The 54,961-nt window shown below is 57.4% G+C and carries 62 protein-coding genes and 4 tRNA genes (2 of these 66 cut by a window edge); 46 read left to right on the forward strand and 20 right to left on the reverse strand.

All coding sequences use genetic code 11. From position 1 onward, the window contains the following. Positions 1-298 carry the 5' portion of an outer membrane protein assembly factor BamE gene (gene bamE / locus AACZ19_RS06370; RefSeq protein WP_339632156.1) on the reverse strand. The gene continues 155 nt to the left of window position 1, outside the view, so the window shows 298 of its 453 coding nt (coding positions 1-298); it begins with the start codon at positions 296-298; its stop codon lies beyond the left edge, outside the window. 164 nt (positions 299-462) lie between these two features. Between bamE and AACZ19_RS06375 the strand changes: the two genes are divergently transcribed. From AACZ19_RS06375 to AACZ19_RS06410, 8 genes are all read left to right on the forward strand, one after another. Continuing rightward, positions 463-1,020 carry a ubiquinol-cytochrome C chaperone family protein gene (locus tag AACZ19_RS06375; RefSeq protein ID WP_339632158.1) on the forward strand — a complete coding sequence of 186 codons (558 nt, stop codon included), beginning with the start codon at positions 463-465 and terminating at the stop codon, positions 1,018-1,020. 168 nt (positions 1,021-1,188) lie between these two features. Continuing rightward, complete coding sequence (locus AACZ19_RS06380) at positions 1,189-1,746, forward strand: DUF177 domain-containing protein (protein ID WP_339632160.1); 558 nt, start codon at positions 1,189-1,191, stop codon at positions 1,744-1,746. An 83-nt stretch (positions 1,747-1,829) separates the two neighbouring features. Further along, positions 1,830-2,015, forward strand: a complete 186-nt coding sequence (gene rpmF / locus AACZ19_RS06385) for a 50S ribosomal protein L32 (RefSeq protein WP_339632162.1) — start codon at positions 1,830-1,832, stop codon at positions 2,013-2,015. 41 nt (positions 2,016-2,056) lie between these two features. After that, positions 2,057-3,205 carry a phosphate acyltransferase PlsX gene (gene plsX, locus AACZ19_RS06390; protein ID WP_339632164.1) on the forward strand — a complete coding sequence of 383 codons (1,149 nt, stop codon included), beginning with the start codon at positions 2,057-2,059 and terminating at the stop codon, positions 3,203-3,205. A 12-nt stretch (positions 3,206-3,217) separates the two neighbouring features. Continuing rightward, entirely contained in the window at positions 3,218-4,189 is a 972-nt protein-coding gene (locus AACZ19_RS06395) for a beta-ketoacyl-ACP synthase III (protein WP_339632166.1), read from the forward strand. A gap of 184 nt (positions 4,190-4,373) precedes the next feature. Then, the gene (locus AACZ19_RS06400) at positions 4,374-4,679 is read left to right on the forward strand and encodes an integration host factor subunit alpha (protein WP_339632168.1); all 306 of its coding nucleotides are present in this window, start codon (positions 4,374-4,376) and stop codon (positions 4,677-4,679) included. Beyond that, positions 4,669-5,115: a MerR family transcriptional regulator gene (locus AACZ19_RS06405; RefSeq protein WP_339632170.1), complete on the forward strand. Its 447-nt coding sequence runs from the start codon at positions 4,669-4,671 to the stop codon at positions 5,113-5,115. The genes AACZ19_RS06400 and AACZ19_RS06405 overlap by 11 nt, the downstream gene beginning before the upstream one ends. 129 nt (positions 5,116-5,244) lie before the next feature. Beyond that, positions 5,245-5,321, forward strand: a tRNA-Pro gene (locus tag AACZ19_RS06410). 46 nt (positions 5,322-5,367) lie between these two features. Here AACZ19_RS06410 and AACZ19_RS06415 read toward each other — a convergent pair. After that, a complete protein-coding gene (locus AACZ19_RS06415) occupies positions 5,368-6,432 on the reverse strand; it encodes a pentapeptide repeat-containing protein (protein WP_339632172.1) in 1,065 nt (354 codons plus the stop codon). Between the two features lie 165 nt (positions 6,433-6,597). Here AACZ19_RS06415 and AACZ19_RS06420 point away from each other — a divergent pair, with 165 nt between their 5' ends. Continuing rightward, positions 6,598-7,662 carry a COX15/CtaA family protein gene (locus AACZ19_RS06420; RefSeq protein ID WP_339632173.1) on the forward strand — a complete coding sequence of 355 codons (1,065 nt, stop codon included), beginning with the start codon at positions 6,598-6,600 and terminating at the stop codon, positions 7,660-7,662. Positions 7,663-7,764: 102 nt separating this feature from the next. On the opposite strand, the gene AACZ19_RS06425 is transcribed toward AACZ19_RS06420, so the two are convergent. The 3 genes from AACZ19_RS06425 to AACZ19_RS06435 form a co-directional block, all read right to left on the reverse strand. Beyond that, a complete protein-coding gene (locus tag AACZ19_RS06425) occupies positions 7,765-8,379 on the reverse strand; it encodes a hypothetical protein (protein WP_339632175.1) in 615 nt (204 codons plus the stop codon). Positions 8,380-8,454: 75 nt separating this feature from the next. Further along, complete coding sequence (locus AACZ19_RS06430; RefSeq protein ID WP_339632177.1) at positions 8,455-9,243, reverse strand: CsgG/HfaB family protein; 789 nt, start codon at positions 9,241-9,243, stop codon at positions 8,455-8,457. Continuing rightward, on the reverse strand, positions 9,227-9,649 hold the full coding sequence (locus AACZ19_RS06435) for a hypothetical protein (protein WP_339632179.1): 423 nt from the start codon (positions 9,647-9,649) through the stop codon (positions 9,227-9,229). Before AACZ19_RS06435 ends, AACZ19_RS06430 begins: the two co-directional genes overlap by 17 nt. A 79-nt stretch (positions 9,650-9,728) precedes the next feature. Here AACZ19_RS06435 and AACZ19_RS06440 point away from each other — a divergent pair, with 79 nt between their 5' ends. Continuing rightward, on the forward strand, positions 9,729-10,109 hold the full coding sequence (locus tag AACZ19_RS06440; RefSeq protein ID WP_339632181.1) for a VOC family protein: 381 nt from the start codon (positions 9,729-9,731) through the stop codon (positions 10,107-10,109). Between the two features lie 6 nt (positions 10,110-10,115). On the opposite strand, the gene AACZ19_RS06445 is transcribed toward AACZ19_RS06440, so the two are convergent. Genes AACZ19_RS06445 through AACZ19_RS06455 form a run of 3 tightly spaced genes read right to left on the reverse strand, consistent with a single transcriptional unit; the run spans position 10,116 to position 12,698 of the window. Beyond that, the gene (locus AACZ19_RS06445; RefSeq protein WP_339632183.1) at positions 10,116-11,393 is read right to left on the reverse strand and encodes an O-acetylhomoserine aminocarboxypropyltransferase; all 1,278 of its coding nucleotides are present in this window, start codon (positions 11,391-11,393) and stop codon (positions 10,116-10,118) included. Position 11,394: 1 nt separating this feature from the next. Further along, entirely contained in the window at positions 11,395-11,886 is a 492-nt protein-coding gene (locus AACZ19_RS06450; RefSeq protein WP_339632185.1) for a CoA-binding protein, read from the reverse strand. Between the two features lie 5 nt (positions 11,887-11,891). After that, on the reverse strand, positions 11,892-12,698 hold the full coding sequence (locus AACZ19_RS06455) for an enoyl-CoA hydratase (RefSeq protein WP_339632186.1): 807 nt from the start codon (positions 12,696-12,698) through the stop codon (positions 11,892-11,894). A 166-nt stretch (positions 12,699-12,864) separates the two neighbouring features. On the opposite strand from AACZ19_RS06455, the gene AACZ19_RS06460 reads away from it, so the two are divergent. The 6 genes from AACZ19_RS06460 (at position 12,865) to AACZ19_RS06485 (ending at position 17,376) form a co-directional block, all read left to right on the forward strand. Beyond that, a complete protein-coding gene (locus AACZ19_RS06460) occupies positions 12,865-13,275 on the forward strand; it encodes a PaaI family thioesterase (RefSeq protein ID WP_339632728.1) in 411 nt (136 codons plus the stop codon). A gap of 177 nt (positions 13,276-13,452) precedes the next feature. Next, the gene (gene rplM, locus AACZ19_RS06465; RefSeq protein WP_339632187.1) at positions 13,453-13,917 is read left to right on the forward strand and encodes a 50S ribosomal protein L13; all 465 of its coding nucleotides are present in this window, start codon (positions 13,453-13,455) and stop codon (positions 13,915-13,917) included. A gap of 143 nt (positions 13,918-14,060) precedes the next feature. After that, positions 14,061-14,456, forward strand: a complete 396-nt coding sequence (gene rpsI / locus AACZ19_RS06470; RefSeq protein WP_339632730.1) for a 30S ribosomal protein S9 — start codon at positions 14,061-14,063, stop codon at positions 14,454-14,456. 188 nt (positions 14,457-14,644) lie between these two features. Beyond that, a complete protein-coding gene (locus tag AACZ19_RS06475; protein WP_339632189.1) occupies positions 14,645-15,538 on the forward strand; it encodes an ion channel in 894 nt (297 codons plus the stop codon). Then, on the forward strand, positions 15,535-16,473 hold the full coding sequence (locus tag AACZ19_RS06480; RefSeq protein ID WP_339632191.1) for a nucleotidyltransferase domain-containing protein: 939 nt from the start codon (positions 15,535-15,537) through the stop codon (positions 16,471-16,473). The genes AACZ19_RS06475 and AACZ19_RS06480 overlap by 4 nt, the downstream gene beginning before the upstream one ends. Positions 16,474-16,482: 9 nt before the next feature. Then, positions 16,483-17,376 carry a fatty acid desaturase gene (locus tag AACZ19_RS06485; protein WP_339632192.1) on the forward strand — a complete coding sequence of 298 codons (894 nt, stop codon included), beginning with the start codon at positions 16,483-16,485 and terminating at the stop codon, positions 17,374-17,376. Positions 17,377-17,390: 14 nt separating this feature from the next. Here AACZ19_RS06485 and AACZ19_RS06490 read toward each other — a convergent pair whose 3' ends face one another. Further along, entirely contained in the window at positions 17,391-17,825 is a 435-nt protein-coding gene (locus AACZ19_RS06490; protein ID WP_339632193.1) for a MarR family transcriptional regulator, read from the reverse strand. Positions 17,826-17,908: 83 nt separating this feature from the next. Here AACZ19_RS06490 and AACZ19_RS06495 point away from each other — a divergent pair, with 83 nt between their 5' ends. Further along, positions 17,909-18,352, forward strand: a complete 444-nt coding sequence (locus tag AACZ19_RS06495) for a hypothetical protein (protein ID WP_339632194.1) — start codon at positions 17,909-17,911, stop codon at positions 18,350-18,352. A gap of 14 nt (positions 18,353-18,366) precedes the next feature. Here AACZ19_RS06495 and AACZ19_RS06500 read toward each other — a convergent pair whose 3' ends face one another. Next, positions 18,367-19,347, reverse strand: a complete 981-nt coding sequence (locus AACZ19_RS06500; RefSeq protein ID WP_339632195.1) for an MBL fold metallo-hydrolase — start codon at positions 19,345-19,347, stop codon at positions 18,367-18,369. A gap of 221 nt (positions 19,348-19,568) precedes the next feature. Here AACZ19_RS06500 and AACZ19_RS06505 point away from each other — a divergent pair, with 221 nt between their 5' ends. Continuing rightward, positions 19,569-20,345, forward strand: a complete 777-nt coding sequence (locus AACZ19_RS06505) for a DUF169 domain-containing protein (protein ID WP_339632198.1) — start codon at positions 19,569-19,571, stop codon at positions 20,343-20,345. Positions 20,346-20,563: 218 nt separating this feature from the next. Next, positions 20,564-21,094, forward strand: coding sequence for a PAS domain-containing protein (locus AACZ19_RS06510; RefSeq protein ID WP_339632200.1), 531 nt, complete (start codon positions 20,564-20,566; stop codon positions 21,092-21,094). Here AACZ19_RS06510 and AACZ19_RS06515 read toward each other — a convergent pair. From AACZ19_RS06515 to AACZ19_RS06530, 4 genes are all read right to left on the reverse strand, one after another. Further along, positions 21,091-21,720 carry a CatA-like O-acetyltransferase gene (locus AACZ19_RS06515; protein WP_339632202.1) on the reverse strand — a complete coding sequence of 210 codons (630 nt, stop codon included), beginning with the start codon at positions 21,718-21,720 and terminating at the stop codon, positions 21,091-21,093. The genes AACZ19_RS06510 and AACZ19_RS06515 overlap by 4 nt on opposite strands. Positions 21,721-21,722: 2 nt before the next feature. Beyond that, positions 21,723-22,262 (reverse strand): histidine phosphatase family protein, encoded by a 540-nt coding sequence (locus AACZ19_RS06520; RefSeq protein WP_339632203.1) that lies wholly within the window; start codon positions 22,260-22,262, stop codon positions 21,723-21,725. Positions 22,263-22,348: 86 nt separating this feature from the next. Next, positions 22,349-22,819, reverse strand: a complete 471-nt coding sequence (locus AACZ19_RS06525; RefSeq protein ID WP_339632205.1) for a GFA family protein — start codon at positions 22,817-22,819, stop codon at positions 22,349-22,351. Next, entirely contained in the window at positions 22,816-23,250 is a 435-nt protein-coding gene (locus AACZ19_RS06530; RefSeq protein WP_339632207.1) for a GFA family protein, read from the reverse strand. The genes AACZ19_RS06525 and AACZ19_RS06530 overlap by 4 nt, the downstream gene beginning before the upstream one ends. Before the next feature lie 398 nt (positions 23,251-23,648). Here AACZ19_RS06530 and AACZ19_RS06535 point away from each other — a divergent pair, with 398 nt between their 5' ends. From AACZ19_RS06535 to AACZ19_RS06550, 4 genes are all read left to right on the forward strand, one after another. Continuing rightward, on the forward strand, positions 23,649-23,858 hold the full coding sequence (locus AACZ19_RS06535; RefSeq protein ID WP_161315544.1) for a cold-shock protein: 210 nt from the start codon (positions 23,649-23,651) through the stop codon (positions 23,856-23,858). A gap of 155 nt (positions 23,859-24,013) precedes the next feature. Beyond that, positions 24,014-24,346: a hypothetical protein gene (locus AACZ19_RS06540; protein ID WP_339632211.1), complete on the forward strand. Its 333-nt coding sequence runs from the start codon at positions 24,014-24,016 to the stop codon at positions 24,344-24,346. 58 nt (positions 24,347-24,404) lie between these two features. Then, positions 24,405-25,466, forward strand: a complete 1,062-nt coding sequence (argC, locus tag AACZ19_RS06545; protein WP_339632213.1) for an N-acetyl-gamma-glutamyl-phosphate reductase — start codon at positions 24,405-24,407, stop codon at positions 25,464-25,466. Between the two features lie 39 nt (positions 25,467-25,505). Further along, positions 25,506-26,048: a gamma carbonic anhydrase family protein gene (locus tag AACZ19_RS06550; protein WP_339632215.1), complete on the forward strand. Its 543-nt coding sequence runs from the start codon at positions 25,506-25,508 to the stop codon at positions 26,046-26,048. Between the two features lie 17 nt (positions 26,049-26,065). Here the strand turns inward: AACZ19_RS06550 and phaC are convergent, their stop codons facing one another. Then, positions 26,066-27,910 carry a class I poly(R)-hydroxyalkanoic acid synthase gene (gene phaC, locus AACZ19_RS06555; RefSeq protein ID WP_339632216.1) on the reverse strand — a complete coding sequence of 615 codons (1,845 nt, stop codon included), beginning with the start codon at positions 27,908-27,910 and terminating at the stop codon, positions 26,066-26,068. Positions 27,911-28,127: 217 nt separating this feature from the next. On the opposite strand from phaC, the gene AACZ19_RS06560 reads away from it, so the two are divergent. The 8 genes from AACZ19_RS06560 (at position 28,128) to AACZ19_RS06595 (ending at position 35,352) form a co-directional block, all read left to right on the forward strand. After that, complete coding sequence (locus AACZ19_RS06560; protein ID WP_339632218.1) at positions 28,128-29,258, forward strand: OmpA family protein; 1,131 nt, start codon at positions 28,128-28,130, stop codon at positions 29,256-29,258. 100 nt (positions 29,259-29,358) lie between these two features. Beyond that, positions 29,359-30,567: an LL-diaminopimelate aminotransferase gene (locus AACZ19_RS06565; RefSeq protein ID WP_339632220.1), complete on the forward strand. Its 1,209-nt coding sequence runs from the start codon at positions 29,359-29,361 to the stop codon at positions 30,565-30,567. A 3-nt stretch (positions 30,568-30,570) separates the two neighbouring features. Next, on the forward strand, positions 30,571-31,863 hold the full coding sequence (locus tag AACZ19_RS06570; RefSeq protein ID WP_339632222.1) for a homoserine dehydrogenase: 1,293 nt from the start codon (positions 30,571-30,573) through the stop codon (positions 31,861-31,863). A 38-nt stretch (positions 31,864-31,901) separates the two neighbouring features. Next, positions 31,902-32,861, forward strand: coding sequence for a class II fructose-bisphosphatase (glpX, locus tag AACZ19_RS06575; RefSeq protein WP_339632223.1), 960 nt, complete (start codon positions 31,902-31,904; stop codon positions 32,859-32,861). A gap of 11 nt (positions 32,862-32,872) precedes the next feature. Beyond that, positions 32,873-34,660 carry a single-stranded-DNA-specific exonuclease RecJ gene (gene recJ / locus AACZ19_RS06580; protein ID WP_339632225.1) on the forward strand — a complete coding sequence of 596 codons (1,788 nt, stop codon included), beginning with the start codon at positions 32,873-32,875 and terminating at the stop codon, positions 34,658-34,660. Positions 34,661-34,765: 105 nt separating this feature from the next. Then, positions 34,766-34,840 (forward strand) — tRNA-Glu (locus AACZ19_RS06585). Positions 34,841-34,892: 52 nt separating this feature from the next. Then, positions 34,893-34,967, forward strand: a tRNA-Glu gene (locus tag AACZ19_RS06590). 82 nt (positions 34,968-35,049) lie between these two features. Beyond that, positions 35,050-35,352, forward strand: a complete 303-nt coding sequence (locus AACZ19_RS06595; protein ID WP_339632227.1) for a hypothetical protein — start codon at positions 35,050-35,052, stop codon at positions 35,350-35,352. Here AACZ19_RS06595 and AACZ19_RS06600 read toward each other — a convergent pair. Further along, the gene (locus tag AACZ19_RS06600; RefSeq protein ID WP_339632229.1) at positions 35,349-36,623 is read right to left on the reverse strand and encodes a pentapeptide repeat-containing protein; all 1,275 of its coding nucleotides are present in this window, start codon (positions 36,621-36,623) and stop codon (positions 35,349-35,351) included. The two genes, AACZ19_RS06595 and AACZ19_RS06600, sit on opposite strands and share 4 nt — an antisense overlap. Before the next feature lie 170 nt (positions 36,624-36,793). Here AACZ19_RS06600 and AACZ19_RS06605 point away from each other — a divergent pair, with 170 nt between their 5' ends. Then, on the forward strand, positions 36,794-37,051 hold the full coding sequence (locus AACZ19_RS06605) for a hypothetical protein (protein ID WP_339632231.1): 258 nt from the start codon (positions 36,794-36,796) through the stop codon (positions 37,049-37,051). A gap of 14 nt (positions 37,052-37,065) precedes the next feature. On the opposite strand, the gene AACZ19_RS06610 is transcribed toward AACZ19_RS06605, so the two are convergent. Continuing rightward, entirely contained in the window at positions 37,066-37,404 is a 339-nt protein-coding gene (locus AACZ19_RS06610; protein ID WP_339632233.1) for a PilZ domain-containing protein, read from the reverse strand. A gap of 174 nt (positions 37,405-37,578) precedes the next feature. Here AACZ19_RS06610 and AACZ19_RS06615 point away from each other — a divergent pair, with 174 nt between their 5' ends. After that, positions 37,579-37,830: a hypothetical protein gene (locus tag AACZ19_RS06615; RefSeq protein ID WP_339632235.1), complete on the forward strand. Its 252-nt coding sequence runs from the start codon at positions 37,579-37,581 to the stop codon at positions 37,828-37,830. 99 nt (positions 37,831-37,929) lie between these two features. Beyond that, complete coding sequence (locus AACZ19_RS06620; RefSeq protein WP_339632237.1) at positions 37,930-38,577, forward strand: hypothetical protein; 648 nt, start codon at positions 37,930-37,932, stop codon at positions 38,575-38,577. A gap of 16 nt (positions 38,578-38,593) precedes the next feature. Here AACZ19_RS06620 and AACZ19_RS06625 read toward each other — a convergent pair whose 3' ends face one another. Next, on the reverse strand, positions 38,594-39,415 hold the full coding sequence (locus AACZ19_RS06625) for a methyltransferase domain-containing protein (protein ID WP_339632239.1): 822 nt from the start codon (positions 39,413-39,415) through the stop codon (positions 38,594-38,596). 144 nt (positions 39,416-39,559) lie between these two features. Here AACZ19_RS06625 and AACZ19_RS06630 point away from each other — a divergent pair, with 144 nt between their 5' ends. Then, positions 39,560-40,246: a helix-turn-helix domain-containing protein gene (locus AACZ19_RS06630; RefSeq protein ID WP_339632241.1), complete on the forward strand. Its 687-nt coding sequence runs from the start codon at positions 39,560-39,562 to the stop codon at positions 40,244-40,246. 39 nt (positions 40,247-40,285) lie between these two features. On the opposite strand, the gene AACZ19_RS06635 is transcribed toward AACZ19_RS06630, so the two are convergent. Both AACZ19_RS06635 and AACZ19_RS06640 read right to left on the reverse strand, forming a co-directional pair. Further along, on the reverse strand, positions 40,286-40,921 hold the full coding sequence (locus tag AACZ19_RS06635; RefSeq protein WP_339632243.1) for a hypothetical protein: 636 nt from the start codon (positions 40,919-40,921) through the stop codon (positions 40,286-40,288). 279 nt (positions 40,922-41,200) lie between these two features. Beyond that, positions 41,201-41,274 (reverse strand) — tRNA-Gln (locus AACZ19_RS06640). 193 nt (positions 41,275-41,467) lie between these two features. Here AACZ19_RS06640 and AACZ19_RS06645 point away from each other — a divergent pair. The 11 genes from AACZ19_RS06645 to AACZ19_RS06695 all read left to right on the forward strand — a co-directional run. Next, positions 41,468-42,562: a Ppx/GppA phosphatase family protein gene (locus AACZ19_RS06645; RefSeq protein WP_339632245.1), complete on the forward strand. Its 1,095-nt coding sequence runs from the start codon at positions 41,468-41,470 to the stop codon at positions 42,560-42,562. Further along, a complete protein-coding gene (locus tag AACZ19_RS06650) occupies positions 42,559-43,296 on the forward strand; it encodes an RlmE family RNA methyltransferase (RefSeq protein ID WP_339632247.1) in 738 nt (245 codons plus the stop codon). Before AACZ19_RS06645 ends, AACZ19_RS06650 begins: the two co-directional genes overlap by 4 nt. Before the next feature lie 187 nt (positions 43,297-43,483). Further along, positions 43,484-44,947 carry an IMP dehydrogenase gene (guaB, locus tag AACZ19_RS06655; protein WP_339632249.1) on the forward strand — a complete coding sequence of 488 codons (1,464 nt, stop codon included), beginning with the start codon at positions 43,484-43,486 and terminating at the stop codon, positions 44,945-44,947. After that, positions 44,944-46,248 carry an RsmB/NOP family class I SAM-dependent RNA methyltransferase gene (locus tag AACZ19_RS06660; RefSeq protein ID WP_339632251.1) on the forward strand — a complete coding sequence of 435 codons (1,305 nt, stop codon included), beginning with the start codon at positions 44,944-44,946 and terminating at the stop codon, positions 46,246-46,248. The genes guaB and AACZ19_RS06660 overlap by 4 nt, the downstream gene beginning before the upstream one ends. A 137-nt stretch (positions 46,249-46,385) precedes the next feature. Beyond that, positions 46,386-46,871: a tetratricopeptide repeat protein gene (locus AACZ19_RS06665; protein ID WP_339632253.1), complete on the forward strand. Its 486-nt coding sequence runs from the start codon at positions 46,386-46,388 to the stop codon at positions 46,869-46,871. 62 nt (positions 46,872-46,933) lie between these two features. Next, positions 46,934-48,481: a glutamine-hydrolyzing GMP synthase gene (guaA, locus tag AACZ19_RS06670; protein WP_339632255.1), complete on the forward strand. Its 1,548-nt coding sequence runs from the start codon at positions 46,934-46,936 to the stop codon at positions 48,479-48,481. Positions 48,482-48,648: 167 nt separating this feature from the next. After that, positions 48,649-48,792 (forward strand): hypothetical protein, encoded by a 144-nt coding sequence (locus AACZ19_RS06675; protein WP_339632257.1) that lies wholly within the window; start codon positions 48,649-48,651, stop codon positions 48,790-48,792. Continuing rightward, positions 48,792-50,207 carry a GMC family oxidoreductase gene (locus AACZ19_RS06680; RefSeq protein WP_339632259.1) on the forward strand — a complete coding sequence of 472 codons (1,416 nt, stop codon included), beginning with the start codon at positions 48,792-48,794 and terminating at the stop codon, positions 50,205-50,207. Before AACZ19_RS06675 ends, AACZ19_RS06680 begins: the two co-directional genes overlap by 1 nt. 112 nt (positions 50,208-50,319) lie before the next feature. Then, positions 50,320-52,503, forward strand: a complete 2,184-nt coding sequence (locus tag AACZ19_RS06685) for a VWA domain-containing protein (protein WP_339632261.1) — start codon at positions 50,320-50,322, stop codon at positions 52,501-52,503. A gap of 136 nt (positions 52,504-52,639) precedes the next feature. Next, complete coding sequence (locus AACZ19_RS06690) at positions 52,640-53,809, forward strand: acyltransferase (protein WP_339632263.1); 1,170 nt, start codon at positions 52,640-52,642, stop codon at positions 53,807-53,809. Positions 53,810-54,007: 198 nt separating this feature from the next. Further along, on the forward strand, positions 54,008-54,961 hold the 5' portion of the coding sequence (locus AACZ19_RS06695; RefSeq protein ID WP_339632265.1) for an acyltransferase. The gene runs 192 nt beyond the window's last position; only the first 954 of its 1,146 coding nucleotides appear in the window; the start codon lies at positions 54,008-54,010; its stop codon lies beyond the right edge, outside the window.

Consider the following 54,961-nt stretch of genomic DNA (forward strand, 5'->3'; position numbering starts at 1 on the left):
CATCAATATCGAACAGGACGATCACGACATTACGGGCCTTCACTTCCTTCTCAAAGAAAGCGTAATGCTCGGTCTTGCTGCTGATATAGTACCAGGCGTCGCCCTCGGTCTGGAAGGTTGCAATACTGGAAGGGGAGCCCATGATCTGCTGCACGGCGTCCTTGCTTGTAACGCCCGCCTCAATCAGCGCCAGCTGCTCCGGATCGAGGTGATATCCCTGGTCGGTCTTAATGGGCTCGCAGGCGCTGAGCGCGAGGCCAAGAACGGCAATGCAAAGTCCTGTCTTCAATTGTTTCATGGTCACGATGCCCCGGCGCCGCTTTAAGTTGACTATGCGTCGCGAAATGCTTAATTCAGGGACAATAAATGGCTTGCCAGTCGGCAAATGTCAAATTTTCTTGGTGAGGCGGCGTCGATATTGTAAAGAAATCGCCGCGGTAACCAAAGAGCAGGAGCCGCCGAGTGGTCTTTGCAAATTTATTCCGCCGCAATCCGCAGGAAGCTGCCGCGACGGCACTGTATGTGGAAATTGTCCGTCAATCCCGTCTGCCCGCCTTTTACATGGTTGCCGCCGTTCCCGATACGGTCGACGGTCGGTTCGAGATGATCTCGCTTCACGCCTTTCTTGTCATGCGTCATTTGAAAGGACGAGGCGAGGCGGCGCAAAAACTCTCGCAAACCCTGTTCGACCAGATGTTTGCAGATATGGACCAGAGTTTGCGTGAAATCGGCATTGGCGATCTGAGCATTGGCAAGCATATCAAGAAGATGGCCAAGGCTTTCTATGGCCGGGTCGCCGCCTATGAGGCGGCGCTGGATGGCGGCGGGGAATCACTGGAGGATGCGCTGAAGCGGGATCATTATGGCTCTGTCGACGAAGTTCCGGCGGACGCGGTGCGACGGCTCGCCGACTATGTCCGGGCGGCGGATGCGCGGCTTGCCGCAGCGGGTCTTGATCCTCTGATGGCGGGCAAGGTGGAGTTCGGCGACTTCGATGGCTCGGCGACAACGGCGGAATAGCGGGGGTTCGCGGCGGCTTTTGGCCCCGAAACGGCGCATTTCTGGGAAATGACAAAAGCCATTGACCGCGGGCATCTAAACCAGTATTTTCGCGCCTTCGAATCGCCGCGGCCATCGGAAGCCGCCCCGCCGGTTTGGCCGGAACGAATTTAGGAAGGAAGTGTCGCGATGACGAAAGCCGGGGGTGGTTTCGCTCGGTTGATGAATGTTGAACGCCTCGGACGGGAACCGATGAGCTTCGACATCCGGGCGACGGAAGAAGAATGTGTCGCCTTGGCCGCAGCCCTTGATATACTGGGTGTATCGGACGTGAAAGCCAGCGGATCGCTCATGCGCGAAGGCGCGAATGGGCTGGTCGCGGTTTCCGGCCGGATTTCGGCGATGGCAGTTCAGGCCTGCGTGGTGACGCTGGACCCGGTAGAACAGGCGATTGACGAGGAATTCACGGTGTTCTACACCTTTGACCCTCGGGATATTACCGTTGAGGAGACGGAGAAGGTGGTCGGGCTGGATGAACCGGACCCACCCACGCTTATCACGGGCGGCCGCATCGATTTGGCCGAGGTGATACAGGAACAGATCGCGCTGGCGCTGGATCCCTATCCGCGACGCGATGATTTGCCGGAAGCCCCGGTGGAGGCGGAACTGGACCTTGAGCAGGCAAAGAAGGAGCAGGGGGTGCACCAGCCTTTTGCAAATTTGAGGGACTTGATGAGCAAGAAGTGATATGAAGGCGTAACGCAATTTCATATCGATATGATTTATATGTCGCCCTTATCCATAGGGCATCAAGAGTGAGAGACGAGAAAATGGCAGTACCAAAAAGGAAGACCACCAAATCCAAGCGCAACATGCGCCGGGCCCATGACGCCTTGCCGGGAACGCAGGTGCAGGAATGCCCGAATTGCGGTGAGATGAAGCGCGCCCACCATATCTGCGGTGAATGCGGCCATTATGGTGATCGCGAAATCCTGGAAACAAGCGACATTCTCTAGTCGGCTTCAGCTGATTAGGATGGCCGGACCCGGACAGAAATATGCCTGAGAATATTGTCATTGCCCTTGATGCGATGGGAGGAGATCATGCTCCTGACATCGTGGTTAAGGGCATCGACATTGTGCGCATACAATTTCCGCAGGCCCGGTTTCTCTTGTTCGGGGATGAAACGCGGCTGGAACCGTTGCTGAAGGCCTATCCCGGCGTGCGCAGCGTCTGCGAGTTGCGTCACACCGATGAAGCAATCAAGTCAGAGGACAAGCCCAGCCAGGCCCTCAGGAAGGGCCGCAAGAGCAGTATGCGCCTTGCGATCGACGCTGTGCGCGATGGCGAGGCCGGAGCTGTTGTCTCCGCCGGGAATACCGGCGCGCTGATGGCGATGGCGAAATTCTCTCTCAGGATGATGGCGGGCATCGACCGCCCGGCCATTGCCTCCGTTCTGCCGTCCCCGCGCGGGGAGACAGTGATGCTGGATCTCGGCGCGAATGTCGAATGCGATGCCGACAACCTCGTGCAGTTCGCCTTCATGGGCGCCGATTTCGCCCGCGCCGTGTTGGGCCGCGTGCCGCCACGGGTCGCGCTCCTCAATGTCGGGAGCGAGGAACTCAAGGGCCATGACACCATCAAGGCCGCGGGTGACCGTCTCCGTTCCCTTGAAAATCCGCCCTTTGAATATCACGGCTTTGTCGAGGGCGATGACATCACGCGCGGCGTTGTCGATGTGATCGTGACCGATGGTTTCACCGGGAATGTCGCGCTGAAAACCGCCGAGGGGGTGGTGCGGCTCTTTACCGACTTCCTGCGCGCCGGGTTCCGGAGTTCCGTGATGTCCAAAATCGGCTACCTATTTGCCCGTGGCGGACTCAATATCTTGCGCGAACGGCTGGACCCGCGGGTCTATAACGGCGGGGTGCTCCTCGGCCTCAACGGCATTTGCGTGAAAAGCCATGGTGGCACGGATGAGACGGGCTTCGCCAATGCGATCGGGGTTGCCGTTGAGATGGTTTCCGACGATCTGGTCGAGAAAATGCGGGATCACTTCGAGACCTTTGATATGGCGCAGAAAATGAGTAATAATAGCGCCGGGTCCGCGACGGAAGCGGAGAAAATGGCGAAGGCGGCGGAGACGCCTGCAAAAGCCGCCCCAAAAATGGATCAAGCCTCCAGCTCTGCTGAAGATGCCGGATAGAACAGGAAATTTATGCGCCGCTCAGTTATTACCGCCACCGGGTCCTACCTGCCGAAACGAATCCTCACAAATGAAGAGCTTTCGACGATGGTGGATACCACCGACGAGTGGATCGTTGCCCGCTCCGGTATCAAGCAGCGCCATATCGCGGCGGATGGAGAGCTGACCTCCGATCTCGCCACTCATGCGGCGAAGGCGGCGCTGGAGATGGCGGGCCTCATGGCTGATGACATCGACCTGATCGTGCTCGCGACTGCAACGCCGGACGAGACATTTCCGGCGACTGCCACCGTCGTGCAGAAGAACCTCGGCATGACCCACGGCTTCGCGTTTGACATCCAGGCTGTCTGTACAGGTTTCCTCTACGCGCTGGCGACGGCGGATAATTTCATCAAGGCCGGGCAGGCGAACCGCGCGCTGGTGATCGGCGCCGAGACCTTCTCGCGCATTCTCGACTGGGAGGATCGGACAACCTGCGTCCTGTTCGCGGACGGTGCCGGGGCGATCGTGCTGGAGGCCGAGGAAGGGGCGGGTAACTCCGATGATCGCGGCGTCCTGACCAGCCATCTGCATTCAGACGGCGACAAGCACGATCTGCTCTATGTCGATGGCGGACCGTCCTCCACCCAGACAACCGGGTATCTTCGCATGGAAGGGCGCGAGGTCTTCCGCCACGCGGTCAACAACCTCGCCAGCGTCGTGCATGAGGCGATGGAGGCGACAGGCCTGACCACGGATGATATCGACTGGCTGATCCCGCATCAGGCGAACAAGCGAATCATCGATGGAACCGGACGTAAACTTAAACTCGATCCTGAGAAAGTTGTCCTAACTGTCGATAAACATGGAAATACTTCCGCTGCATCTGTTCCGCTCGCACTGGATGAGGCGGTGCGCGACGGGCGTATCAAGCGCGGCGATCTGCTTTTGTTGGAGGCGATGGGCGGCGGTTTTACCTGGGGCTCGGCGCTCGTGCGCTGGTAATTTTTGCGAATCTCTTTTTCCGGCGGCTCCCGCAGGTCGTCAATTCCGTGATCAATTTCAATCAGTTATCGCCCTTTTTTGCCTAAAAACCGACTTTTAGGCGGGTAACAGGCGGAAATTGCACCTTTATGATTGACGGCGCGGGCCGCTTTGATAATCCTGTTAGGTCTAATGGGGTAAAATCATGACAAAAAACACATTGACCAGAGCAAATTTGGCAGAGGCTGTCTATCAGCAGGTCGGATTGTCGCGAAATGAATCCGCGGACCATGTTGAGACCATCCTGTCAGAAATTTCAGATCGGCTCGTTGCCGGCGAAACAGTAAAGATTTCCTCTTTCGGCAGTCTGCAGGTGCGCCAGAAGTCCGGCCGCATCGGCCGCAATCCGAAAACCGGGGAAGAGGTGCCGATCAATCCGCGCCGCGTCCTCGTCTTCCGTGCGTCCCATGTCCTGAAAGACAAGATCAACGAAGGTAACGGTGGCGCATAACGTGGCGAGAGAGGCTCAAAAACTGCAAAAATCGCCGGATGCCTTTCGCACCATCAGCGAAGTCTCGGCAGAGCTGGATGTGCCGCAGCATGTCCTCCGCTTCTGGGAGACGAAGTTCAAGGTCGTCAAGCCCTTAAAGCGCGGCGGCGGGCGGCGCTACTACCGCCCCTCGGATATCGAGCTGATCCGCGGCATCCGCGACCTTCTCTACAAGCATGGCTTCACCATTCGCGGCGCGCAGAAACTCTTGAAAGAGCAGGGCGGGCGCATCGACAATGTCGACGCCATGGTTTCCGCCGCGCGGGCCGAGGGCAACCCGGCGCTCAGCCATGGCGCGGGCGACGGCACGTCGGGAGAGCCGCTCACGAGCGATGACAAGGCGCAGATCCGCCACGTTCTCGGCGAGCTGAAGGAGCTGAAGGAGCTGCTCGCCTGAGCCGTGCTTAAGGGGATTTCGGCGGGCACAAAAAAATGTGCCGATGCCGCAGAACGGGCGTTGCCAACACGCCTGACCGTCAGTATAGTGCGCCAGCCTCGGGCCGGGAACGGCCCCACCAGGACATGGCGGGCAGTAGCGCAGCCTGGTAGCGCACTTCACTGGGGGTGAAGGGGTCGTCGGTTCAAATCCGGCCTGCCCGACCAATTGAGAGAGCCTCGAAGCCGGACGGTTTCGGGGCTTTTTTAGTGGCTAGCTAAGCATCGGCAGGAGTTTTTCAATCAACTCCCAAGATTGATTTACCAATGTGACCAATGCCGCATATTTCTCTATTTTTATGCCTGTCAGATAGTTAGCGATAGACTTCAAATAGAGCATAAGTTCCCTAAGAGCATTAACGATCTCGGGTGGGAAGCTCGGGAAGTTATGAATGATTATTGATAGTTGGACTGATTGCTTCAAGACTTCCAAATTATCTCTCGAAAGCGGTATCTCTTTAGAATTTGGCGGCGCGCTGAACTCTTCGTCATTTCCATGAAATTCTTTCAACTCGTCGCGAAGCTTTTCCAATTGCGCGATGCTAGTATTCTTAGCTGCTAATGCCGGGCCAGATGGTATTTTTCCACCACGATAACCAATTCTGTCTTCTGGGTTGGCCTTGAGTGTTGGTGCGGATTTATTGGTATCTATGTTGGACTCCGCGACTCGATCTTGGAACTCCGCTGTCTCGTCACTGAACTCCGCCTCTTTATCTTCGGCTTGTTTGGTTTCATCGCCGCTTTCGACAATACTTTTTTCTTTGCGGAGGAGAATAATTCCTCCCGTAATATGATATTCCTCTGGTAGGTCGATAGTGGTTTCATCCGTAACTTTTGATTTGTTTAATTTGATCTTATCAAGATTCGCGCCCGCTAGATTGGTCTCTCGCAAATCGGCTTTTCGTAAGTCGGCTTCCCGAAGATCGGCCCTTTGCAAATTTACGCCTTGTAAATCGGCTTCCCGAAGATCGGCCCCTTGCAAATGTGCGTCTTGTAAATCGGCTTTCCGAAGATCAGCATTTCGGAGGTCAGATCCCCGCAGAATCGGGCCGTGCATATCGGCAATGTCGTGCATATCGACAACATTGTGCATACCGGTCGTCCGTAAACCATCTAGGTGTGCTGCTTTTAGATTAGCTGCTTGTAAATTGGCTCCTCGTAATGCAGCACTTTTAAGATTTGCATTTTCCAAATTTGCATTTGACAGGTCCGCGCCTTGTAACTCAGGATTTTTCCAAGTTCCGTCCCGGATTTTCTTTATAAGTTCTTCGTCCGCCATCCGCCTTCCCCCTCATAAAACAACAGGCACGCAATAGGCGAAGTTTAGACGGTTAATTTCCCTAGTCAATTAATCCCGCAGGTGGCCGAGCCGCCCCCTGCGACGGAGTGCCGCAACGCTTCGCGCTATATTGCTTTCGGGAAAAATTGGGCTATGGTGCGGGCCATGACGACGGAATTTCAGGATAGGAGCGCCGTGCCCGCGAGTGACGGGCGCAAACTGGTGATTGGCTGGCTGGTGCTGGTGGCGCTGCTGGTGTTCGCGATGATTGTGCTGGGCGGCGTCACGCGGCTGACCAATTCGGGCCTCTCGATGACCGACTGGAAACCGATTACAGGCTGGCTGCCGCCGCTTGGCCATGAGGCCTGGATGGCGGAGTTCGAGCGGTACAAGGCCTTCCCCGAATACCAGAAGATCAACAAGGGCATGAGCCTCTCCGAGTTTCAGGGCATCTACGCCTTCGAGTTTGCCCACCGGGTGCTCGGCCGCATCATCGGCATTGCCTTTTTCGTGCCCTTCGTGCTGCTCCTGCTCTTCAGGAAAATACCGCGGGCCATGGCGCCCCGGCTGGCGCTGCTGTTCGTGCTCGGCGCGCTGCAGGGCGGCATGGGCTGGTTCATGGTGATGAGCGGGCTTGTCGATAACCCGGACGTGAGCCATTATCGCCTGACGGCGCATCTCGCGCTCGCCAGCCTGATTTTTTCGGCGCTGCTGTGGACGATATTCGATCTCCTGCGCGGGCCCTACGCGGGCAGCCCGTCCGCGCATGGCGCGGTGCGGCGGACGGCGTGGGGGCTGCTCGCGCTGATCGCGTTGCAGATCGTCATCGGCGGCTTCGTCGCCGGGCTCAACGCGGGCTTCATTTATACGGACTGGCCGCTGATGGGCGGCACCTTCCTGCCCGCCGATATGTTCGACCTCGCGCCGCTCTATCATAACTTCCTTGAGAACCCGTCGACTGTGCAGTTCGTCCACCGCATGGTCGGTTATGCCATCGCCGGTCTCAGCATCTGGCTCTACCTCATCAGCCGCGGGCGGGATTTGAGCGCGCCCGCGCGGCTCGGCATTGCCGCCCTGGTGACCATGGTGTTCGTGCAGGTCTTCCTCGGGATATTGACATTGCTCTATGTGGTGCCGGTCACGCTTGGTGCGGCGCATCAGGCGGGCGGCATGCTGGTGCTGGCCTTCGCGCTCTTCGTGGCGCATGAACTCCGGGCGGAGCGGGCGTGAAAAAAACCGGCCAGCCCTCAGGCTGACCGGCGGCGGGAGATTGCTTGACCCTAGACGGAGCCGGGAAAAGCGAATGGATTAATCGGCAGCTTCCGACGGCGTCTACAGCTCGGGATCTTCAACCTCTACCGGATTGTTCCCGATACCAACGCCCACACCGGCAACAGCGCCCGCATCCGCGGAAGACGCATCGCCGGGGAAGATCACAAATGGGGAAAGACCGCCTGACGGTCCCGAAGAGGCACTCGCTCCGGCAGCAGCAACGGCAATGACGCCGACGTTAACATCTACCGGGTCGGGGTTGGTGGTCGTGTCATTTCCGCTCAGCTTGTGAAAATCGAAGTCGGGCCGCTCGAAATGGGCATAGGCCTGAATCGTGTAGACGTTCTGCGGAGTGTAGTTCAGGTCACCCGTCGGGCTCGCATTGAGGGACGAGAAATGGAAGGGGGAGTCGTTGATATTCTGCGCCGACAGGGCATTACCATTGTTGTTATTGTTCATATTGATGGAGTTGTTGCCGGTAAAGGAGACGGAGTTGTTCCCGCCGGAAACCAACATTTGGGTTCCATTGGCATCGACTGACAAATCCGGCGTTCCAGCACCGCCGCCGGTGCCACCGACACCGCCACCACCACCGGAAGAGGGGCCACCCCAGCCAGCCATCGCGGGCGTGGCCAGCATGGCCAGAGCCACTACACTTAAAGTAAGTTTTTTCATCGTACTATAATCCTTTGTCTGAAGTTGAGTTATGGGTTTTGACGCCCGGCCTGTTGGAAAAGTTCAGCTATTTATTTAGCTGTTTGTTGGGGTATCTTCGACACCTTCGACGGTATCGACGATTTGCTGGCAATTCTTTCTAAGATCGGGGTTGAGTTCTGACAGCATTTCATAGAGCCCGAACTGCAGCATGGACCGAAGAGAGAGTTGCAGCGGTTCGCGGCTCTGGTCGCTGATATCGAGGTCGACCAGCGTGTCCCCAAAAAAGCGCCCGAGACCAAAGCCGGCTTCATCCGCAAAGATCTGCTTTGAGATATTCACCGCCGCCAGCACTTCCGAGGTGCGGGCATCGGTGAGATGCAAATCGAGCCCGACAATGGCGCGGTTTTGTCGATAGCGCGGACCGATCCCGGCAATGGTCAGCTCGGCGGCCGCGCCGGGGATAAAGTCCAGCGTATTGATCGAGCCGGTAATATAATAATCCATCAGGGTGAACTGCTTCGCGTCGCGGATGCCGAGCTGGATTTCCGAGATGACGGGGCGCGGGTCGCGCCGGTTGACGACACGCTCAGCCTTTGCCTTCATCAGGGTTGTCAGCATCATGTCACCCGCGCCCTGGGTAACATATTTTCCGGTGCCGGATAATTCGGCGCTGAACTTGCCGGTGGCGTCTGTAATCTCGCCAACCGACCAGACGCCCCGCAGCTTGCTTTTCTCCGCGACACATGTCACCAGCCTGTCATAGGGCGTCGCAATGGTTTGTACCGGCGGGCCATCTGGCAGACTTACATTCTCGCTACTCGTTGCGACACAACCGGTCAAAAAAACGGGCAGCAATATCAGTGATTTAATGATTGCTTGCATTGTTCACTCTTACCCGGCAAGGGGCACCATTCGTGGTAGAGGTATTGGTGGAGTTCTTGTTGATCGACGTTGAGTCAGTCGTGGTCGAACTGACTATCTCACCGCAGTTGTTCGTAGTGATAAAGACATTGTCGAGTTTGCTTTCGGTGAAGATCGTCTGTGCGCCGATGGAAGTGGTCTGCGCGCCGATATTGTATGTATTGTACTGACTAAAACCGTCATAGAACCCGTTTTCCTTTTTCTCGATCAGTTCGGCGATGACAGACTTCGTCAGCTTGTCATAGGATGTCTGGAAGCCCGCGCTGTCGTTCCAGCCCTCCGCTGCTGAGACCGAACCATCCTTGGCCGATGCGACGGCTGAAATAGTAAGCAATAATGCTGATACTATTAAAATTGAATATTTCATAATTTTGCCTTAATAATTTCGTTTTTACTTAACTGGTGATAAATAATGAATGTTCAATAAATAAATATGGAAATAATAAATGATAGAGAAACTGGATCATTTCGTGTTGACCGTTGTCGATTTAGAACGAACGAAAGTGTTTTACTGTGAAATACTGGGAATGATTTTTGAGGAATTCGCAAAAGATCGTCAGGCGCTGAAGTTCGGATCGTCGAAAATCAACCTGCATGTCGCGGGGCGTGAACTGACGCCGCGAGCGCATCTGGCGAAGCCCGGCACGGCGGATTTGTGCTTTATTATCGAGGGGGAGCTGGCGGAAATGCAATCCCGGCTGCGGGCAGCCGGGATCGACATTCTGGAGGGGCCGGTCAAGCGGACGGGGGCGCGGGGAACGATCACGTCCCTTTACGTGCGCGACCCCGACCTTAACCTGATCGAGCTATCGGTATACGATAGCTGAGATCGCTTAGCTGGCGGCGAGGGCCTGGTCGAGATCGGCGATGATATCCTCGACATTCTCGATGCCGACGGAGAGGCGGATAACATCCGGTCCGGCGCCTGCGGCCACTTGCTGGTCTTCGTCCAGCTGGCGATGAGTGGTGGAGCTCGGGTGGATGATCAGGCTGCGGGTGTCACCGATATTGGCAAGATGGGAGAACAGCTCGACGCTCTCCACCACCTTGACCCCGGCGTCAAAGCCGCCCTTGATCCCGAAGGTGAGCACCGCCCCGGCACCGCCGTTCAGGTATTTCTGAGCGAGGTCATAATAGTCATCGCCCTTGAGACCGGCGTAGGAGACCCAACTGACCTTGTTATGCTTTTGCAGATACTCCGCGACTTTAAGTGCGTTGGAACTGTGGCGTTCCATACGCAGCGGCAATGTCTCGATCCCGGTGAGGATCAGGAAGGCGTTGAACGGGGAGAGGGCGGGCCCGAGATCGCGCAAGCCCAGCGCGCGGCAGGCAATGCCGAAGCCGAGCTCGCCGAAGGTCTCGTGGAATTTCAGGCCATGATAGGAGGCGTTCGGCTGGCTCATGGTCGGGAACTTGTCCGACGCACTCCAGTCGAACTTGCCGGAATCGATGATCAGCCCGCCCATGGAATTGCCATGGCCGCAGAGGAATTTTGTTGCCGAATGCACCACGATGTCCGCGCCCCATTCGATCGGGCGGCAGAGATAGGGCGTCGCCAGCGTGTTATCGACGATCAGCGGGATACCGGCCTCATGGGCGATATCGGCGATGGCCTTGATGTCGGTCATCACGCCGCCGGGATTGGCAAGGCTCTCGATAAAGATCGCCTTACATTTCGGAGTGAGCGCCTTCCTGAAATCCTCGGGGTCTTTCGGATCGACAAAGGTCGCGTTCCAGTCGAACTTCTTGAAGGACTGGCTGAACTGGGTGATCGAGCCACCATAGAGCCGGGTGGAGGCGAGAAACTCGTCGCCGGGTTGCATCAGGGTGTGAAAGACAATCAGCTGCGCCGCATGGCCGGAGGACACCGCAAGGCCGGTCGCGCCGCCCTCAAGGGTGGCCACCCGCTCTTCCAGCACCGCGTTGGTCGGGTTGGTCAGGCGCGAATAGATATTGCCGAACGCCTGCAGGTTGAACAGCTCCGCCGCGTGATCCACATCGTCGAACACAAAGCTGGAGGTCTGGTAAATGGGTGTGGCGCGGGCGCCGGTGGTCGGGTCCGGCTTGGCACCGGCATGGATGGACAGGGTTTCGAATTTTGGCGTGCTCATATTATTTATTCCCTACTAGTTTGGATCGTTTTGAAGAAATCATGCCGGACCGGCCGCCCATGAAGGCAATCTCGCCGGACAGGCGTCCATATTCGATTTTGGGGCAGCGGTTCATCACGACCTTCAGCCCCGCCGCCTCTGCTGTCTTCGCCGCCTCGTCATGGCGGACACCAAGCTGCATCCAGATGACCTTTGCGCCGACCTTGATAGCCTCCTCGACAATCGGCGGTATCGCTTCGCTTGCGCGGAAGCAATCGACCATATCGATGGGCACGGGGATATCGGAAAGGGAACCGTAGGCCGTCTCGCCGAGCAGTTCCTGACCCGCGAGGCCCGGATTGACCGGAATGCAGCGATAGCCCTTGCGCTTGAGATATTTCATCACATAGTAGCTTGGCCGCGAGGAGTTACTGCTCGCGCCGACCACCGCAATGGTTTTGACGTCATTGAGGATGCCGCCGATATATTCATCGGCGTAGGTATCATGATTCATGCGGCTTATTTTCCTCGCCAGACAGGTGTGCGTTTTTCCTTGAAAGCGTGCATACCTTCCTGTCCGTCCTCGGAGGCGATATTTTCCTGCATGACGCCGGAGGTGAATTTATAGGCCTCATCCAGCGGCATGTTGAGCTGTTTATAGAAAGCGGCCTTGCCGAGTTTCAGCACATAAGGAGATTTCGAGGCGATTGTCGCCGCCATCTTCTTGAGATGCGCATCCAGTTCACCTTCGGGCAGGGCGGCGTTGACCAGCCCGATTTCCACGGCCCGGGCAGCATCGATAAAGTCGCCGCTGACCAGCATTTCCATCGCCTGCTTCGGTGCGACATTGCGGCTGAGCGCGACCATCGGGGTCGAGCAGAAGAGCCCGAAATTAACGCCGGAGGTTGCGAATTTCGAGCTGTCCGACGCATAGGCCAGATCGCAGGAGGCGACAAGCTGCGTCCCCGCCGCCGTCACCGCGCCATCGACGCGGGCGATCACCGGCTGCGGCAGGTTCACGACGCCCTGCATCATGGTGCAGCACTGGGTCAGCAGTTCGCCGATGGTATCATCCTCATTGGCGGCGATGACCTCTTTCAGGTTATGGCCGGAGCTGAACACCGGACCCGTCGCTTCGACAATCACGACATGGATGTCTTTTGAGGCGGCAATCTCGTCCAGCACTTCCTGGATCCGCCCCATCATCGCGCGTGAGAGGGAATTGCGGCTTGTCGGATCGTTGAGCGTGATGGTGGCGATATGGTCGGCCACATTCAGCCGGATGATGTCTTCATTGTCCTTGCTTGTTATTTCTCTGCCAGACATAGGGAATTCCTCGCATTTTTATTCTCGACAAATACCATAATCCTTTCTGGCGGCGGATCAATGGTCATCGGGTAATTTTCTGCGGGCACTGCGAAGGGCTTGCGGCGCCGGGGGAGGGCGACTATCTTGCCCGGGTCCATAAGAGGAGAAACCGCCCGTGCCCGTCATGACCGCCGAAATGCTCGAAGCCTTCAACCGGGAACATTTCCCGCAGATCAACCACATGAACCTGAAGGTCGACCATGTCGATGACAGTTCCATCACCGTTCATATGGCAACGAAGGACCGGCATCTGCGCCCGGGCGGGACGGTTTCCGGCCCGACGATGATGGAGCTGGCCGACGCCGCCATGTATCTGCTGTTGCTGGCGCAGATCGGACCCGTCGCCCTCGCGGTTACCACCAACCTCAACATCAATTTCCTGCGCAAGCCCGAGCCGGGAACCCTGCGGGGGGAGGGGCGGCTGCTCAAGCTCGGCAAGACCCTCGCCATCGGGGAATTCAGCCTGTTTGCGGGTGATCTGGAGGAGCCCGTCGCCCATGTCACCATGACCTACGCGATCCCGCCGAAACGCTAGGGTATGCGCTGTGGATAAAAATAAGGTATCATAATACCACACCGATAAAAGGGTGAAATAACAGCATTATTTCGGTTGACTTGGGGCGGGAGTGATATTATACCCCGCATCAGACCGGGGAGCCATTTGCTCCCTTTATTTTGTTGTGGCACGCTTGATGCGAAGGCTGGAAGTTACATGAAAACCTATTCTGCGAAACCGTCCGAGGTGGAGAAGAAATGGCTGCTGATCGATGCTGAAGGGCTCGTTCTCGGTCGTCTCGCCTCGATTATTGCGACCCGCCTGCGCGGCAAGCATAAACCGATGTTTACCCCGAATATCGATTGCGGCGACAATGTCATCGTCATCAACGCGGAAAAAGTCGCGCTGACCGGCAAGAAGATGACCGACAAGGTCTTCTACTGGCACACCGGCTATCCCGGCGGCATCAAGAGCCGGACCGCCGAAAAAACTCTCGGCAGTGCGCATCCTGAGCGGCTGATCCTGAAAGCGGTAGAGCGGATGATCCCGCGCGGCGCCATGGGGCGGGAGCAGTTCAGCAACCTCCGCGTCTATGCCGGTTCCGAACATCCCCATGCCGCGCAGAACCCCGAAGTGGTTGATGTCGCGTCGATGAATTCCAAGAACGTAAGGAGCGCCTGAGTATGGCCGATGAAGCAAACTCCCTTGAGGATTTGAAAGACCTGACCACAGGCGCCGCTGCCGACGCTCCGGCCGCCGCTGAAACGGGCGCCGAGGTGATCGAGGCTGCCGAGGTTATCGAAGTGGAACTGCCCGATCCGGTGATCGATGCGCAGGGCCGCGCCTACGCCACCGGCAAGCGGAAAAACGCCATTGCCCGCGTCTGGATCAAGCCGGGCTCCGGCAAGGTCACCGTCAACGGCCGTGATCAGGACGTTTATTTTGCGCGCCCCGTGCTTCGCATGATCCTGCTGCAACCGTTCGAGATTACCGACCGTGTCGGCCAGTTCGATGTTGTCTGCACCGTGAAGGGCGGGGGACTTTCCGGCCAGGCCGGCGCCGTCCGCCATGGCATCTCGAAAGCCCTGACCTCCTACGAACCGGCATTGCGCCCGGCGCTGAAGGCCGAAGGCTTCATCACCCGCGACAGCCGCGTTGTGGAACGGAAAAAATACGGCCGTGCGAAAGCCCGCCGCAGCTTCCAGTTCTCCAAGCGTTAATCGCGGGAGAGAGATACGACAACGAAAGGGCTCGCTTCGGCGGGCCCTTTTTTTGTTGCAATGTTATGCCTCATCCTCATAACATCAATAAAGTGATGTGCTGTATAATTCATAATAGCATTTGGCGAGAAAGCGAGCGATAACATTCGATTTACTAATATAACTTGTTAGTAGTTGGGGGAACAATTGTGTCTATTTTCAAGAGAGAGAATCCGTACGATCCATTATTTTGGAAAGTAGAAAACGGTACTGACATTGATGAATTCGACGATTTTCTCGATATTCTAGAAAAAAATACAACTCTAAAAAAACTAATTTACAAGCCGGATTTGCTGGATGGAAAACAGAAGTATCAATATAACTTAAGTATAGAAGATAAATATTTTTATAATTTCAGCTTCAATTTTACGACTATAAGAAATGTAGTTTTTGCAAACTGCTCATTCGAATATGTAAAATTTAGAGAAGCTAAATTTGTGGATTGTCAATTTCGTAATTGTAAATTTATAAAATGTAATTTTTTAGATGCAAATTTTGTTAGAGTTCTCATTGACCCTACATCATTCAAGGAATGCTTGGACAAAAAACTGCATTCAAATATTGGTGTAAAACTATATCAAAAATTACTCAAAAATTATCGAGACGAAGATCAGCCAGAATATGAAAGGTACGCTCAATATCAGTTTTATAAATGGAAACGCTATCAAGATTGGCGTGATATTTCAGACGACAAAAAAAGTCCTTGGGAGCGATTTCTTAAATTCTGTAATTGGGGGGCTAAATATTTTTTGGATTACTTCAATGGATTTGGATTAAAGTTTTGGAGAACCTTTCGATCATTGTTGATAATAATATTAGTTTTTAGTTACATTAATTTTTATTTTAAATTTGAGTTTGGTCTCTGCTTGGAAACATACTGGGATAGTATTTATTTTACGACTATTAGTATGACAACTCTAGGTTATGGCGATATTACGCCCTCACAGTTGGCTGGAAAATTGTTCGCGTCATTTCAAACAGTTGTTGGATTTTTGTTCTTTGGTCTTGTGGCATCTGTTTTGTTTAGGAGAGTTGCTCCATGAAAAATGATTTAGTTGCCAGCATCTGCATTTTTGGCTCATCAGCGCGTAGAAATGTTGACGAGTTAAGTGACAAGGATGTTCTAATTGTTTCAAACGACATCGATTTTCTGGACGCTGAAAAGAAAAAATGGGCAGGACGAGGATGGTCAGTAGCATCCTATACAGTAAACCGATTTGAAAATTTAATTAATTCGAAAAGTTTGTTTATTCAGCATCTAAAAGTTGAGGGATTAATAGTTTCAGACTTCGGTGGATGGCTTGAGCGGAAATTGGCGGCTTTTGTGCCGAAGTCTTCTTATATGGATGAATGTTATAGATCAGTTGATCTAATCAGGCCGATAGAACGACTACTCAATAGCCACGTTTCTTCCTTTTTCGCGGCAGATACATTGTATGTTGGCATTAGAAATATTGGGGTAAATTTGTTAGCCTCAAGAAACGCTTATGTTTACGATTTTAATGAAATTATTTTGGAGTTGCAGGACCATTATGGTTTTAGCAATGATGTGGCTTCAATACTTAAATCACTCCGGTCTTTAAAGGTTGCCTATCGCAATAGGAATTTCAGTGAGCATACTGTTCCGGACCTTGATGAGCTTATTGCTGTAGCAAAAGCAGCTGTGCCTTGGCTAGTATTAGACACTATCAAACCGAATGCACCAATACGTCCGCTTAACTGCGGTTACGCAAGGATTAGGGAGGTTGAAGCGTGGTGCTTAAACAATTTTTCAATTGTTGATTTGGATGAAGAATCTGCTCCAAAAATCGTAAATTCATTATGGCGTCAAATCAAGAATCCTAGCGGATATAGCTGGGCCATTAACCGATTTGATGAGCGGACTGCTAAAAAGCTTTCGAAAGTTCAACCAAGCTTGCGAACTAGTAAAACCCTGACTGACGAAAAGAAAGTTCCTGCCCGATCGTTTCTCCCGTAAACTCATCCCATGGAAAGTCGTGAGTTTATAAAATCCCTGACGCGCGGGCAGCGGGAGATGCTGACCGCTCGCTCGGATGTAAAGGGGCTGGTGCAACTCGCCGGGCATGTCGGGCTGATCCTTCTGATCGGGGCGCTGATCGCGCTAAAGGGGCCGGGCTGGCCGCTGTTGATGCTGCCGCAGGGCATTCTCATTATCTTTCTCTTTCCCGCGCTGCATGAGAGCGTCCATCGCACGGCGTATCGAAGTCTTTGGCTCAACAAGGCGGTGGCGAAGGTGAGCGGCATTGTGATCCTGCTGCCGGCGGAGTGGTTCCGTTATTTCCATATCGAGCATCACCGCTTCACGCAGGACCCGCTGCGCGACCCGGAGCTGCAATCGCCGAAGCCCGAAACCGTGCTGCAATATATCTGGTATATCTCCGGCATTCCGATCTTTTTTTCGCATGTAAAAACGCTTCTTAAAAACGCGATCGGGCGTATCGATGCCCCCTTCGTGCCCGGGCATGCAAAGGCCGCCGTTCAGCGGGAGGCGTGGGAGATGCTGGCGGTCTACGCGCTGCTTCTCGCCGGGTCGATCGTGGCGGGCTCCGCGCTGCTTCTGTATGTCTGGGTTCTGCCCGCCTTTATCGGCCAGCCGTTTTTACGGGCCTATCTGCTCGCCGAGCATAGCGACTGCCCCGAAGTTGAGAATATTTTTGCCAATACCCGGACGACGCTCACCAACCGCCTCGTGCGACGGCTCGCCTGGAACATGCCGTTTCATGCGGAGCATCACGCCTTTCCGGCGGTGCCCTTTCATGCGCTTGAGAACTTTCACATGCTGACGCGGCCGTATCTGCAGGTGACGGAGACGGGCTATATCGCCTTTCACCGGAAATATATCGCAACGCTCAGGCGCTGATTACGCCGGACGGGTCAAGGCGTTTCCTTCATTGCCGCGATTGCCTTGTCCATTAGGTCAAGGAACGCCACCCGTTCGGCCTCTGAAAGCTGCGCAAGCACCACATTATTCTGCGCCGCTGCGGCTGTTGTTGCCGGAGCTTGCAGGGCGCGGGCCTTGTCGGTGAGCCAGACCCGCTGCACCCGCCCGTCCGTCGCATCTTTCCGCCGGGTGACGAAGCCATCCCGCTCCATCCTGTTCAGGGTGTTCGCCATCGTTGCCTGCTCGATATCGAGGCGGGTCACCAGCTCCTTCTGCGTCAGGCCGTCATTCTCCCACAGCTCCAGGAGGGCCGGGAAAATCCCCGTGCTGAGGCCGAGCGGGCGGATTCGAGCGTCCAGCCCGCGGGCAAACAGCCGCGCCATATGGTTGGCGAGATAGCCCGCCGATTGTTCCTTTTTGAATGTCATGGTTTCTTTTAGCACTTGCATAGCATGCTATGCAATATTATATAGCTAACTATGTAAATAAAATGACTATCGAGGAGGAACTGATGTTGAAACTTCTGCACCCTGTCGCCGGCAGCCTTGCGATTGTGATGATTTTAACTTTCTGGATATCCACGGCACTGTCCGAGCTGTTCGCCTCAACGGCGGTCGTGACGGTGGTCAAGACGGCAATCCCCTGGGGCTTTCTAGTCCTGATCCCGGCAATGATAGGGGTGGGCATATCCGGGTTTCGTCTCGCGAAGGGGCGGGGTGGGGCAATGATCGCGAGAAAGCGCAAACGGATGCCCGTTATCGCCGCCAATGGTCTCCTTATTCTGGCGCCCGCCGCGCTCTTTCTGGCGGACAAGGCCGGGGCGGGCGCGTTCGATACGGCTTTCTATACTGTGCAGGCAGTTGAGCTTGTGGCCGGGGCGGTTAATATCTGCCTGCTGGGGCTCAACATGCGGGACGGGCTGCGCTTGCGCCAACGGCGGCGTGCCAGCGTTTGAGGAGGCTTGCGGCCTTACGCCACGTCCTTCAGCGAGCGGGTCTCGCCGATCTTGAGGATCCAGGCGTTGTCTGCGCCATAGTCCTGATCGATGGCGGCCTGGCGGAAGCGGATCGGGGCCTCGAACGGGTCTTCAGGCGTGAGCAGCACTGTTCCCCAATGCATGCCGAGGGCGCGTCTGGCGCCGACGGCGCGGGCAATCTGGACCGCATCCTCTGGCGTTGCATGGACCATTTTCATGATCTCGCGCGGCTCATAGGCGCCGATGCCGACGATAGCAAGGTCGAACGGCGCTTGTTTCTCACCGACCTCATGGAAGACGTCGCCATAGGCGGTATCGCCGGAAAACCAGATATTCTCCGCCGCTGTCCTGATGCCGAAGCTCGCCCAAAGGGTCTTCTTCTGGTCATGAACCCCCCGGCCGGAAGAATGCACGGCGGGCAGGGTCGTGATGGTCAGCCCGTCCTCCGACCAGCTGTCCCACCAGTCCGCCTCGATCACCTTCTTGTAGCCGCGCTTACGGAAAAAATCAGCGTTGCCGAGCGGGACGATCACCTGCGTGTGATCCTTATGGGGATAGGCGCGGACCGTGCGGGCATCGAGATGGTCGTAATGGTTATGGCTGACTAGCATGACATCGGCGCGGGGAAGTTCCTCTGCGGAGAGGGCAGCGGGCACATAGCGTTTCGGCCCGACCCGGCCCGGTCCGGCATTTTCGGACAGATACGGATCGGTCAGGATCACCTTGCCGCCGGTGCGGATGATGAAGGCCGCATGGCCGAGCCAGGTCACGCTCGGGTTGCCGCCGGCGGTGATGCCCGCCTCGACACCGGAGCGGTCCAGAGCATGGCCTTCGGGCAGGTCGGGAACCTTCTTCTTTTTCATCTGCCGATAGATAAACCGCATCAGGCCGCGCTTGCGCATCTGGAGGTTGGGACTCCCCTCCGGGTTTCGAAAACCGCCGCGCGGATTATGGTGATAGGGTTTTGCTGTCATATATAGGTCTCATCAGGCACAGATACTTACCTGTAACATTGCGCATTTTGCAAATATTTCAAGAGCCGCGGCCATATGTTGCGCCTGTCCCCATTGATCTGGATCATATCTTCCCTCTCGTCGATCCATCTATAACGGTCGACTTTGCTGGCGGCAAGAGACGGACAGGATGACAAGAGCGTTCTTTCGTGCCACTGTTTATAAAAAACGGGAGTATAAAAATGACAAAACTCGAAGAATATTATGATTGGGACGCGATTCTCGACGGCCTCACGAAATATCTGCGCATCCGCGCGACGCCGATCGGCATGAAGCTGTTCGAGACGAAAGAGGAGATGGAGGCGGTTGAGAAAATCCGCCGACCGAGCTCCATCCATACCGCCGACCAGATCGTGGCGCAAGCCTGCCGTCTTGGCTGGACCGTTGGCGCGACGGCGGAGGATTTTGTCGGCGCGCAGTGCGGCGCGGTGATGGGCCTGCATCCGCAGGATGCGGAATGGCGCGAAGGCGCGCGCTACGCCGGGGTCTGGTACCAAACGCCGGAGGATGCCCGCAATCACCAGTCGGCGATGACCGTGGTGCCCTCGGGGCAGTTTCAGGCGATGGCGGTCTCGCCGCTTGCTTCCAAACGGCTGAACCCGCCGGACATCTGCCTGATCTATGCCACCCCGGCGCAGATGATCCTGTTCATCAACGGCCTGCAATGGGCGGGCTATAAAAAGCTCGATTTCTCGGTCGTGGGCGAATCCTCCTGCGCGGATAGCTGGGGGCGGGCACTGTCCACCGGGGAGCCGAGCCTGTCGCTGCCCTGCTTCGCCGAGCGGCGCTACGGCGGTGTCCTGGAGGACGAGCTGTTGATGGCCATTCCCCCCGCCTATCTGCCGAAGGTGATCGAGGGGCTGGCGGCGCTCTCCAAAAACGGGCTGCGCTATCCGATCCCGCAATATGGTATTCAGAATGACGCGCGCGCCGGTCTGGGCGTAAGTTATAGTAAATAATCGGCTTATTCCGGATTTTTATGCGGAAATATTGCCTGCTCCTTATGTATTCGCCGGCTCCCGGCTGGCGAATAAACAAATTGCTTGTTGGCATACAATGAATATGCCGGTATATTTTATGGACCTAATGAAACAACAATTAATATATTTCGCTGGCTTTGCCTATGCGCGAGCCCAACCATCAAGCCTGCTACTTAATCGGGAGACAAGAGTAAAGCATGGTCTATGAGAAGTTCGACGACATCGACTGGGTGACGCCGGATGCGAGACAGTTTGCAGAATATTGGCGCAGTCTTGATCGGGATCATCTCGTGCCCCATCGAAGCAGCTTCGATCCGACCAAGATTCATCGTCTGTTGCACTCTATCGCCATTTACGAGGTCGTCTCGAAAGAGGAGATCATCTACCGTCTTGCCGGTACTGCGATTGTCGATCGCATCGGCATGGAGGTGACGGGACGAAATTTTCTGGATTTCTGGGAAGGGGCTGGCCGTGAACAGGCGGGCGCGGCTATGTATGAATGCGTCACGAAACCCTGTGGTATGTTTACGAGCCTGACGGGAAAGACTCATGACGGGCATATTGAAAACAGCTATGCGGTTGGGTTCCCGCTCCTTGATGACCGGGGCGAGTGTAACCGACTTGTGTTTTATTCCAGCGAATTTCAATTCAGCCATGAGCGGCTTACCCGTGAAGACCGGATCAAGACCTTAACGGCGGCGAAAACCATTTTCGTTCTGCTGGACTAGAATTTCAGCAGATTTTCCTGAAGACCTTCATAGAATTTGGCCGCGTGCAGCCCGTCCATCAGGGCGTGATGGGCCTGGAGATTGACGGACACCCTGGCGCGGTCGTCCTCCTCGATGATCTTGCCCCAGGCAATGCGCGGAATGCAGTCATCTTTGTTTTGCAGCGGATGGGTCGCGCCGGTGAAATCGAGCCACGGCATGCAGCTCAAGTAAATCCACTGATCCTCACCTGCGATGCCGTCTGAGAGCTTTGTCTGCCGGCTTGCCTGTTCCTTGGCGGCGGTCACTTCTGCATCGAAGGTCGGCCAGTCTTCCTGATATAGCGCCTCGCAGAAGGCGAAATGATCATTTGCGATGGGCACGGTGAAGGAGGGGTGTACTACCCGATGACGGATCACCGCCTCACCGCGAAATCGGGTGCGGAATTCGGGAATGCCGTTGACCGTGAGCATGATGCCATAGAGCACCGCATTGAAGAGGGAGCGCTTGTCTTTTCGCGCCTTCTCCACGAGTGGCATTATCTCAACCGGGGCGGTCAGGCTGAAATGCGGCACGTCCATGCTGCGAAAGAGGAGATATTGCTCCCGCCGTTCCCATGTCTCGATGTCAATCCGCTCTGCGCTCATTCTCAGTCCTCGTCATCCGCGGGCAACCCCGGCAGCATCTTCGGCGTGACGAAATGCAGCAGTTCGCCGCGCCCTTTAAGCTGGCTCCAGTCGTCGATATCGAACCTGATCTGCGTCAAGGCGGCGGTCGGGTATTTTTTCTCGATCAGGGAATAGCCGTTCTCCGGTGTCGGCGTCGTCAGGTCGAGCGCCATCTGCTGCATGGTCGGATTATGGCCGATAATCATCACATGCGCCTCCTCGATGGCAGAGCTTTTGAGATAGCAGACGAGCCCGTCACCGTGACCGGCCGAATAGATGGATTTCTCGATCTGCACGTCGATGCCGTCGGGCAGGAATGGGTTGATCTGCGATAAGGTCTCGCGTGTCCGCCGGGAGGGGGAACAGAGGATCAGGTCAGGAAAGATTTTATTCTCTGCCATAAACGTCCCGATTTTGAGCGCGCCGCGCCGTCCGCGCGATGTCAGCGGACGGTCGATGTCGGCCGTGCCATGATCGGACCAGCTAGATTTGGCATGGCGCAGCAATGTCAGTTTACGCATGAAATATCTTTCCCGTTATCCCTGGAGCAACGCGATGTATCAGGCGTGCATGGATTTATTATGACATAAATCTGGCCATATCCGGGCTAACTTTCAAGGCCGAGCCTCTGGTGCCAGTCGGCGAGGGATTCATCGGGATATTCATCGAACATCTTGTCATCGGGACCGGCATCCACGGGCACCCACGCTTTCTTCGAGCCGACCATCAGGTGGGTCCGTTCCGGCGCGGTGGGCAGCTCCGTATCGATCGCGGAGGCGAAAGGATGAACAAGCTCTGGCCAGCGCGGATCGTAGACCCAGAGCGCGCTGCCGCAGCTTTTGCAGAAATGGCGCTTTGCCGGGCTGAGACCCTCTTCAAGCTTTACCTGATAGACGGAGATATTCTCCTCTCCCTCGACAGTCAGGCTGCCCGCATCGCCGCCGAGATTGATGGCGAACCCGCCGCCGCCTTGCGTCTTCCGGCAGATAGAGCAATAACAGTAGTTGAAAGGGTAGGGATGGGCGCAGGTGAGGGAGAAGGCCACCGCGCCGCAATGGCAGGATCCTTCCAGTTTCATTTGCCCTCTCCTTCGCTGTTTTTCGGATCGCCGGGGTAGGTGTCAAATTGTGGCAGGCCGTCGGTGATGTCGTAATAGCCTTTGCGGCCCTTGACGAAGATATGCGCCTCCGCCGTCAGCGGGACATCGACGTCGAACGATCCGGCGAGGATGCTGATATTATCGTCCCCCTCCATGCGCCAGAACAGGCTGCATCCGCAGTCGCCACAGAAACCGCGTTCCGCCCAGGGTGAGGATTTGAACCATTTCAGGCCGCGGTCCTCGGTCAGGGTGAAATCGCTGCGCGCGGCGGCGGTGGCGGCAAAATAGTGCCCACTCGATTTCTGGCACTGGCCGCAATGACAATAGGAGATTTTGCGAAGCGGGCCGTCCACCACAAACTTAACTGCGCCGCAGAGACAGCTTCCACCGGTTTTCTGGTCGTCATTCATTCCGGATTTCTCCCGATCCAACATCATTGAGCCGGGAGAATATCCCGTTCGCGGCCCGTCGTCAGCATCAAAACAGGCGCCCGGGAAGAGCCGGGAGGGGTTGTTTTGCGGCCCCGAAGCTAAACGGTATCATTGTGGCTAATCTAAGGAAATGCATAAAAAATAAGCGGTTTTCCAGCGAATTGTTGCAGCAAGCGAACGCCTATTCACAAAAAGTTGAATTTGCTAAAAACTTTCTTGCAAAAAGACAAATTTTCAATTACGCGAGTCTTCGGGAGTCCATTTTTCTGGCTGAAAATCGCTGAAGGCGGCGCTTCCAAGGTCGACCGGTCGCTGCTATTGGGCACTTCGACGGCGCTGTAGACCTGATATATAGACGAGTGTCCAGGAGACTAAACATGGCAAAAGGTACAGTAAAGTGGTTTAACCCGACCAAAGGGTACGGTTTCATCGCACCAGAGGACGGCGGGTCAGACGCTTTCGTGCATATTTCGGCTGTTGAACGGGCCGGTTTGACGACCCTTCAGGAAAACGCGAAAGTTCAGTACGAACTGGTTGAAGGGCGTAACGGTAAAGCATCAGCGGAAGAACTCGTGCTGCTGGACTGAGATAAAGGTTCCGATACGAAAGAGAAAAGGCGGCGTTTGCCGCCTTTTTTTGTGGGAAATTCCGGTGGCGATGTATCAGAAAACTTTGCCATGGGGTGAATTTCGTGTAAGAAATCGCGCTGGACCACGCCCCAATCGGCGACAGGATGACAGGAATGGTATATTCGATCACAGACCCGGACGACATCAGTGTTGAAAAACTGGATATCGAGCTGGACAAGGCGGGCGCCTTCCGGTTCCATATCAAGGAGTATGTCCATGAGCTGACCGGAGAGGAGCTCGTCGCGGAAATGCGCGACCAGCTCGATGTGCGCGGTTCCGTTCGCGCCGCCCTCCTGCGCAAGGCCCAAAAGGTTATTATGGCGGGCCTTAAAAAGGGCCGTTTCCGATTAAGCGACGAAGCCCGAGAGGAATTCGATCTGAATGTGCTGATCTGGTTTGCGGACAAATGTCTCAGGGACGAACACCGCGACTATCTGACGCCATAACGCTTGACGGGGTCCGACCCCAGAGGAGTCCGGTGCCTATCCCGCCCGGAAGGAAAAAATGACGAAAACAACACAGAAAATCAAGGCCGGCGTGCTCGGCGCGAGCGGCTACACGGGGGCGGAGGCCATGCGGCTTCTGCTCCGGCATCCGAATGTCGAGATGACCCTGTTGACCGCCGATCGCAAAGCCGGACAGCCGTTGGAGGATGTCTATCCCCATCTTGGCGGCTATGGCCTGCCTGACATGGTCGGGGTGGAGGAGGCTGACTGGTCCGCTGTCGATGCCGTCTTCTGCGGCCTGCCCCATGGCACCACGCAGGAGATTATTGCGGGCCTGCCGAGCTCGGTGAAGGTGATCGACCTCTCCGCCGATTTCCGGATCGAGGACCCGGCCACCTATGAACAATGGTACGGCCATCCGCATCAGGCGCTAGATCTTCAAAAAGACGCGGTCTATGGTCTAACTGAATTGAACCGTGAGAAGATTGCCGGCTCCCGGCTGGTCGCCTGTCCGGGCTGTTACCCGACGGCGGTGCTGCTGGCGCTGGTGCCGTTGGTAGGCGCTGGGTTGATCGATGCCGATGATCTGGTGATCGACGCGAAATCCGGCATTACCGGCGCCGGACGGGGCCTGAAGCAGAACACGCTCTTCAGCGAGGCGGGGGAGGGGCTCAGCCCCTACGCCATCGCCAGCCATCGTCATGCGCCGGAGATCGAGCAGGAGGTGGCGAAGGCCGCCGGACGGAAGGCCGCCGATATCCGGGTCAATTTCGTGCCGCATCTGATCCCGATGAGCCGGGGCGAGCTGATCACCGCCCATGTCCGGCTGGCGCCCGGCAAGACGGCAGCGGACCTTCGGGCTGAGATCGCGAAAAGCTATGCGGGCGAGCCCTTCGTCCGGCTGTTGAAGGAGGGGGCGATCCCGCAGACGCAGATGGTGCGCGGCTCCAATAAATGCGTGATCAATGTATTCGCAGACCGCATCAAGGGCCGGGCCACCGTGATCGCCGCCATCGACAATCTGGTCAAAGGCTCCAGCGGGCAGGCCGTGCAGAACATGAACCTGATGTTCGGCCTAGAAGAGACCCTCGGCCTTGAACAGGCGCCGCTGTTCCCTTAGGCTCCTGACTTTAAATAAAAAGAAAAGAAACGGAAAATCATGAGCAAGAACATTATGCCCTTCAAAGGCGTCCTGCCGGAAATTGCGCCGGATGCCTTTATCGCCCCGTCCGCCGATGTGATCGGCCGCGTGACGATCGGCGAGAAATCCAGCATCTGGTTTAACTGCGTTGTGCGCGGCGATGTCTACACCATCGATATCGGCAAGCGCAGCAATATTCAGGACGGTACGGTTATTCATGTCTCCGGCGGCACCCATCCGACGAAGATCGGCGATGACGTGCTGGTCGGCCACAACTGCCTGATCCATGGCTGCACCCTGGAAGACGGGAGCTTCGTCGGCATGGGCACGATCATCCTAGATGGTGTGGTCGTCGAGAGCGGGGCGATGGTCGCCGCCGGGGCGATGGTCACGCCGGGCAAGCGCGTGCCCCGTGGAGAACTCTGGGGCGGATCGCCCGCCAAATGCCTCCGCAAACTGTCAGAAGAGGAACAGGCCACCCTCACCGAAGGGGCGGACCATTATGCCGAAATGGGCCAGATTTACCGCAAGGAGCTTGGAATGGACAGCAGCGGGGACTGACCGACACCCTCCATGCCTTATGTGCTGCCGCCACCGTCTTTCTTGCCGCCCGTATAGGGTTTTGCCTTGATCTTGACGTAGCTGCCCGGCGCGTCCTCGATTGGTTTGAGCTTGCCTTTTGATGGATCGCGTGCCGGGACCTTGGGGCCGGATTTCTTCGATAGCCACTTGTCCCAATAGGGCCACCAGGAGCCGGGATGCTCCGTCGCATCGGCCAGCCATTCCTCCGGCGTGTCGTATTTCTTTTTCTTGGTGTTCGTCCAGTACTGGTATTTCTTGGCCGCCGGATGGTTGATCACCCCGGCGATATGGCCCGAACCCGCGAGCATCAGCTCTGTCGGGCCGCTGAACATTTTCGTATTCTTGAACACCGACTTGAACGGCGCGATATGGTCTTCCTTGCTCGCCTGGATGAAGATCGGCGTTTTCACCTTCTTGAGGTCGATCGGCTGGCCGCCGAGGGTGAGCGCGCCCGGCTCCTGCAACAGGTTCTTCTGATACATATTCCTTAAGTAAAAGCTATGCATCTTGTGCGGCATGTTGGTCGCGTCCGAATTCCAGTAGAGAAGATCGAACGGGAAGGGCGACTTGCCGAGCATGTAATTATTGATCACGAAGGACCAGATCAGGTCGTTGGAGCGCAGGAGGTTGAAAGTATTGGCCATCTCCTTGCCTTCGAGATAGCCGCTGTCCTTCATCCGTTCCTCGACCATCTTGATATGATCCTCGTCGGTGAAGACAAGCAAATCTCCTGCCTCCGTGAAATCGAGCTGGGTGGCGAAGAAGGTGCAGGCCTTGATCCGGTCCTCCTCGATTGCGGCGAGATAAGCAAGGGTGGACGCCATCAACGTACCCCCGATGCAATAGCCGATGGCGGTGACTTCCTTCTCGCCGATGGTTCTCTCAATAGCGTCAAGGGCCGCGAGGATCCCCTCAGACATATAACTTTCGAACGTTTTGTCCACATGCCGCTCGTCCGGGTTGACCCAGGAGATGACGAAGACGGTGTAGCCCTGCTCGGTGCACCATTTGATGAAGCTGTTTTCCGACTTGAGGTCGAGGATATAGAATTTGTTGATCCAGGGCGGCGTGATCAGCAGTGGCCGCTTGTAGACTTCCTTCGTTGTCGGTTCGTACTGCAGGAGCTGCATCAGGTCATTCTCGAAAATCACCTTGCCCGGCGTCACCGCGATATTGCGGCCCACCTCGAACGCGCTATCGTCGGTCATCTTCGGGCTGATCTGGCCCTTACCGCGCTTGAGATCGTCGAGCATGTTTTCGAGGCCATGGACGAGATTTTCGCCCTTGGTGTCCATGGTTTTCTTCAGCACATCGGGGTTCGACCAGAAGAAGTTGGAGGGCGACAGCGCCTCCGTATAGATCTTCGTGTAGAAGTCCGCCTTCTTCTTCGTCTGCTCGTCCAGCCCGTCAACATCAGCGACGGTGTCCTGAATCCAGTTGGCAGTCATCAGGTAGGACTGCTTGATATAGTCGAAGATCTGGTTCTGACTCCATTCCTCGGACTTGAATCGCTTGTCGCCGGATTCCGGGGAGACGAGGGGTTTTGTTTCCTCGCCGCTTGCGCGGCGGGCAGCGTTCTGCCAAAGGTCCATATAGTTCTTCCAAAGCGCCGCCTGCGCCTCGACGATTTTCGCCGGGTCCGCCATCATCCGGTTCATCAGATCCATGAAGGTCTTGCCGACATGGGCGGGGTCGGGGTCGATAGGTGTCTTGGGTTGGTTGTTCAGGAATTCAGTGACGAGCGCCTGACTCTGGGCGGCAATCTTGGCAAAATTCTCGGCGAATTCCTTCGACGCCTCAAGCGCTTCCTGATTGCTTTCCAGTGGTTCCTTGTTTGGCATCTCGACGAGTCCTCCGTTACTTGCATTGGGCATAATCGATTGGCAGAATTATGGCTCGGAAATTTCGCACCGTCGTCATCAAGCCTTCAGAAAACGTTGCGAAATTATCCACCATATGTTTTATGATAGCTTGATTTATTAACAGATTATATCAAAACCTTGCCAATCTCAATGCGGGGCTTTGGCAGGCGGTCGAGAGGACAGGACGGACGTTTCGATGAACAGGTTGTTTAACGCTTTCGAAAATCGTTTTTTACGGGGCTTGCGCACGGGCGCTGGACTGTTTCTTGTGCTCACGCTGCTGGCGGTCGCGGGTTGTTCCACCGATGGCGCCGAGGAGGAGGCCGACGCGGAATATCCGAATATCAATGAAGTGCCGGAAACGCCGGAAACAGCCGTTGCCCTGAGCGAGGCGGAGGATATCGGTGAAGGCTTGCGTGCCGATCGCGAGAATGCCCGCTATACCGATGAGACCCTGCGCGCCGACACCTCTGTTCAGCCACCGCCCGCCCAGCCGGCGAAACCCGCCTCCGCTGAAATCACCGAGACTGTGACCGAGACCGTCACCGAAACGGCAGAGGAGAAGGTGACGACGGTTACCGAAGAAGTGACCGAGAAGGTTGAAGAGAAGGCGCCTGAAGTCGCCGCTGTTGCGCAAACGCCGGTGACCGAGCAACCGCTGCCCGCACCGGAAGTGACGGAGACAAAGGACACCACGCCGCCTCCCGCGCCGGTCACGGAAACAATAATTACCGGTGAGAGTGCGAAAGGGCCTGAAGTCGAAAGCGTGTTCCAGCAACAACTCGCCGCCTCCGGCGCGACGCGCTTGCCGGAAAGCTCTTCTACGCAGGGAACGGAGAGTTCCGGAACGGCTTCGTCTGTGGCATCTAACTCGTCCTCCGGGACGCAAGGGCAGTCTTCCGGCGGGATAACCCTGACGCCGCCGACGACGGACGGAGGGCGCGCCGTTCGCAACTATGCCGCGTCGGACGGCTCCTCACCGATCGAGACAATCTATTTTGCGCAAGGCTCGCACCGCATCAACGCGGCCGATCGGCAGGTTCTGGACCGGATTGCCCGGGCTCAGCTGGCGGCTGGCGGCACGCTTAAAGTCGTCGGCCATGCTTCGAAACGGACCCGGCAGATGGGCGAGGCGGAGCATATGATTGTCAACCTCAATGTCTCGCAGGCTCGTGCAACGGCAGTTGCGGAATATTTGCTCAAGGCCGGGGTGGCGCCCGGCGATATGATTGTCGAATCCGTCAGTGACGCGGAGCCTCTGATCGATGAGCCGATGCCGAGCGCGGAAGCAAAGAACCGGCGCACGGAAATCTTTCTTCTAAATTAACACAAAGTCGTTTAAATACCCCGTTTAGGAATAGTTCCAGGAACCCGGCGCCCGAGAAAAGCGCCGGGAACCGCCGTATCAATTTAACAGGAAGAGGCCGATGGATCCCGATTTCCACCGCATAAAACGCTTGCCGCCCTATGTCTTCGAAGAAGTCAACCGGATGAAAGCGAAAGCGCGAGCGGCGGGTGAGGATATCATCGATCTCGGCATGGGCAACCCGGACAGCCCGACGCCGCAGCATATTGTCGACAAGCTGGTGGAAACCGCCCGCGACGGCCGCACTCATCGCTATTCGACGAGCCGCGGCATTCCCGGCCTGCGCCGCGCCAACGCCGCCTATTACAAGCGCCGTTTTGGTGTCGAGATCGACCCGGAAACGGAAACCATCGCGACGCTGGGCTCCAAAGAGGGCCTCGCCAACCTCGCCATGGCGATCACGACGCCGGGCGATGTGATCCTGTCGCCGAACCCGAGCTACCCGATCCACCCCTATGGCTTTATCATTGCGGGCGCGGTCGTCCGGCATTTCGAGGTTGGTCCCGGCATTGATTTCTTCGCCGCGCTCAATCGTGCCGTGCGCCACTGCATTCCGGCGCCGACCTGCCTGATCCTCAACTTTCCGTCGAACCCGACGGCGATGACGGTCGATCTGGATTTTTATAAAGAGGTCGTGAAATTCGCCAAGGATCACGGCATGTATATCCTCTCCGACCTTGCCTATGCGGAGATCTATTTCGGCGATGCACCGCCGCCGTCGATCCTGCAGGTGGAGGGCGCACGTGACATCGCGGTCGAGTTCACGTCGCTCAGCAAGACCTATTCCATGCCCGGCTGGCGCATCGGGTTTGCAACCGGGAACAAGCGGCTGGTCGGGGCGCTGGCCCGCATCAAGTCCTATCTCGACTACGGCGCGTTCACGCCGATCCAGGTGGCGGCGACGGCGGCGCTCAACGGCCCGCAGGATTGCGTCGAGGAATTCCGCCAGCTCTATAAGCAGCGGCGCGATGTGCTGATTTCCGGCTTTGCGGCGGCGGGCTGGCATGTCCCTTCACCGGAGGCGACCATGTTCGCCTGGGCGCCAATCCCGGAACCGTTCCGGCACCTCGGCAGTCTCGAATTCTCCAAGCTTTTGTTGCAGGAGGCGAAAGTCGCTGTGGCGCCGGGGCTCGGCTTTGGCGAGCACGGGGATGACTTTGTACGTGTCGCCATGGTCGAGAATGAGCAACGCATCCGTCAGGCCAGCCGCAACATCAAGAAATTCATGGCCGGTGCCGATCAGCATCTGGCAAAACGCGAGGCTTCGTAGATTGTGACGACTTTAGTAAAAATCGGAATTGCCGGACTGGGGACTGTCGGCAGCGGCGTTCTCAAGATTATCAAGGAACATGGCGACTTGCTTGAGGCTCGCTCTGGCGCGCGGCTGACGGTGACAGCAGTGTCTGGACGCGACAGGACGAAGGATCGCGGGGTCTCCCTCGATGGGCTGACCTGGTATGACGATGCAACGGCGATGGCCGAGGATCCGGATGTTGATATCGTGCTGGAGCTGATCGGCGGCAGCGACGGGGTCGCGCGGGAGCTCTGCGAGAAGACCCTGCGTCTTGGCAAGTCTGTCGTGACCGCCAACAAGGCGCTGCTTGCCATTCACGGGAACGAGCTGGCGGAGATCGCCGAAACCCATGGCGCGCAGCTCGCCTATGAGGCGGCAGTCGCGGGCGGCATCCCGATTATCAAGGCGCTGCGCGAGGGGCTGGCGGGCAATGCCATCTCCCGTGTCTATGGCATCCTCAACGGCACCTGCAACTATATCCTCACCGAGATGGAGGAGACGGGCGGCGAGTTCGACGCGATCCTGAAGGATGCGCAGGACCTGGGCTATGCGGAAGCCGACCCCGGCTTTGATATTGACGGCGTCGATGCGGCGCACAAGCTCGCCCTGCTGACCAGCGTCGCCTTCGGCACCCCGGTCGATTTCGCCAATGTCTATATCGAGGGGATCCGCAATGTCACCGCCGCCGACATCGCGGCGGCGGGGGAACTCGGCTACCGCATCCGCCTGCTCGGCGTTGCCCGACGGACCGAAAAAGGCATCGAGCAGCGGGTCCATCCCTGCATGGTCCGCCACGAGACCACCATCGCCAATGTGAACGGCGTCTTTAATGCGGTCGTCGTCGATGGGGACTTTGTTGATGAGACATCCTACGTCGGGCGCGGCGCGGGCGAGGGGCCGACCGCCTCCGCCGTGGTCGCCGATATCGTCGATATCGCGCTCGGCCGACATACGCCCACGTTTGGCGTACCGGTTGCGAAAATGGCAGCGATCCCGAAAATCTCGGTCGAGGATCATGTCGGCGCCTATTACGTCTGCCTGACCGTCTATGACGAGCCGGGAGTGATCGCCGATGTCTCGGCCGTGTTCCGGGACGAGAATATCTCCATCGAAAGCCTGTTGCAGCGTGGCCGGTCGAAGCAGGAGGCGGTCTCCGTCATCCTCGTCACCCATGAAGTGCAGGAGGCGGCGCTGGTCCGCGCCCTTGGAAAAATTGAAAAATTCACCCATAGTGTGGCAAAGCCGCGTATGATTCGCATCGTCTCGCTTTAGCGGGCCGTGCTGTTTATTGAAGTAACGGAAGAAGAAATATGACTAAATCCTCGTCTTTAGACAGAAATCTCACATTGGAAATTGTTCGTGTGACGGAAGCCGCGGCACGCGCCGCCTGTAACCTTGTTGGTCTTGGCGATGAAAAGGCCGCCGACCAGGCCGCTGTCGATGCCATGCGCACGGCGCTGAACCTGCTCAATATCGATGGCACCATCGTCATCGGCGAGGGCGAGCGGGACGAGGCGCCTATGCTCTATATCGGCGAGAAGGTCGGTTCCGGCAAGGGCACGAAAATCGACATTGCGCTTGATCCGCTGGAAGGCACGACCCTGACCGCGAAGGGCGGGCCGAACGCGCTCGCCGTCATTGCCTTCGCCGAGGAGGGGAACTTCCTCAACGCGCCGGACACCTATATGGAAAAGATCGCCGTTGGCGGCGGGTATGAAGAGGGGATCATCGACATCAACAAATCGGCCGGGGAAAATCTCCGGGCGATTGCCAAGGCCAAGGGCGTGCCGGTCAACCAGACTATGGCCTGCGTCCTCGATCGGCCGCGCCATGCCGATATCATCGCCGATATCCGCAAGACCGGCGCCCGGATCAAGCTGATCTCCGACGGCGACGTGGCGGGTGTCATGGCGACCTCCAATCCCGATACGGGCATCGACATGTATGTCGGCACCGGCGGCGCGCCGGAAGGTGTGCTGGCGGCGGCAGCGCTTCGCTGCATCGGCGGCCAGATGCAGGGCCGGCTGGTCTTCCGCAATGATGACGAGAAGGCCCGCGCTGCAAAATGGGGGATTACCGATCTCACCCGCGTCTATAACCTGGAGGAACTGGCGGCGGGCGACGTGATCTTCGCGGCCACCGGGGTCACCGACGGATCGATGCTGCGCGGCGTGCGCCAGAAGGGCAACCGGATCTTTACGGAGAGCATCGTCATGCGGTCCCATTCCGGCACGGTCCGCTATATCCGGGGTGATCACAAGGTAAAGTAGGCAGGCCCGTTATGGATGCGCCGGTAGTTCCCGCCTTTCTCGATGTGGAAAGTTCGCTCAAGGGTAAGCGATGGCGTCTTCGTTCCGAGAATGAGCGGCTTGGCCTCGCCATTTCCCAGCGTCTCGATGTGCCGGAAATTGTCGGCCGGGTGATGGCCGGGCGCGGCGTTGCGCTGGAGGAGGCGGAGCAGTATCTCGACCCGACGCTCCGCAACCTGCTGCCCGATCCCTCCAGCTTCAAGGATATGGACAAGGGCGCGGCGCGCATTGCGGCGGCCATTGAGGGGGCAGAGAAAATCGCTGTCTTCGGCGACTATGATGTCGATGGCGCAACCTCCTCGGGCCTGCTCAAGCGCTTCTTCAATGCCATTGGCGCGCCCGTCATCATCTATATTCCCGATCGCATGAAGGAGGGCTATGGCCCAAACAGCGCCGCCATGGACACGCTCAAGTCGCAGGGCGTCGATCTCGTCATCACCGTCGATTGCGGCATTGTCTCCTTCGATGTGCTGAAACATGCGAAGGATATCGGGCTGGAGGTCATCGTCGTCGATCATCATCAGGCGGAAACCCGGCTGCCGGACGCCGTCGCCGTCATCAACCCCAAGCGCCATGACGAGAGCCAGCAGTTCACCTATCTCGCCGCCGTCGGCGTCACCTTCCTGCTCGTCGTTGCCGTCAACCGCACTTTACGTGAGGCGGGCTGGTATAACGACACGAGACGCGAGCCGGACCCGCGCTACTGGCTCGATCTCGTGGCCCTCGGCACGGTCTGCGATGTGGTGCCGCTGATCGGGCTCAACCGCGCGTTCGTCGCGCGGGGCCTTAAGGTCATGGCGCGGCGCGGCAATGCGGGGCTTGCGGCGCTTGCTGATGTTGCCGGCCTTGATGAGGCGCCGGGCACTTATCATGCGGGCTTCCTGCTGGGCCCGCGCGTCAATGCGGGCGGGCGCGTCGGGCGGCCGGAATATGGGCCGGAGCTGCTCTCCCTCGATGATCCTGTGCAATGTCGCAAGCTCGCGCAATTTCTCGACGGCTATAATCAGGATCGCAAGGCGATCGAGGCTGAGGTGCAGGACGAGGCCCTCAATATGGTCGAGAATAGCCCGCTCAAGGACGATGCCGTCATCGTTGTCGCCGGGGAGGGCTGGCATCCGGGCGTCATCGGCATTGTCGCCAGCCGTCTGAAAGATGCGTTTCAGCGCCCGGCTATCGTGATTGCGCTCGACGGGGCGGCGGGGAAAGGCTCCGGCCGCTCGGTCCCCGGCGTCGATATGGGTGCGGCCATCGGCGCGGCGCGGCATAAGGAGATAATCACGGCGGGCGGCGGCCATATGATGGCGGCGGGCCTCAGCATTGCCGCCGACAGGATCGATGATTTCCGCACTTTCCTCAACGACCGGCTGAAAGGCGCGGTGAGCGAGGCATCGAAAACTGCCAGCCTCGGCCTCGACGGCGCGCTCTCGGTGGCGGGGGCGACCACAGAGCTGATCACCCTGCTGGAACAGGCGGGCCCTTACGGCGCGGGCAACCCGGAGCCACGCTTCGCGCTGCAGAACGTCCGGCTGGTGCAGGCGAGTATCGTCGGCGAGAATCACGTGCGCTGCATCCTGACCAGTGTGGCGGGGCAGGGCCGCCTTGCGGGCATCTGCTTCCGGGCGCTGGAGACACCGCTCGGCGATGCGCTGCTCGGCCATCAGGGCGCCAGTTTTCACATTGCCGGTCATCTTCGCAAGAACAGCTGGCAGGGCAAAGTCTCGGCGCAATTGATGATTGAGGATGCCGTCCGCCTGACTTAGGCAACAGCCTGCGTGGCGGCTTTGCAACGAAATATGATTTTTCACATTTTTTACTTGATATATAAGGACAGAATAGGTAAATCCTGCCCCTGCGACAGGATGTATGTCCCCTTCGTCTATCGGTTAGGACGCCAGATTTTCATTCTGGAAAGAGGAGTTCGATTCTCCTAGGGGATACCATCCGGTCCGGGCCGCGCGAAGAAGCGCCTGTAGGTAAGTGCCCGTTTATTGCGTCCCCTTCGTCTATCGGTTAGGACGCCAGATTCTCATTCTGGAAAGAGGAGTTCGATTCTCCTAGGGGATACCACCCCATCGCACCGCGGCCAAACGGTGAGGATGTCTTTTCTTTTCCGCCAGCCTGCTTATATTTAGATAACAGGAGGACAGCCATGAACTTGCGACTTTGCTTCGAGAACAAGGCCGGGGTGAATATCGACGAGGCCGACGTGTTCCGCCATTACGCGGAGAATTACCTGAGCGGCTTCGACGTAAAATGGGCCGGATCGGTCAGCGTGCCGCATGTCGACACCAAAACCCGCCCGATGGAGCCGCTCTGGCAGTATCTGATCAGCGACGCCAGCACCGCCTGCCGCGACTACCTGATCGAATATCTCGATCGTAACCCGATGGCGGGCTACTTCGTCCATGTCTATGAGTTCGAGAGCGGCACCGGCGACCAAAAGATCCACTAGGCGCTGATTTTCTTGTCGAACTTGGCGTCTTCCATGTCGGCGTCGGTGAAGATGGCGCCGGTCAGGTTGGCGCCCTTGAAGTTGGCGTCGATGAGGTTGGCGTCAGTCATGTCGGCGTTTTCCATATTGGCGCCGGTGAAGTTCGCCGCTGAGAGGTTGGCGGGCCAATTCTTGCCGAGCGATTCCCCCTTGGAGTCCTTGAGGTCCACCGCCGTCATAATTGCCCCTTTCAGGCGCGCGTTCTTGAGGTTGGAGCGGGACAGGTTGACCCCCTCCATGATCGCGTCGGAAAGATCAATATCCTCCATGATGCATTGCGACATGTCGCTCATCACCGTCTGGGCCTTGCTGAGGTTGGCGCCCTTGAGGTTGGCACCGCGCATGGTCGCGCCGCTGAGGGCGCAGCCCGAAAGATCCATGCCCGAGAGGTCCATGCCGGAAAGATCGGCACGTTCGCCCTTCAGGCCGTTGGTCTCCACCCAGAGGAAATGCTTTTTCAGCAATGCCTGAAGATTGGGGGGAAGCGGTGTTGATTCAGGCTCCTGAACCAGATGTGTTGCCCCGGATTTCGCCTTGGAGAAGTCGACATTCTCAAGCTTCGCGCCGTCGAGCTTCACATCCTCGAAATTGCAGCCCTCTACCTTGGCGCCAGAAAGATTTACATTGGAAAGGTCGGCCCCGGCCAGATCGGCGCCCGTAAGGTCGCAGCCGGCCATGTCCGAACCCGTAAAGCCCGCGCCGTGCAGGTCGGCCTTCGTCAGGTTCGCCCCTTTTAGCTGGGAATAGGCAAAGTTCGCGTTGCCGAGCGCCGCGCCGGAAAGATTGGCGCCGTTGAGGTTGGCTTTCTCCGCGACCACATTCTCCATTTCCGCATCGGAAAGGTCGCCGGCGGGGAAGGTGACAGTTTCGCCGCCTGAGAGGATCAGGGAGCCGCCACGAAAATCCGCTTCCTGCAGATTGGCGCCGTTCAGCTTCGCACCCTTGAGTTCGGCGCCGCGCAAATCCGCCCGGATCAATAGGGCATCGCGCAAGTCGGCCTTTGTCAGGTCGGCGGCGTAAAGATCGGCGGAAATCAGGTTGGCGCCGCGAAAGATCGAGCGCGAGAGCTTGCAGCCCGAGAGGCTGGATTTCTGGAGCTTTGCCCCGGCGAAATTCGCCCCGGTAAAATCCGCATGCTTGAAATTGGCCCGAGCGCCCTTTTTGGAATTGACGAGCCATTTGCCATGCTCGGCGAGCATTTCCATAATTTCTTGCGGCGTCATCATTGTCATGCGTCTCTCATCTCCGGGCTGAGCCTCTAACCTTGTTGTAAGACAAGATTAACGTTTTTCTCTGATACTTCGCGTCTATTCGTTGGCCTGTTCTTGTTTATAAACAGACAAGGTTAATAGATAGTTGCAGTTTACGTTTAATTGCCGAAACAAAACCGGGACGAGGATAGATGATACAGGTAACCCAGGAACAGGTAGATGCCCTTGAAGGGTGGGTCAAAAACCGTCAGGACGCCTATTTGCGCAAGGGATTTAATCTTGCCGCGAATTCGGGCGCGTCCTCGCTGATCGAATATGCGGTCGATGGCGGTCTCAACACGGCGGACCAGGCGAAATCGATTGCGGAGCTGAAAAAGGAATATGAACTGGCTGAGCAGTTTCACAAAGACGCCAAGCAGCTGATGTTCGCCGGACGCCAGGGTGGCTGAGCAGGCGAGGTCCTTTAACTCACAACAAAGAATTGCTCGCGGCGCTTCTCGGCGACAAGCTTGGTGATCTGGCGGATAAACATCTGTTCGCGCTCCGGCGAGAAAGTGAACTTCACGCCGACCCCGTCCTGCATCTGGCGGACAACCTGCGCCGGAACAATCCCGATATTATCGATCTCGACGGTAATTTCCGTCTGATCGGGCAGGCGAACCTCCAGCTGCAGGCCGGCGCCGCCAGCGGAGATATTGAGGATGCGGCCCGTCTCTTCGCCGCCGTCATGGCGGACGCGGGTTTTCTGGACAATGACGGACCGGCGATGGGCACGACGATTGTCGTTCAGGGGGGTATGCATTGTCTCTCCTGCGGATGAAAATTTTGTGTTTCGCCCCAGTGTCGCCGGGAATGGTTAAGAACTCGTTTGCCTCGACCGGATGTCCCTGAAAATTTTGCGCGGGCCGGTGCCCTTAACCTTTCATTTACCTCACCGGCTTATTCTGACGATGTAATTTTCAGGAAAGGCTTCGCCATGCGGCAAACTGAACTGGCGTCTATTGTGGACGGATTGAAAATCGAATTTTCCAACGCCTGCGAGCTGGATCGAAAATCCATTGCCGAACGTGCCAGTAGCGCCAGTCTGGCGGCGCTCGATCTGCTGCTCGATGATGTGGAGGCGGTGGATGACATCCCGACTCTCCACGAGCAGGCGAAGACCATGCGCACATTGTCCGACGAATTCCGCGATATCACCGGTGTGATCGGAAGCCTGGCGACGCGCTGATCCCGGCCGCCTAAATCTCACGACAGTTTGTGTGAATTTCGGGTTTGGCATTGCGGGGGAATATGATACATCTGGGCCGCGCCATCGGGCGGGGCGGATGTGGCCGCGTTTCAACTGAAATCATATCTTGTGAAGATCGTGCAATTGTCTGATTTAAAAGCGAAAATCAAGCTCTATTCGAAGCTGGCCCTGCGTCGGATCCGGCGTAGCAGCCGGCGCGAGCGGATCAATTTCTCGGCGCCCTTCGTCGCCGCGCTGTTGTTCGCGGGCGCCACGGTCCTGCTCGATATTTATCTCCGCGGTGCGCCGGTCAGAGGCTATCTCCTTGAATTGCTTGGCGTTGCCGGAATGCTCGCCTGTTTCTTCGTGCCGCTCACCTATGTCAGTCTGCGGCTTTACCGCAAAGTCTGGCCGCGCCTGCGGCAGCGACGGTTCTCCGATGCCTTTCGCGTCGGGCTCTATTTGCCCCACGCCTTCGCGGTGCTGGTCATCCTCGCCGCCGAGCTGGAGGGTTCGGAGAATATCACCAGCCTTGGCGGCGCGATCATCCTCTGGGCGATGCTGAGCCTGCTGCTGACCCCGTTCAGCGTGCTCGTGACTATGCTGGTCTGGTCCTACCTGCCGAAGGAACTCCGTGTGCCGAACGGCCTGTTGCAGATCTCCTCCCGCCTGAACCCCCGCGGCCAGAACCTCCTCAGCGCCCCGGAAACACATGACGAAGGCGACGCTGACGCTGTAAGGACTTAGGCAGAGCGCCTTTCCATCAACTCTCCTTTTTCTCCGCGATTACAAGATGGGCGGGGGCGGAAAATTCGACGCGGCCCTCCCCTGTCGTGAAGCGGGCAAGATGCCGTTTCGCCTCGCCGAGAAGCCTCTGGTACTGCGCTTCATCGATGCTCTCTGAGAGGGTCCAGCCCTTGATATCCGTATAAACCCAGCCTTCGATGTCGGGGAATCGGGCGAGGCCGGGGCGGGTCCGGATCACCGGGTCTGAAATACCGGCATCTTTGAAAATTTGGATAAGCTCGTCGCAGTCCCCAAGGTTATAGGGCGCATGCAGGGCGCTCGCGATCTTTTCGCCGAAGAGCCGCTCAAGCAGGGCTGCCATGGCATCATAGCCCGGCGAATGGGCGAGGCTGTCCCAGGTCGCGACCACCAGTCGTCCACCGGGTCGCAGCACCCGCCACATCTCCTGAAGCGCTTTTTCTCTGTCGTCAAAGAACATCAGGGCGAACTGGCAGGTGACAACGTCAAAACGGGCGTCCGCAAACGGAATATCCTCCGCCACGCCGCTTTTCCAGTCGATATCGGGGGCGAGCCGCGCCGCAACGGCGAGCATGCCGTCATTGCAATCAAGGCCGGTCACCGCGCCCGTGTCACCGAGCCGGCTTTTTGCCTCCCGCGCGACCAGTCCGGTCCCGCAGGCAACATCCAGGAGCCGCTCGCCCGGTGACAGCCGCGCCGCATCACATATCCGCGGCGCCCAATCCGCGAACAGGGCGGGGACGAAGAAATTCTCATACACCTCGGCGGCGCTGTCCGATACCTGGCCGGTTTTTGTTGTCTCGTTTATGGCTGTGCTCATTTTTTAACTCCTTTCCTGATCCCGCGCTCGGGAATTGAACGCGAAAAGGGCTAGGTTAGGCAGGCGGCTCCGCGCCGAATAGTCCAGAAAATGTAGTTTCCCGTAATTTCATATAATGCTAATATAACATCAAAGGAGGCGGGAATGAAATCCTATGGCCAGTTTTGTCCGGTAGCAAAGGCGTCCGAGCTGTTCTGCGAACGCTGGACACCTCTCATCATCCGCGATCTCGCCCACGGGGCGAGCCGCTTTTCCGAATTGCAAAAGGGTGTGCCGTTGATGTCGCCGACCCTGCTGTCGGCGCGCCTGAAGCAGTTGGAGGCGGAGGGCATCGTCGAGCGGCGGGCGGCTCCGGGCTCGAAAATCCGCAGCTATCACTTGACCGAGGCGGGCGCCGAATTCATCCCGATGGTCGAGGCCCTCGGCATCTGGGGGCAGCGCTGGTCGCGGCGGCAACTGGTGGAAGGGGAGGTCGATCTCGGCCTGCTCGTCTGGGCGCTGGAACGTGGCGTCGATCCGACGGCATTTGGCGAGACGCGAAGCGTCGTGCAGCTCCACCTCACCGACCAGCCCGGCAACAAGCAGCTCTGGTGGTTCGTCAACCGGGAGGGGGAATGCGAGCTCTGCGTCGACGATCCGGGGTTCGAGATTGACCTTTATCTCGCCTGCAGCCTGCCCGACATCATCTATGTCATCCGCGGCGACCTGCCGCTCGCCGAGGCGCTGGAAAGCGGCCGCCTCGACGCCCACGGCCCCCGCCGCATCACCGAAAAAGTCGGCGCCTGGCTCAACCTCAGCCCGCTCGCGGCGGTGAAATCGGCGCGGGGGTGATCTGAATCAATTTAATAGGCTGGCCGCCGAAGCTGGATATTAGTCCAAACTTACGTAAGTCAGATTACAGTTGTCTGGAAATTTCGCACCGTCATATTGCTCCAAACACCAGGTTATCGACGCAATATTCAACATATGTGCCAATCGAGTGGCGATCCTTGCGTGCTGCCACATCATTCCGCCCCAGTTATTTTTGATAACGACTGTGCTTGCAAAATCTCTATCTAAAAGAGGTAATGCGTCGCCTTTTTTTCTAAATAAATAGTGAATTGTTGTCGTCAGCGCGAAGAAGTCGTTCTTTATATAATTTACATCGAGAAAATACTTCGTGTTCTCGTTGTCTTCGCTTAGCAGGTTTGAATCCCGAAGCGTATTTCGAAGAGCAATTTCAAATTGAACCGAAGACGCGATCGCAATATTTATATTCCGGATTACCTCCGGAACCTCTTCCACATTTCCAAAAGAAACTGATTTATATAGTTGATGATCCGGCCCCACCGGGTTTGGAAAAGCAGGATCATACGCAATTCTTGATATAACCGTATGTGGATACAGAGCATTGAATTCGTCCAAGTTATTCTGCGTGAGATAATTTTTTTCCGGCACGGAGAATGCGCAGCCTGAAACAGAGATTAACAAGATAAGGCCGACTAACTTGGAAACCATCTTCTTCATATTCGATCACTCACAATTTACGCGAAAAATGCCTGCTTATTTTTAAAACTATAGATACAGAAAAACAACCATTAATAAAAAGATCGGAAGTTACGTCTATCGTCAAACTGCTGGTGACGAGCAACAGGATCTTGAAAATACTCCTTCTCGAAGGCCCGCCCGAAGGATGATTTCAAATACCGTTCGAAGTCTTCCGCTTCACACGCTCCGCCGTTGATTGGGTTGTACCCAATCTCGTCGTAGCTGGATTTTGCCAACGGCAAAATCAGCGAAGGCGGATGGCTGGGGAACCTGGACTCGAACCAGGATTGACGGAGTCAGAGTCCGCTGTCCTACCATTAGACGATTCCCCACCATGGGCGGCGCGCCCGCGAGCGCGCGGGGCAGGCGGCTTACTAGCAACTCGCACGCGCCTTGTCAACGCCCGATAAAGCGCCCTCATCTCAAAATATATATGAACCTTGCGCCGAAAACTGTTAGCATGGAGGAGAAATGGCCCGGGGTTTTGACCGGGGCCTGTAGATTTTGACCTGGAGGTAGTCCTGGGTGGCGATTTCAGAACCCCAGAAACTGGGAAAGGGCGAAGCTAAGAGACATCGACGCAGATATCATAATGGTGGGGAAAACTCCTCCAATGTATATGGCGCGCTTGATCTGGGCACCAATAACTGCCGGTTGCTGGTGGCGAAACGGCAGGGCAGGGGCTTTCGCGTTATCGATAGTTTCTCGCGCATCGTCCGCCTTGGCGAAGGCGTCAGCCTGACCGGCAAGCTGTCCGATGACGCTATGGACAGAACGGTCGAGGCGCTTGGCATCTGTGCGGACAAAATGCGCCGCGTCGGCGTGACCCATATGCGCTGCGTCGCGACGGAGGTTTGCCGCAAGGCGGACAACAGCGCGGCATTCCTTGCCCGCGTGGCCGAGGAATGCGGGATCAAGCTCGATATCATCACCACGGCGGAGGAGGCGGCGCTGGCGGCCGAAGGCTGCGCCCCGCTCATCGATTACCGCCATCGCAACGCGCTCGTGTTCGATATCGGCGGCGGCAGCACAGAGCTTGTCTGGCTCGGATTGCGCGGACGGCGGCGGAGCGAGGTGCTCGGCTGGATGTCGATCCCTTACGGCGTCGTCACCCTGACGGAGCGTCATGGCGGGATGGAGATCACCGAGGATGCCTACGCCAACATGATGCTGGACGTCAGCGAACATATCGATGATTTTGAGGCAACTCATGGCATCGCCGAGCAGATCCGCGAGGGGCAGGTGCAGATGCTTGGCACTTCGGGCACGGTGACGACGCTCGCGGGCGTGCATTTCGGCTTGGAACGCTATAACCGCCGCCGGGTCGACGGGGCCTGGCTGAACACGCGGGCAATGCTCGATATCTGCCGCCGTCTCGCGACCAGCGATTACGCGGCGCGGGTGCTAGAACCCTGCATCGGCGAGGAGCGGGCGGATCTCGTCGTCTCCGGCTGCGCGATTGTCGAGGCAATGCACAACCGCTGGCCGGTGAAGAAACTCCGTGTTGCCGACCGCGGCCTACGCGAGGGGATGTTGCTCGGCATGATGCGCCGGGTGGATAACGAACGGCACGGCAGGCAACCCGCCCAAAATTCTGCCCCGGCGGCGAGGCCCTCATGAGCAAAAGCCCGAAGCGGCCCGGCGGCCTGTCCTCCCGCTCGACGGAGATGACCGGGCGGCTCCTGCATACCAAGGTGAAATCGGCGCGCGGGCGCAAGAATTCCTCGACCGCCTGGCTGCAACGGCAGCTCAATGATCCGTATGTGGCGGAGGCGAAGACGCGGGGCCTGCGCAGCCGCGCCGCGTTCAAGCTGATGCAGCTCGATGACCGTTACAAGCTCCTCAAATCCGGCGATGCCGTGGTCGATCTCGGCGCGGCGCCGGGTGGCTGGACACAGGTCGCGGTCGATCGCGTTGGCGCGGAGAAGGGCAGGGGAAAAGTCCTCGCCGTCGATATCCTGGAGATGGAGCCGATGTCGGGGGCCGAGGTGATGCAGCTCGACTTCACCGAGGACGATGCCGATGTGAAGGTGAAAGCGGCGCTCGGCGGTCCGGCAAACGCCGTCATCTCCGACATGGCGGCGCCGACAACGGGCCACAAGCAGACCGATCACCTCCGTATCGTCATGATGTGCGAGCTCGCGCTGGCCTTCGCCATCGACGTGCTGGCCCCGGACGGCGTCTTTATTGCCAAGGTCCTGAAGGGCGGCACGGAGAACGAGCTACTGGAACAGATGAAGAAGAATTTCTCGACCGTCCGCCACGCCAAGCCTGAAGCCAGCCGCGCTGATTCCCGCGAAGCCTATGTGGTGGCGACGGGATTTCGCGGCAAAAACGACGCGGCGGAGGCGTAAAAGCGGGAGAAACCGGCGCGCGAAATTTTTTTCGCGTTGCGGCAAATTTGGCCCTATGAATTTCGAAAACAAACTGTATGATTGCGCGGCAATTCCCCAGATCGGATCGCTTGCGGATGGGAACATCTATGCAGGCTGGAAATGATCAACACCATATATTGTGAGCCGACGGGCTCCCGGAGTTGCGATGAACATACGTGAAGCCTATACATTCGATGACGTTTTACTGCAGCCGGCGGCCTCCGAGGTCCTGCCGACGCAGGTCGATACCACCACGCGGTTGACTCGCGAGATCACGCTTGGCATTCCGCTGGTCTCCAGCGCCATGGACACGGTGACCGAGGCGCCCATGGCCATCGCCATGGCGCAGGCCGGCGGCATCGGCGTCGTGCACAAGAATCTCGATATAGAGGAACAGGCCAATGAAGTCCGCCGGGTGAAGAAATTCGAGGCCGGGATGGTCGTCAACCCGGTCACCATCGCGCCGGACGAGCCGCTCTCCGAAGCGCTCTTCCTGATGCAGTCCAACAAGATTTCCGGCATCCCGGTGACCGAGCGAAACAGCGGCAAGCTGGTCGGCATTCTCACCAACCGCGATGTGCGCTTTGCCACCGACACACGCCAGCCGGTGAGCGAGCTGATGACCCATGAAAATCTGGTCACCGTGCGCGAAATGGTGACGCAGGATGAAGCGAAGAAGCTGCTGCATCGCCATAGAATCGAGAAGCTGCTGGTCGTCGATGATGCCTATCGCTGCATCGGCCTGATCACGGTGAAGGATATCGAGCGCTCGACCCTCTTTCCCAACGCCTCCAAGGATGCGCAAGGGCGGCTCCGGGTGGCCGCCGCCGTCGGCATCGGCGATGACGGTTTCGCACGGGCCGAGGCGCTGATCGCCTCCGAGGTCGATGTGCTGATCGTCGATACGGCGCATGGCCATTCCAGCCGGGTACTGGAGGCGGTGAACCGCATCAAGAAACTAAGCAACCGGACGCAGGTGATCGGCGGCAATGTCTCCACTGCCGCAGGCACGAAGGCGCTCATAGACGCTGGCGTGGATGCGGTGAAAATCGGTATCGGCCCCGGCTCCATCTGCACGACACGGATCGTGGCCGGTGTCGGTACGCCGCAGCTGACGGCCATCATGGATGCGGCGGCGGCCGCAAAAGACTCCGGTATTCCAATCATTGCCGATGGCGGCATCAAGACATCGGGCGACCTGGCGAAGGCGCTCGCGGGCGGGGCAAGCTCCGCCATGATCGGCTCGCTCCTTGCGGGCACCGATGAAAGCCCGGGGGAAGTCTTCCTCTATCAGGGGCGGTCGTTCAAATCCTACCGCGGCATGGGCTCGCTCGGCGCCATGGCGCGCGGCTCCGCTGATCGCTATTTCCAGCAGGAAGTCTCCGATAACCTCAAGCTGGTCCCGGAAGGGATCGAGGGGCGGGTGCCCCATCGTGGTCCCACCAACGCCGTCCTTCACCAGCTTGTCGGCGGCCTCAAGGCGGCCATGGGTTATACCGGATCGAAGGATATCCCGACCTTGCAGAAAAATGCGGAGTTTGTCCGCATCACCAATGCGGGCCTGACCGAGAGCCATGTGCATGATGTCTCGATCACGCGAGAGGCGCCGAACTACCGGCAGAACGGATGACCCCTGCCGCCCGGCTTGCCGCCGCTGTTGAACTTCTGGACGCCATCGGCGCGGCGCCAACCCCCGCCGAGCAGCATGTCTCCGCCTATTTCCGGGCGCGGCGCTATGCCGGATCGAAGGACCGGCGCTGGGTCACGGAGTTCGTCTATCGCGCCCTCAGGAGGCAGGGGGAGCTGGACGCGGTTGCGCTTGAGATCGGACTTGAACCTTCCCCCAGGCTCCGTTGTTTATTAAGCCTGATCCTGTTTGAGGATGTGGTGCCTGACGCGCTTGGCACGGGCTGGTTCGGCGGCCCGCACGGCCTTGACGAACTGACGGCAACTGAGGAAGCGGCGCTTGCCAACGCCGCCGGTGTCGATCTTGCGAGCCTGCCGCTCGCGGCGCGGGGGAACTTCCCCGACTGGCTTGCCGATAAAATCACGGCACAATATGGCGAGATGGCCGAGGCGGTGATGCAGGCCTATGGCGACCGGGCGCCGGTCACGCTTCGGGTCAACGCCCAGAAGGGCAACCGCAGCGATATCCAGTATTTCCTGAAGAATGAGGGGATCGATGTCACGCCGACGCAATTTTCGCCGGACGGGCTGATCATCGAGGGGCGCCTCAACCTCAGCCGTCACCCGCTGCTGGAAAATGGCCGGATCGAGCTGCAGGACGAAGCGGCGCAGATTGCCTCTCGCCTTGCCGATGTGCGGCCGGGCATGACGGTCGTCGATTTCTGCGCAGGGAGCGGCGGCAAGTCCCTCGCTATGGCCGCGCAGATGGACTATGCCGGGAAAATCTACGCCTTCGATGTGGAGGAACGGCGGATGCGGGATATCGGCATTCGGGCGAAGCGGGCCGGGGTCAGCCTGATCGAGCCGCTGGCGATCAACGGCGATGACCGTGATGACCAGCTTTTCGCCCCCCTCGTCGGCCGGATGGACCGGGTCTTCGTCGATGCGCCCTGCTCGGGCTCGGGCACCTGGCGGCGGCAGCCGGATATGAAATGGAAACTGACGGAGGAACGCCTCGCCGAGCTTGTTGCGCTGCAGGCGGATATTCTGGCGCGCGCCGAACCGCTGGTCGCCCCGGGCGGGCGGCTGATCTACGCAACCTGCTCGATCCTCAAGGAAGAAAACGAGGCGCAGATCGAGGCCTTCTTGTCGTCACATCCGGAGTTTAGCTTGTGTCCCGTCGGTGATATCTGGGACGCCGCCGGAGTACAGGGCGGTTACGAGCAACGCTTCCTCACCCTGACCCCGGCGGACTTCGGGACCGACGGTTTTTTCACCGCCGTGCTGGAACGCAAGATTGAGTAAGGACGCAAAAGGCACGCTCACCATCTCGTGAAGGGAACAGGGAAATTTTTCAGCTATAATGATGATCCGATACCGCAAAATGGCCGTATTTGTTTTTTAATGAGACATTAATAAAATGTGGCAGAGGGGTTGAGACAATGACAATACGCAAATTCATACTGGCGATCTTTACGGTTTTTGCGGCGCAGTTGCTGGCGGCGCAGATCGTCTTCGCGGCCGGCAGCAGTAGCAGCAGCACGACGGAAGCCGAAGCCCCGCAAAGCGCCGAATTCGCCGCCGGTAAGGAAGCGATCGACGCCAAAAAGTGGGATGCGGCCATCGCCGCCTTCACCAAGGTGACAGCGAGCGAGCCGGAGAATGCCGATGCCTATAACTATCTCGGCTATGCCCAGCGGAATATGAAAAACTACGATGCGGCGTTCGATAATTATAACAAGGCGCTCGCCATCAACCCCGACCACAAGGGCGCGAACGAGTATATCGGCGAGGCTTACCTGCAGATCGGTAACCTCAAAATGGCGGAAGAGCATCTTCTGAAACTCGATGCGCTCTGCTTCTTCGGCTGCGCCGAATATACCATGCTGAAACGCGCGGTTGAGGACTATAAGGCCAAGCAAAGCTAAAACTGCAAAAACCCCTCATAAACGGGGTGGACAGAAATCGCCAAACTGTCTAAACCCCGTTTATGAAAAACAGTATTCTGATCATTGACTTTGGCAGTCAGGTCACCCAGCTGATCGCGCGGCGCGTCCGGGAGGCGGGGGTTTACAGCGAAATCATTCCCTTCAATTCGGCGGCAGAAAAACTCTCGGCGTTCAATCCCGCCGGGATTATTCTCTCCGGCGGTCCGGCCTCGGTCATCGGGCTTGAGACACCAAAGGCGCCGGAGGCGGTTTTCGAGATGGGCGTGCCCGTTCTCGGCATCTGCTACGGGCAGCAGACCATGGTCAACCAGCTTGGCGGCAAGGTCGAGGCGCCGGACCATCGCGAATTTGGCCGCGCCGAGATCAATGTCGTCGCCAACTGCCACCTGTTCGAGGGCGTGTGGGAGCCGGGACGGCGCGATCAGGTGTGGATGAGCCATGGCGATCATGTGGTGGAAATTCCGGAAGGCTTTACCGTGGCCGCCACCTCGCGCGGCGCGCCTTTTGCGGCCATTGCCGACGATGCGCGGCATTTCTACGGCGTACAGTTCCATCCCGAGGTTATGCATACACCGAGCGGAGCGGCGCTGCTCTCCAATTTCGTGCATAAAATATGTGGCCTTGCAGGCGACTGGACCATGGCCGCCTTCAAGGATCAGGCGATCAACGCGATCCGCGCGCAGGTCGGCGACGGCAAGGTGATCTGCGGGCTGTCCGGCGGGGTCGACAGCTCGGTTGTGGCTGTCCTCATCCATGAGGCAATCGGCGACCAGCTCACCTGCGTCTATGTCGATACCGGCCTGATGCGGGCGGGCGAATCGGAGCAGGTGGTCAGCCTCTTCCGCGACAAATACAACATCCCGCTGGTCCATCGCGACGCCTCCGACCTGTTCCTCGACGAGCTTGAGGATGTCGATGATCCGGAAGTGAAACGCAAGACCATCGGCCGCATCTTCATCGAGGTGTTCGAGGCCGAGGCGAAGAAGATCGGCGGCGCCGATTTCCTGGCCCAGGGCACGCTCTACCCGGATGTGATCGAGAGTGTGTCCTTCGCCGGCGGTCCCAGCGTCACCATCAAGTCGCACCATAATGTCGGCGGCCTGCCGGAACGCATGAACATGAAGCTGGTGGAGCCCCTGCGCGAGCTGTTCAAGGACGAGGTCCGCGATCTGGGCCGCGAGCTTGGCATGGCGCCAGAGCTGGTCGACCGCCACCCCTTCCCGGGGCCGGGGCTCGCCATCCGCATTCCCGGCGTCATCACCCGGGAACGGCTGGAAATTCTCAGAAAAGCCGACACTATCTATCTTGAGGAAATCCGCAGCGCAGGCCTCTATAACGAGATCTGGCAGGCCTTCGCGGTGCTGCTTCCTGTGCGGACCGTCGGCGTGATGGGCGATAACCGCACCTATGACTATGTCTGCGCGCTCCGCGCTGTCACCTCGACCGATGGCATGACGGCGGATTACTACCCCTTCACCCATGACTTCCTCGGCCATGTCTCGACCCGCATCATCAACGAGGTCAAAGGCATCAACCGCGTCGTCTACGACACCACCTCAAAACCCCCCGGCACGATTGAGTGGGAGTAGGGAGCGATCTCAGCGAGAGTCATTGCCCGGAGAGCACGGGGTACCTCGAGGTCGGGCGGCAGAACAACTTCAGATTTTTTCCCTACTTCGATGATTAATTTAAAGTTGCTTTAATTATCTTGCTCTATAAAAATGTGAAAATTGGCTTTTCCCCATGGATGGTTTTCATGTTCACCAGACGAAAATTCCTGACATCATTTTGCATGATCTCGCTGGCAGTTTTTTCCGCTTCCACCCCCAAGCTGACTTTGGCTGTCCCTTCCGCGCGTTCAGACCGGTCCGGATGGCTGCTTAAGGAAGGCGATATCTGATGATATCCAACCTTCAGGATGCCAAGACGGATTCCACGACCGTAGAGAGTGACGTCTGCGTCATTGGCTCCGGCGCGGCGGGTATCACGATTGCCCGGAGCCTTGCGAGGCAAGGCAAGAAAGTCATTCTTTGTGAGGGCGGCGCGCTGGATTATTCCGATGAGTCGCAGGAGATTTATCTCGGCGAGACAATCGGGGATGTGTATTTCGACCTTGATGTCGCGCGGCTTCGGTATTTTGGCGGATCGACAAACCATTGGCACGGGATCTGCCGGTCGCTCGAAGCGATCGATTTCGATCGGTCCTATATTTCCGAGGCCCTCAAATGGCCGATCACCAAGAGCGATATTGATCCCTACCTTGATGAGGCCTGCGGCATCCTCGATATCGGTTCGGATTTTCCCGAAGTGGAGATCGGGCGCCGTATTCGGACCGTGACGTTCAAGGAGTCGCTGCCGACCCGATTTGCCGAGAAATATCTGGAGGAGATTCAGGCCTCTGACAAAATCGAGATGATTACCAATGCGAATTTTGTCGATGTCGAGGTCATCGACAGGCGTATCTCGCAAGCCATGTTCAAGTCCTACAATGGCAAGCACCTCTCGGTTCGCGCGGAGAATGTCGTGCTGGCGACCGGCGGTATCGAGAACAGCCGCTTGCTGCTCTGGCTGCATCGCAATCATGGCGACAGGCTGTATGACAAACGGCTTCCCGTCGGAGAATACTGGATGGAGCATCCGGAATATTTTATTGGCGCCGCGTTTGTGGAGAAAAAGGTCCTGAACCATGCCTCCTACAGTCTGGACGGCTTTGCCCAGAAGGAAGAAGGGGTGCTCAACTGCTGCATTTCCGTTTATGAGGCGGAGGCGACGGCGACGGAAAGATTGCTTGAGGATTTACTGTGCGTTGCGCCGACCTATGGCGGAAAAATGGCGGAGTTGATGGAGATGGATCTGGCCTGCGGGGCCATTATTGAGACGGTCTGGGAACTGGAACCGTTGAAATCCAACAGAATAGAGCTTTCAGATTCAGAGAAGGACAAATTCGGGATACCGCGGCCGGTCCTGTTCTGGAAAAAGAGCCCGTTTGACAGGCGGACACTCGCCGTATCTACCGAGGTCTTTAACCAGTGGCTGCATGAGAGCGACCTGGGGCGGCTCAAGCTTGACGAGTGGATGATTTCGGATATGCCCTATCCTGAAACCTATGCGCCCGGCGGCTTTCATCATATGGGCGGGACAAGAATGGGCGTCAATCCGGAGGTGTCCGTTGTCGATTCCAACTGCCGGATTCACGGGACGAAAAATTTCTACGTCGCCGGCTCCTCGATCTTTACGACGGGCGGCTATACGAACCCCACCCTGCCCATCGTCCAGTTCAGTTTGCGTCTCGCGGATCATTTGGCGAAAGTATGAGGGCGCGCCCTGACAGCGTGCGCCCCGGGTGCGGGCGGTAAGGTGATTTCCTTCCGCATTTGATTTCTCCCAAAAAAATGGCACAATTCCTGTCAGCAGGCGTCGCATTGCAATGAAGGCGCCGGGACAGGGGGAATTCATGCAGCATTTAAGGTTTTTAGCGGCCGTTGTTTTCTTTTTTTTGATTGTCGGGGTGTCTCCTGCGCTACAGGCGCAGGAAGTGTCTGTCACCGCACCGGCTGAAGCGGGCATCAATCAGGCGATCGAGATCACCGTCTCCGGTCCGCCCGCCAAGGGAGATATTCTCCGTTTCGCCGATGAAAGCGGCAAGCTGCTCAAGGGCGCCTATGTCTATGTCGGCAATCTCAAGAACAATACCGGCACGCTCGCCGCCCCGCTGGAGCCGGGGAAGTATCAGGTGGCCTATGTTTCCGGCGGCAAGATTGTCGCGAGCAGCCCGCTGACTGTCACCGCCGTGACCGCGACCCTGACCCTCCCTGAAAGCGCGAAAATTAGCGAGACGATTGAGGTGCAGTTCGACGGTCCACTCAATAAAGGCGACTATGTCCAGATGCTGAAAAGTGACGAGACGCCCATTCGCGGCCTCTATGCCTATGTCGTCAACGCCAAAAACGGCATCGTCAAACTGCGGGTTCCGGCGGAGGGGGGCGACTATGGTGTCGGTTATTTCACCGGCAAGAAGCTGATCGGCAGCAGCCCGATTTCGGTGCAGGGTGTGACGGCCACCGTGAGCGCGCCCGGGAGCGTCAGCGCGAATGAGACCTTCGAGCTTTCCTTCGAGGGGCCGCTTAACCACGGCGATTACCTTCAATTCGTCGATGCGAACGGCACGCCGGTGCGCGGGCTCTATCGCTATGCCGGTCAGGCGAAGAAGAATGTCACGACCCTGACCGCGCCGGTCGAGCCGGGCAGTTACCGCATTGCCTATTTCACCGCCAAGAAGGATATTGGCGGCACTGCGATCACCGTCACCGGCACCAATGCGACGCTGACCATGATGGAGACCGTTCCGGCGGGCGCGCATTTCCCCGTCGCCTGGCAGGGGCCGAACAATAGTGGCGATCTGATCCGGGTGTTGCGTCCCGATGGGGCCAACGCCGGGAGCTATGCCTATGTCGGCAATAATCCGGAAAGCGTGACGCTCCGTGCGCCGGAGGAACTCGGCGACTATCGCGTCGTTTATCTTTCTGGCGGACAGGTATTGGGAGAGACTTCCTTCTCCGTCGCCGGGGTCAGCGCGCAACTTGATGCGCCCGCAGAGGTGGAGGGGAACCAGCGCTTCAATGTCACCTGGGAGGGGCCGGGGAATCACGGCGATATCCTGCAACTCGTCGATCCGGGCAAGCCTGGCAATCTCGCTTATCGATATATCGACAAGGAAAAAGGGAATATTTCGGCCGTTCTCGCGCCGAACCTGCCGGGTGATTACGAGCTTCGTTACCTGACCCAGGGCGGAAAAGTGCTTGCCGCCGTGCCGGTCACGATCATCCCCGCCAAGCAGGAACCGGGCTCCCTTGAGGTGGTTGCCGCCGCCAAACCGTTGCTCGGCCCCGATGACGCGATCGAGGTTGTGCTCGATGCCTCGGGCAGCATGTTGCAGCGGCAGGATGGCGACCGGCGTATCGATATCGCCAAGCGCACGCTGACCGCGCTGATCTCCGACACCCTCCCGAACGGCACACCCTTCGTTCTCCGTGTCTTTGGCCATAAGGAGGCGGATAAATGCCGCACCGATCTTGAAATCCCGCTTGGCGCTCTTGACCGCGCTGCGGCGACGGCACGCGTTGAAGGCGTGACGGCCATGAACCTTGCGAAAACGCCCATCGCCGACTCGCTGGCCCGGACGATGAGTGACCTCGGCACTGTCACCGGGGAGCGGATTATCGTGCTGATCACCGACGGGGAGGAAACCTGCGACGGCGACCCCGCCGATGTGATCGCCAAAATGCGCGCCAGCGGATATGACGTGCGGGTCAATATCGTCGGCTATGCCATCGATGACGCGGCCCTGCAGGAGACTTTCGCGCTCTGGGCCGATCTCGGCGGCGGGGAGTATTTCAACGCCGGCAATGAGGCGGACCTCGCGGCGGCGCTGACCAAGGCCGTCAACCCCTCTTTCACGGTGACGGATGAAGCCGGAACGGTCCTCAGCGAGGGGATCGCGGGCGGCGCCCCCATTACGTTTGCCGCCGGGACCTATACCGTCACCGCCGGTGCCAGGGAGCAGCAGGTAACCATCGAGCCCGCCAAACGCAGCACCGTGACGATTGAGTAAGCAGCTGACGCGGCGTCACTCCTGACGAGCTGATTGATTTCTGGTCCTCGCTAAAGCTGCAGAATAGAAAATTTTAATCTACCATTTAGAATTATACTGTACTAATTTCTTATGAAAATTGCTTAAGGAGTGCGATTTGAAATATCGGCCCGAGATAGACGGTTTGCGCGCGATCGCCGTGACGCTGGTCTTGCTGCAGCATGCGGCGTTCACCATTGCGGGAAGCGCGGACTGGTCCTCAAGGACCTATATCGGTGTCGATATTTTCTTCGTGATCAGCGGATATCTGATCACAACGCTGCTTCTCAATGAGCTTCGCGAAACCGGTACAATCAATTTTTGGCATTTTTACGAGCGGCGGGCGCGGCGTATCCTGCCGGCACTGTTTTTTGTCCTGCTGGCGTTTCTTCCGGTCGCTTTCATCCTGCTGTCCGGTGGTGAACTGAAGACGTTTCTGTTAAGCGTCCTCTCCGCCGTCTTCTTCGGCTCCAATATATTCTTCTACTTCGAGAGCCACTTTTTCGTGAGCGACCATTTCGGCGTGGACCGCGCGTTTGTCGAAGGGTTTCTGCATACATGGAGCCTCGCGATCGAGGAGCAGTTTTATCTGCTCTTCCCCGTTCTTCTTATCCTGGTAAACAGGTTTTTCTCCCGGTATTTCCTGTTGATTTTCATCGTTCTTTTCTGTCTCAGTCTTCAGTTTTCGGAGCTGATGGGCGCCAGACATATTGATTTCAATTACCTGCTGCTGCCCTCGCGCTTCTGGGAATTGCTGGCCGGGGCGATCCTCGCCTATGTGGAGCTGAAATACGGGAAGATACGGCGACCGTTCCTGAACACGGTCATGCCGCTCGTCGGTCTTTGCCTGATCGGTGGGTATCTCCTGCAATATAGGGCCGACCTGCTACACCCGGGCTTTGCGACGTTCATCCCGGTTCTCGGCACCGTGCTGATCATCGCCTTTTCCTCGAAAGAGGATATGGTCGGGCGGATACTGGGATCGAAGCCGTTCGTCGCCATCGGCCTGATTTCCTATTCCCTGTATCTCTGGCACCTGCCTGTCTTTACATCCCTGCACCTGATCAATCCGGTGGCGGGCAACTTCGACAAGCTGGGCTGGGTGGTCCTCTCGCTCGCGCTGTCGGCGATATCCTATTACCTGATCGAGAAACCCTTCCGGAATCGCGAGATCATTCGCGCAAGACCGTTCTTCCTCTCGATCGGCACAAGCGCAATCGTGATCGTGCTCTTGTCCTTGCCCGTTGATCTCTTTAGCATAACAGGACCCTCTCTGGCCGGACACTAGCACTGGAAAGAGAGGCCCGGCTTCCCGCCGGGTTCACCAAGCCCTCCTGCAAGAACCCTTTTACCTCTTCGCACTGACACTGCCCTCGAAATTGTTTTAATTTCTATCTAAAATAAAATCAAAAGTTGTTGAAGCCAGAGCTCGCACTGAATATACTGAAACGATATTTTCGCGCTTTTGTTGCTTACGGAGTATGATTTGACGTACCGACCGGAGATAGATGGATTACGTGCGGTTGCAGTTGTCCTTGTCTTGCTTTTTCATGCTGCTTTCACTGTCATGGGCCGCTCTGACTGGTTCAAGAATGGCTATATCGGCGTTGATATTTTCTTCGTCATCAGCGGTTATCTTATCACCTTGATCATCCTCAAGGAGCTGCGCGAAACCGGCGGCTTCAGTTTCGGCAATTTCTACGAAAGACGTGCGCGGCGTATTTTGCCGGTCCTGTTCTTCATCATATTTGCAACTTTTCCGGTGGCCTTTCATCTGCTGTCGGATGCGGAACTTTACGAGTTCCTGCTAAGCGTTATTTCCATTATTTTCTTTGTTTCGAATATCTTCTTTTATTTTGTATATGATGCAGGCACACCGACGATTGCACCGTTTGTCCATACTTGGAGCCTGGCGGTCGAGGAACAGTTTTACCTGATCTTCCCGATCGCACTGCTACTGCTGCGGCGGCATATTCCGAAGTTTACGCTTCCAATCTTCTTTATTGTATTTTGTCTCAGCTTCTTCTTTGCCGAATATATCGGTCGGTATGATTACGAGTTTAACTATTCTCAACTGCCATCGAGAATATGGGAACTGCTGGCCGGATCATTTCTGGCCTTTATGGAACTGGAGCGTGGCAAGGTCCGCCGCAACCGTTTCAATTCGCTGTTGCCGATAGCGGGCGCCGCCATGATTTTCTGGTATGTTATGTTGCTCGGAACCGATCCGGTCCACCCCGGCTATCTCAGCATTTTCCCGATTCTCGGGACGATGCTCATCATAGCTTTCGCATCAGGCGACGACCTTGTCGGACGTGCTTTAAGCCTGAAGCCGGTTGTTGCCACCGGAAAGATGTCCTACTCCCTGTATCTCTGGCATTTGCCGGTCTACATGTTCCTTGAATATGCCTATCCGAATTCGAAAAATCCGGAGAAGTTG

This window comes from uncultured Sneathiella sp. (assembly GCF_963973085.1).
Taxonomy (GTDB): Bacteria; Pseudomonadota; Alphaproteobacteria; order Sneathiellales; family Sneathiellaceae; genus Sneathiella.

Coding starts and splice junctions, on each gene's coding strand:
- AACZ19_RS06480 (WP_339632191.1), top strand. CDS start 15,535: ATGAAAAATGATTTAGTTGCCAGCATCTGCATTTTTGGCTCATCAGCG.
- AACZ19_RS06560 (WP_339632218.1), top strand. CDS start 28,128: ATGAACAGGTTGTTTAACGCTTTCGAAAATCGTTTTTTACGGGGCTTG.
- AACZ19_RS06530 (WP_339632207.1), bottom strand. CDS start 23,250: ATGAATGACGACCAGAAAACCGGTGGAAGCTGTCTCTGCGGCGCAGTT.
- glpX (WP_339632223.1), top strand. CDS start 31,902: ATGACTAAATCCTCGTCTTTAGACAGAAATCTCACATTGGAAATTGTT.
- AACZ19_RS06550 (WP_339632215.1), top strand. CDS start 25,506: ATGAGCAAGAACATTATGCCCTTCAAAGGCGTCCTGCCGGAAATTGCG.
- AACZ19_RS06420 (WP_339632173.1), top strand. CDS start 6,598: ATGACGACGGAATTTCAGGATAGGAGCGCCGTGCCCGCGAGTGACGGG.
- AACZ19_RS06510 (WP_339632200.1), top strand. CDS start 20,564: ATGGTCTATGAGAAGTTCGACGACATCGACTGGGTGACGCCGGATGCG.
- AACZ19_RS06415 (WP_339632172.1), bottom strand. CDS start 6,432: ATGGCGGACGAAGAACTTATAAAGAAAATCCGGGACGGAACTTGGAAA.
- AACZ19_RS06525 (WP_339632205.1), bottom strand. CDS start 22,819: ATGAAACTGGAAGGATCCTGCCATTGCGGCGCGGTGGCCTTCTCCCTC.
- AACZ19_RS06490 (WP_339632193.1), bottom strand. CDS start 17,825: ATGACATTCAAAAAGGAACAATCGGCGGGCTATCTCGCCAACCATATG.
- AACZ19_RS06680 (WP_339632259.1), top strand. CDS start 48,792: ATGATATCCAACCTTCAGGATGCCAAGACGGATTCCACGACCGTAGAG.
- AACZ19_RS06595 (WP_339632227.1), top strand. CDS start 35,050: ATGAACTTGCGACTTTGCTTCGAGAACAAGGCCGGGGTGAATATCGAC.
- AACZ19_RS06500 (WP_339632195.1), bottom strand. CDS start 19,347: ATGACAGCAAAACCCTATCACCATAATCCGCGCGGCGGTTTTCGAAAC.
- AACZ19_RS06610 (WP_339632233.1), bottom strand. CDS start 37,404: ATGCATACCCCCCTGAACGACAATCGTCGTGCCCATCGCCGGTCCGTC.
- AACZ19_RS06440 (WP_339632181.1), top strand. CDS start 9,729: ATGATAGAGAAACTGGATCATTTCGTGTTGACCGTTGTCGATTTAGAA.
- AACZ19_RS06450 (WP_339632185.1), bottom strand. CDS start 11,886: ATGAATCATGATACCTACGCCGATGAATATATCGGCGGCATCCTCAAT.
- AACZ19_RS06460 (WP_339632728.1), top strand. CDS start 12,865: ATGACCGCCGAAATGCTCGAAGCCTTCAACCGGGAACATTTCCCGCAG.
- plsX (WP_339632164.1), top strand. CDS start 2,057: ATGCCTGAGAATATTGTCATTGCCCTTGATGCGATGGGAGGAGATCAT.
- AACZ19_RS06515 (WP_339632202.1), bottom strand. CDS start 21,720: ATGAGCGCAGAGCGGATTGACATCGAGACATGGGAACGGCGGGAGCAA.
- argC (WP_339632213.1), top strand. CDS start 24,405: ATGACGAAAACAACACAGAAAATCAAGGCCGGCGTGCTCGGCGCGAGC.
- AACZ19_RS06650 (WP_339632247.1), top strand. CDS start 42,559: ATGAGCAAAAGCCCGAAGCGGCCCGGCGGCCTGTCCTCCCGCTCGACG.
- AACZ19_RS06430 (WP_339632177.1), bottom strand. CDS start 9,243: ATGCAAGCAATCATTAAATCACTGATATTGCTGCCCGTTTTTTTGACC.
- AACZ19_RS06675 (WP_339632257.1), top strand. CDS start 48,649: ATGTTCACCAGACGAAAATTCCTGACATCATTTTGCATGATCTCGCTG.
- rpmF (WP_339632162.1), top strand. CDS start 1,830: ATGGCAGTACCAAAAAGGAAGACCACCAAATCCAAGCGCAACATGCGC.
- AACZ19_RS06455 (WP_339632186.1), bottom strand. CDS start 12,698: ATGTCTGGCAGAGAAATAACAAGCAAGGACAATGAAGACATCATCCGG.
- AACZ19_RS06625 (WP_339632239.1), bottom strand. CDS start 39,415: ATGAGCACAGCCATAAACGAGACAACAAAAACCGGCCAGGTATCGGAC.
- AACZ19_RS06600 (WP_339632229.1), bottom strand. CDS start 36,623: ATGACAATGATGACGCCGCAAGAAATTATGGAAATGCTCGCCGAGCAT.
- AACZ19_RS06400 (WP_339632168.1), top strand. CDS start 4,374: ATGACAAAAAACACATTGACCAGAGCAAATTTGGCAGAGGCTGTCTAT.
- AACZ19_RS06565 (WP_339632220.1), top strand. CDS start 29,359: ATGGATCCCGATTTCCACCGCATAAAACGCTTGCCGCCCTATGTCTTC.
- guaB (WP_339632249.1), top strand. CDS start 43,484: ATGAACATACGTGAAGCCTATACATTCGATGACGTTTTACTGCAGCCG.
- AACZ19_RS06665 (WP_339632253.1), top strand. CDS start 46,386: ATGACAATACGCAAATTCATACTGGCGATCTTTACGGTTTTTGCGGCG.
- guaA (WP_339632255.1), top strand. CDS start 46,934: ATGAAAAACAGTATTCTGATCATTGACTTTGGCAGTCAGGTCACCCAG.
- phaC (WP_339632216.1), bottom strand. CDS start 27,910: ATGCCAAACAAGGAACCACTGGAAAGCAATCAGGAAGCGCTTGAGGCG.
- rplM (WP_339632187.1), top strand. CDS start 13,453: ATGAAAACCTATTCTGCGAAACCGTCCGAGGTGGAGAAGAAATGGCTG.
- AACZ19_RS06630 (WP_339632241.1), top strand. CDS start 39,560: ATGAAATCCTATGGCCAGTTTTGTCCGGTAGCAAAGGCGTCCGAGCTG.
- recJ (WP_339632225.1), top strand. CDS start 32,873: ATGGATGCGCCGGTAGTTCCCGCCTTTCTCGATGTGGAAAGTTCGCTC.
- AACZ19_RS06660 (WP_339632251.1), top strand. CDS start 44,944: ATGACCCCTGCCGCCCGGCTTGCCGCCGCTGTTGAACTTCTGGACGCC.
- AACZ19_RS06605 (WP_339632231.1), top strand. CDS start 36,794: ATGATACAGGTAACCCAGGAACAGGTAGATGCCCTTGAAGGGTGGGTC.
- AACZ19_RS06435 (WP_339632179.1), bottom strand. CDS start 9,649: ATGAAATATTCAATTTTAATAGTATCAGCATTATTGCTTACTATTTCA.
- AACZ19_RS06685 (WP_339632261.1), top strand. CDS start 50,320: ATGAAGGCGCCGGGACAGGGGGAATTCATGCAGCATTTAAGGTTTTTA.
- AACZ19_RS06425 (WP_339632175.1), bottom strand. CDS start 8,379: ATGAAAAAACTTACTTTAAGTGTAGTGGCTCTGGCCATGCTGGCCACG.
- AACZ19_RS06395 (WP_339632166.1), top strand. CDS start 3,218: ATGCGCCGCTCAGTTATTACCGCCACCGGGTCCTACCTGCCGAAACGA.
- AACZ19_RS06505 (WP_339632198.1), top strand. CDS start 19,569: ATGACAAAACTCGAAGAATATTATGATTGGGACGCGATTCTCGACGGC.
- AACZ19_RS06540 (WP_339632211.1), top strand. CDS start 24,014: ATGGTATATTCGATCACAGACCCGGACGACATCAGTGTTGAAAAACTG.
- AACZ19_RS06495 (WP_339632194.1), top strand. CDS start 17,909: ATGTTGAAACTTCTGCACCCTGTCGCCGGCAGCCTTGCGATTGTGATG.
- AACZ19_RS06485 (WP_339632192.1), top strand. CDS start 16,483: ATGGAAAGTCGTGAGTTTATAAAATCCCTGACGCGCGGGCAGCGGGAG.
- AACZ19_RS06635 (WP_339632243.1), bottom strand. CDS start 40,921: ATGAAGAAGATGGTTTCCAAGTTAGTCGGCCTTATCTTGTTAATCTCT.
- AACZ19_RS06445 (WP_339632183.1), bottom strand. CDS start 11,393: ATGAGCACGCCAAAATTCGAAACCCTGTCCATCCATGCCGGTGCCAAG.
- AACZ19_RS06615 (WP_339632235.1), top strand. CDS start 37,579: ATGCGGCAAACTGAACTGGCGTCTATTGTGGACGGATTGAAAATCGAA.
- AACZ19_RS06520 (WP_339632203.1), bottom strand. CDS start 22,262: ATGCGTAAACTGACATTGCTGCGCCATGCCAAATCTAGCTGGTCCGAT.
- AACZ19_RS06380 (WP_339632160.1), top strand. CDS start 1,189: ATGACGAAAGCCGGGGGTGGTTTCGCTCGGTTGATGAATGTTGAACGC.
- AACZ19_RS06535 (WP_161315544.1), top strand. CDS start 23,649: ATGGCAAAAGGTACAGTAAAGTGGTTTAACCCGACCAAAGGGTACGGT.